This is a genomic window from Sphingomonas sp. P2_B6 (assembly GCF_056404755.1).
This window is the reverse complement of sequence record NZ_JBFUDK010000019.1, coordinates 1-54,995: the sequence shown is the minus strand read 5'-3', so window position 1 is coordinate 54,995 and position 54,995 is coordinate 1. Positions and strand designations below refer to the sequence as shown.

At 64.9% G+C, this 54,995-nt stretch carries 56 protein-coding genes (1 of these 56 running past the window's edge); 31 read left to right on the top strand and 25 right to left on the bottom strand.

What is annotated here, in order from left to right:
• Positions 1-62 carry the 5' portion of a PadR family transcriptional regulator gene (locus tag AC1DX5_RS20985; RefSeq protein WP_465170470.1) on the bottom strand. Its footprint begins 289 nt before the window's first position, so only the first 62 of its 351 coding nucleotides appear in the window; it begins with the start codon at positions 60-62; its stop codon lies off the left edge, out of view.
• 921 nt (positions 63-983) lie between these two features.
• Here AC1DX5_RS20985 and AC1DX5_RS20980 point away from each other — a divergent pair.
• Together AC1DX5_RS20980 and AC1DX5_RS20975 are read left to right on the top strand one after the other, a co-directional pair.
• Entirely contained in the window at positions 984-3,971 is a 2,988-nt protein-coding gene (locus tag AC1DX5_RS20980) for a TonB-dependent receptor plug domain-containing protein (protein WP_478017239.1), read from the top strand.
• A gap of 304 nt (positions 3,972-4,275) precedes the next feature.
• Complete coding sequence (locus AC1DX5_RS20975; protein ID WP_465170472.1) at positions 4,276-4,977, top strand: VIT1/CCC1 transporter family protein; 702 nt, start codon at positions 4,276-4,278, stop codon at positions 4,975-4,977.
• Positions 4,978-5,081: 104 nt separating this feature from the next.
• Here AC1DX5_RS20975 and AC1DX5_RS20970 read toward each other — a convergent pair whose 3' ends face one another.
• Together AC1DX5_RS20970 and AC1DX5_RS20965 are read right to left on the bottom strand one after the other, a co-directional pair.
• Positions 5,082-6,008 carry a ThuA domain-containing protein gene (locus AC1DX5_RS20970; RefSeq protein WP_478017238.1) on the bottom strand — a complete coding sequence of 309 codons (927 nt, stop codon included), beginning with the start codon at positions 6,006-6,008 and terminating at the stop codon, positions 5,082-5,084.
• 146 nt (positions 6,009-6,154) lie between these two features.
• On the bottom strand, positions 6,155-7,135 hold the full coding sequence (locus AC1DX5_RS20965; RefSeq protein WP_478017237.1) for an alpha/beta hydrolase family protein: 981 nt from the start codon (positions 7,133-7,135) through the stop codon (positions 6,155-6,157).
• A gap of 138 nt (positions 7,136-7,273) precedes the next feature.
• Between AC1DX5_RS20965 and AC1DX5_RS20960 the strand changes: the two genes are divergently transcribed.
• A complete protein-coding gene (locus tag AC1DX5_RS20960; protein WP_478017236.1) occupies positions 7,274-8,077 on the top strand; it encodes a LytTR family DNA-binding domain-containing protein in 804 nt (267 codons plus the stop codon).
• A 14-nt stretch (positions 8,078-8,091) separates the two neighbouring features.
• On the opposite strand, the gene AC1DX5_RS20955 is transcribed toward AC1DX5_RS20960, so the two are convergent.
• Positions 8,092-8,538: a hypothetical protein gene (locus AC1DX5_RS20955; protein WP_478017235.1), complete on the bottom strand. Its 447-nt coding sequence runs from the start codon at positions 8,536-8,538 to the stop codon at positions 8,092-8,094.
• Positions 8,508-8,747: a hypothetical protein gene (locus tag AC1DX5_RS20950; protein WP_478017234.1), complete on the bottom strand. Its 240-nt coding sequence runs from the start codon at positions 8,745-8,747 to the stop codon at positions 8,508-8,510. Before AC1DX5_RS20950 ends, AC1DX5_RS20955 begins: the two co-directional genes overlap by 31 nt.
• Positions 8,748-8,836: 89 nt before the next feature.
• Between AC1DX5_RS20950 and AC1DX5_RS20945 the strand changes: the two genes are divergently transcribed.
• Entirely contained in the window at positions 8,837-10,126 is a 1,290-nt protein-coding gene (locus tag AC1DX5_RS20945) for an HWE histidine kinase domain-containing protein (RefSeq protein WP_478017233.1), read from the top strand.
• A gap of 89 nt (positions 10,127-10,215) precedes the next feature.
• On the opposite strand, the gene AC1DX5_RS20940 is transcribed toward AC1DX5_RS20945, so the two are convergent.
• Positions 10,216-11,109: a LysR family transcriptional regulator gene (locus AC1DX5_RS20940; RefSeq protein ID WP_478017232.1), complete on the bottom strand. Its 894-nt coding sequence runs from the start codon at positions 11,107-11,109 to the stop codon at positions 10,216-10,218.
• 103 nt (positions 11,110-11,212) lie between these two features.
• Between AC1DX5_RS20940 and AC1DX5_RS20935 the strand changes: the two genes are divergently transcribed.
• Both AC1DX5_RS20935 and AC1DX5_RS20930 read left to right on the top strand, forming a co-directional pair.
• Positions 11,213-12,076: an SDR family oxidoreductase gene (locus AC1DX5_RS20935; protein ID WP_478017231.1), complete on the top strand. Its 864-nt coding sequence runs from the start codon at positions 11,213-11,215 to the stop codon at positions 12,074-12,076.
• 25 nt (positions 12,077-12,101) lie between these two features.
• Positions 12,102-12,578 carry an SRPBCC family protein gene (locus AC1DX5_RS20930; RefSeq protein WP_478017230.1) on the top strand — a complete coding sequence of 159 codons (477 nt, stop codon included), beginning with the start codon at positions 12,102-12,104 and terminating at the stop codon, positions 12,576-12,578.
• Between the two features lie 6 nt (positions 12,579-12,584).
• Here AC1DX5_RS20930 and AC1DX5_RS20925 read toward each other — a convergent pair whose 3' ends face one another.
• Both AC1DX5_RS20925 and AC1DX5_RS20920 read right to left on the bottom strand, forming a co-directional pair.
• The gene (locus AC1DX5_RS20925) at positions 12,585-13,601 is read right to left on the bottom strand and encodes a proline iminopeptidase-family hydrolase (RefSeq protein WP_478017229.1); all 1,017 of its coding nucleotides are present in this window, start codon (positions 13,599-13,601) and stop codon (positions 12,585-12,587) included.
• 280 nt (positions 13,602-13,881) lie between these two features.
• Complete coding sequence (locus tag AC1DX5_RS20920; RefSeq protein ID WP_465174699.1) at positions 13,882-14,298, bottom strand: hypothetical protein; 417 nt, start codon at positions 14,296-14,298, stop codon at positions 13,882-13,884.
• Between the two features lie 301 nt (positions 14,299-14,599).
• Between AC1DX5_RS20920 and AC1DX5_RS20915 the strand changes: the two genes are divergently transcribed.
• Together AC1DX5_RS20915 and AC1DX5_RS20910 are read left to right on the top strand one after the other, a co-directional pair.
• A complete protein-coding gene (locus AC1DX5_RS20915; protein ID WP_465170480.1) occupies positions 14,600-14,794 on the top strand; it encodes a hypothetical protein in 195 nt (64 codons plus the stop codon).
• A gap of 108 nt (positions 14,795-14,902) precedes the next feature.
• Complete coding sequence (locus AC1DX5_RS20910) at positions 14,903-15,172, top strand: hypothetical protein (protein ID WP_465170481.1); 270 nt, start codon at positions 14,903-14,905, stop codon at positions 15,170-15,172.
• A gap of 205 nt (positions 15,173-15,377) precedes the next feature.
• Here AC1DX5_RS20910 and AC1DX5_RS20905 read toward each other — a convergent pair whose 3' ends face one another.
• Together AC1DX5_RS20905 and AC1DX5_RS20900 are read right to left on the bottom strand one after the other, a co-directional pair.
• Positions 15,378-15,503, bottom strand: coding sequence for a hypothetical protein (locus AC1DX5_RS20905; RefSeq protein ID WP_465170483.1), 126 nt, complete (start codon positions 15,501-15,503; stop codon positions 15,378-15,380).
• Positions 15,504-16,053: 550 nt separating this feature from the next.
• A complete protein-coding gene (locus AC1DX5_RS20900; protein ID WP_478017228.1) occupies positions 16,054-17,346 on the bottom strand; it encodes a chymotrypsin family serine protease in 1,293 nt (430 codons plus the stop codon).
• Between the two features lie 125 nt (positions 17,347-17,471).
• Here AC1DX5_RS20900 and AC1DX5_RS20895 point away from each other — a divergent pair, with 125 nt between their 5' ends.
• The gene (locus tag AC1DX5_RS20895) at positions 17,472-18,803 is read left to right on the top strand and encodes a YceI family protein (protein WP_478017227.1); all 1,332 of its coding nucleotides are present in this window, start codon (positions 17,472-17,474) and stop codon (positions 18,801-18,803) included.
• On the opposite strand, the gene AC1DX5_RS20890 is transcribed toward AC1DX5_RS20895, so the two are convergent.
• Positions 18,775-19,251: a GNAT family N-acetyltransferase gene (locus AC1DX5_RS20890; RefSeq protein ID WP_478017226.1), complete on the bottom strand. Its 477-nt coding sequence runs from the start codon at positions 19,249-19,251 to the stop codon at positions 18,775-18,777. The two genes, AC1DX5_RS20895 and AC1DX5_RS20890, sit on opposite strands and share 29 nt — an antisense overlap.
• Positions 19,252-19,499: 248 nt before the next feature.
• On the opposite strand from AC1DX5_RS20890, the gene AC1DX5_RS20885 reads away from it, so the two are divergent.
• From AC1DX5_RS20885 to AC1DX5_RS20860, 6 genes are all read left to right on the top strand, one after another.
• Complete coding sequence (locus AC1DX5_RS20885; RefSeq protein ID WP_478017225.1) at positions 19,500-20,375, top strand: TolB family protein; 876 nt, start codon at positions 19,500-19,502, stop codon at positions 20,373-20,375.
• A 165-nt stretch (positions 20,376-20,540) separates the two neighbouring features.
• Positions 20,541-20,987, top strand: a complete 447-nt coding sequence (locus tag AC1DX5_RS20880) for a helix-turn-helix domain-containing protein (RefSeq protein WP_478017224.1) — start codon at positions 20,541-20,543, stop codon at positions 20,985-20,987.
• Positions 20,984-21,466 (top strand): hypothetical protein, encoded by a 483-nt coding sequence (locus AC1DX5_RS20875; protein WP_478017223.1) that lies wholly within the window; start codon positions 20,984-20,986, stop codon positions 21,464-21,466. Before AC1DX5_RS20880 ends, AC1DX5_RS20875 begins: the two co-directional genes overlap by 4 nt.
• Before the next feature lie 83 nt (positions 21,467-21,549).
• On the top strand, positions 21,550-22,689 hold the full coding sequence (locus AC1DX5_RS20870; protein ID WP_478017222.1) for a sensor histidine kinase: 1,140 nt from the start codon (positions 21,550-21,552) through the stop codon (positions 22,687-22,689).
• Complete coding sequence (locus tag AC1DX5_RS20865) at positions 22,686-23,501, top strand: LytR/AlgR family response regulator transcription factor (protein WP_465170491.1); 816 nt, start codon at positions 22,686-22,688, stop codon at positions 23,499-23,501. The genes AC1DX5_RS20870 and AC1DX5_RS20865 overlap by 4 nt, the downstream gene beginning before the upstream one ends.
• Positions 23,502-24,521: 1,020 nt before the next feature.
• Positions 24,522-25,235, top strand: coding sequence for a hypothetical protein (locus AC1DX5_RS20860; protein WP_478017221.1), 714 nt, complete (start codon positions 24,522-24,524; stop codon positions 25,233-25,235).
• Positions 25,236-25,487: 252 nt separating this feature from the next.
• Here AC1DX5_RS20860 and AC1DX5_RS20855 read toward each other — a convergent pair whose 3' ends face one another.
• Positions 25,488-25,820, bottom strand: coding sequence for a hypothetical protein (locus AC1DX5_RS20855; RefSeq protein ID WP_478017220.1), 333 nt, complete (start codon positions 25,818-25,820; stop codon positions 25,488-25,490).
• A gap of 204 nt (positions 25,821-26,024) precedes the next feature.
• Between AC1DX5_RS20855 and AC1DX5_RS20850 the strand changes: the two genes are divergently transcribed.
• Positions 26,025-26,633 carry a hypothetical protein gene (locus AC1DX5_RS20850; RefSeq protein WP_478017219.1) on the top strand — a complete coding sequence of 203 codons (609 nt, stop codon included), beginning with the start codon at positions 26,025-26,027 and terminating at the stop codon, positions 26,631-26,633.
• 90 nt (positions 26,634-26,723) lie between these two features.
• On the opposite strand, the gene AC1DX5_RS20845 is transcribed toward AC1DX5_RS20850, so the two are convergent.
• The 5 genes from AC1DX5_RS20845 to AC1DX5_RS20825 all read right to left on the bottom strand — a co-directional run bounded on the left by AC1DX5_RS20845 (position 26,724) and on the right by AC1DX5_RS20825 (position 34,240).
• Entirely contained in the window at positions 26,724-27,893 is a 1,170-nt protein-coding gene (locus tag AC1DX5_RS20845; RefSeq protein ID WP_478017218.1) for an AAA family ATPase, read from the bottom strand.
• Positions 27,894-28,274: 381 nt separating this feature from the next.
• Positions 28,275-28,718, bottom strand: coding sequence for a hypothetical protein (locus tag AC1DX5_RS20840; RefSeq protein WP_465174712.1), 444 nt, complete (start codon positions 28,716-28,718; stop codon positions 28,275-28,277).
• An 83-nt stretch (positions 28,719-28,801) separates the two neighbouring features.
• Positions 28,802-29,212, bottom strand: a complete 411-nt coding sequence (locus AC1DX5_RS20835) for an SMI1/KNR4 family protein (protein ID WP_478017217.1) — start codon at positions 29,210-29,212, stop codon at positions 28,802-28,804.
• A gap of 205 nt (positions 29,213-29,417) precedes the next feature.
• Positions 29,418-30,926, bottom strand: a complete 1,509-nt coding sequence (locus tag AC1DX5_RS20830) for a DUF4403 family protein (protein WP_478017216.1) — start codon at positions 30,924-30,926, stop codon at positions 29,418-29,420.
• Between the two features lie 326 nt (positions 30,927-31,252).
• Positions 31,253-34,240 carry a TonB-dependent receptor domain-containing protein gene (locus AC1DX5_RS20825; RefSeq protein WP_478017215.1) on the bottom strand — a complete coding sequence of 996 codons (2,988 nt, stop codon included), beginning with the start codon at positions 34,238-34,240 and terminating at the stop codon, positions 31,253-31,255.
• A 288-nt stretch (positions 34,241-34,528) separates the two neighbouring features.
• Between AC1DX5_RS20825 and AC1DX5_RS20820 the strand changes: the two genes are divergently transcribed.
• Positions 34,529-34,996: an NUDIX hydrolase gene (locus AC1DX5_RS20820; protein WP_465170502.1), complete on the top strand. Its 468-nt coding sequence runs from the start codon at positions 34,529-34,531 to the stop codon at positions 34,994-34,996.
• 101 nt (positions 34,997-35,097) lie between these two features.
• On the opposite strand, the gene AC1DX5_RS20815 is transcribed toward AC1DX5_RS20820, so the two are convergent.
• Positions 35,098-35,427, bottom strand: a complete 330-nt coding sequence (locus tag AC1DX5_RS20815) for a hypothetical protein (protein ID WP_465170503.1) — start codon at positions 35,425-35,427, stop codon at positions 35,098-35,100.
• Between the two features lie 402 nt (positions 35,428-35,829).
• Between AC1DX5_RS20815 and AC1DX5_RS20810 the strand changes: the two genes are divergently transcribed.
• From AC1DX5_RS20810 to AC1DX5_RS20780, 7 genes are all read left to right on the top strand, one after another.
• The gene (locus tag AC1DX5_RS20810) at positions 35,830-36,741 is read left to right on the top strand and encodes a hypothetical protein (RefSeq protein WP_478017214.1); all 912 of its coding nucleotides are present in this window, start codon (positions 35,830-35,832) and stop codon (positions 36,739-36,741) included.
• Positions 36,713-37,186 carry a hypothetical protein gene (locus tag AC1DX5_RS20805; RefSeq protein WP_478017213.1) on the top strand — a complete coding sequence of 158 codons (474 nt, stop codon included), beginning with the start codon at positions 36,713-36,715 and terminating at the stop codon, positions 37,184-37,186. The genes AC1DX5_RS20810 and AC1DX5_RS20805 overlap by 29 nt, the downstream gene beginning before the upstream one ends.
• Before the next feature lie 11 nt (positions 37,187-37,197).
• Positions 37,198-37,662, top strand: a complete 465-nt coding sequence (locus AC1DX5_RS20800) for a LexA family transcriptional regulator (protein WP_465170506.1) — start codon at positions 37,198-37,200, stop codon at positions 37,660-37,662.
• Positions 37,663-37,729: 67 nt separating this feature from the next.
• Positions 37,730-39,325: a hypothetical protein gene (locus tag AC1DX5_RS20795; RefSeq protein ID WP_465174718.1), complete on the top strand. Its 1,596-nt coding sequence runs from the start codon at positions 37,730-37,732 to the stop codon at positions 39,323-39,325.
• A 271-nt stretch (positions 39,326-39,596) separates the two neighbouring features.
• A complete protein-coding gene (locus tag AC1DX5_RS20790) occupies positions 39,597-40,076 on the top strand; it encodes a hypothetical protein (RefSeq protein WP_465170508.1) in 480 nt (159 codons plus the stop codon).
• A 437-nt stretch (positions 40,077-40,513) separates the two neighbouring features.
• Positions 40,514-41,098: a hypothetical protein gene (locus AC1DX5_RS20785; RefSeq protein ID WP_478017212.1), complete on the top strand. Its 585-nt coding sequence runs from the start codon at positions 40,514-40,516 to the stop codon at positions 41,096-41,098.
• Positions 41,099-41,217: 119 nt separating this feature from the next.
• Entirely contained in the window at positions 41,218-42,651 is a 1,434-nt protein-coding gene (locus AC1DX5_RS20780) for a hypothetical protein (RefSeq protein WP_465174721.1), read from the top strand.
• Positions 42,652-42,683: 32 nt separating this feature from the next.
• Here the strand turns inward: AC1DX5_RS20780 and AC1DX5_RS20775 are convergent, their stop codons facing one another.
• From AC1DX5_RS20775 to AC1DX5_RS20765, 3 genes are all read right to left on the bottom strand, one after another.
• On the bottom strand, positions 42,684-43,505 hold the full coding sequence (locus tag AC1DX5_RS20775) for a hypothetical protein (RefSeq protein ID WP_478017211.1): 822 nt from the start codon (positions 43,503-43,505) through the stop codon (positions 42,684-42,686).
• A gap of 193 nt (positions 43,506-43,698) precedes the next feature.
• Positions 43,699-44,598 (bottom strand): diacylglycerol/lipid kinase family protein, encoded by a 900-nt coding sequence (locus AC1DX5_RS20770; RefSeq protein ID WP_465174723.1) that lies wholly within the window; start codon positions 44,596-44,598, stop codon positions 43,699-43,701.
• A 78-nt stretch (positions 44,599-44,676) separates the two neighbouring features.
• Positions 44,677-45,471, bottom strand: a complete 795-nt coding sequence (locus tag AC1DX5_RS20765) for a class I SAM-dependent methyltransferase (protein ID WP_478017210.1) — start codon at positions 45,469-45,471, stop codon at positions 44,677-44,679.
• A gap of 113 nt (positions 45,472-45,584) precedes the next feature.
• Between AC1DX5_RS20765 and AC1DX5_RS20760 the strand changes: the two genes are divergently transcribed.
• Both AC1DX5_RS20760 and AC1DX5_RS20755 read left to right on the top strand, forming a co-directional pair.
• A complete protein-coding gene (locus AC1DX5_RS20760) occupies positions 45,585-46,037 on the top strand; it encodes an Rrf2 family transcriptional regulator (protein WP_478017209.1) in 453 nt (150 codons plus the stop codon).
• A gap of 122 nt (positions 46,038-46,159) precedes the next feature.
• Positions 46,160-47,044, top strand: a complete 885-nt coding sequence (locus tag AC1DX5_RS20755) for an alpha/beta fold hydrolase (RefSeq protein WP_478017208.1) — start codon at positions 46,160-46,162, stop codon at positions 47,042-47,044.
• An 83-nt stretch (positions 47,045-47,127) separates the two neighbouring features.
• Here AC1DX5_RS20755 and AC1DX5_RS20750 read toward each other — a convergent pair whose 3' ends face one another.
• Genes AC1DX5_RS20750 through AC1DX5_RS20740 form a run of 3 tightly spaced genes read right to left on the bottom strand, consistent with a single transcriptional unit; the run spans position 47,128 to position 48,811 of the window.
• Positions 47,128-47,625 carry a hypothetical protein gene (locus tag AC1DX5_RS20750; protein ID WP_478017207.1) on the bottom strand — a complete coding sequence of 166 codons (498 nt, stop codon included), beginning with the start codon at positions 47,623-47,625 and terminating at the stop codon, positions 47,128-47,130.
• Positions 47,626-47,664: 39 nt separating this feature from the next.
• Positions 47,665-48,414, bottom strand: a complete 750-nt coding sequence (locus AC1DX5_RS20745; protein ID WP_478017206.1) for an energy transducer TonB — start codon at positions 48,412-48,414, stop codon at positions 47,665-47,667.
• Between the two features lie 49 nt (positions 48,415-48,463).
• The gene (locus AC1DX5_RS20740; protein WP_465170518.1) at positions 48,464-48,811 is read right to left on the bottom strand and encodes a hypothetical protein; all 348 of its coding nucleotides are present in this window, start codon (positions 48,809-48,811) and stop codon (positions 48,464-48,466) included.
• A 209-nt stretch (positions 48,812-49,020) separates the two neighbouring features.
• Here AC1DX5_RS20740 and AC1DX5_RS20735 point away from each other — a divergent pair, with 209 nt between their 5' ends.
• Positions 49,021-50,127, top strand: coding sequence for a helix-turn-helix transcriptional regulator (locus tag AC1DX5_RS20735; protein WP_478017205.1), 1,107 nt, complete (start codon positions 49,021-49,023; stop codon positions 50,125-50,127).
• A 91-nt stretch (positions 50,128-50,218) separates the two neighbouring features.
• On the opposite strand, the gene AC1DX5_RS20730 is transcribed toward AC1DX5_RS20735, so the two are convergent.
• A complete protein-coding gene (locus AC1DX5_RS20730) occupies positions 50,219-51,085 on the bottom strand; it encodes a LysR substrate-binding domain-containing protein (protein ID WP_478017204.1) in 867 nt (288 codons plus the stop codon).
• Between the two features lie 106 nt (positions 51,086-51,191).
• Here AC1DX5_RS20730 and blaOXA point away from each other — a divergent pair, with 106 nt between their 5' ends.
• From blaOXA to AC1DX5_RS20710, 4 genes are all read left to right on the top strand, one after another.
• The gene (blaOXA, locus tag AC1DX5_RS20725) at positions 51,192-52,031 is read left to right on the top strand and encodes a class D beta-lactamase (RefSeq protein WP_478017203.1); all 840 of its coding nucleotides are present in this window, start codon (positions 51,192-51,194) and stop codon (positions 52,029-52,031) included.
• Positions 52,032-52,093: 62 nt separating this feature from the next.
• Complete coding sequence (locus AC1DX5_RS20720; RefSeq protein ID WP_478017202.1) at positions 52,094-53,557, top strand: hypothetical protein; 1,464 nt, start codon at positions 52,094-52,096, stop codon at positions 53,555-53,557.
• Positions 53,558-53,984: 427 nt separating this feature from the next.
• Positions 53,985-54,653 carry a hypothetical protein gene (locus AC1DX5_RS20715; protein WP_478017201.1) on the top strand — a complete coding sequence of 223 codons (669 nt, stop codon included), beginning with the start codon at positions 53,985-53,987 and terminating at the stop codon, positions 54,651-54,653.
• Between the two features lie 154 nt (positions 54,654-54,807).
• The coding region (locus tag AC1DX5_RS20710) for a helix-turn-helix domain-containing protein (protein WP_478017200.1) at positions 54,808-54,995 on the top strand (188 nt) is incomplete at its 3' end.

Genomic DNA, 54,995 nt, shown 5'->3' with positions numbered 1-54,995 from the left:
ACCAGCGATCCGCGGCGGAGTTCCATCCGCATGGATTCGAACAGATCGGGGTCGATGGTCATCTACATGCTGCCTGACATACACTATGTGATATACAGTGTATGTCACATAGCGTGATAATGAGTCAAGCGGAGTCGGCTTTTTTGGGAGGACGGCAATGAGGGCCGAACGCAAAGGACCATTTCGGCCGATTTTCTGCTGCTCTTGTCGGCAAACATGACAAATTTGTCATGTTTGCGTCACCTGGTGAGGATTGAGACATATGGCGTCGTCTATGCAGTCCGTCCCGACGCCATATTTTTGTGTCTTATTCGGCCCTATATGCGCTTGCGGCCCGAATTCGGTTCATCTGGCGTCAATCTTGGCACGACGAGCGGTTAGGCGATCGAGATATTAGGGCTGTAACGGTCCTATTATGGGCCTGTTGCGACGGCCATTTACACTGACCGCCCCGCCCAGGCTCAGACAGAACCCGACTTTCGACCCCATCGGCAGCCTCGCCTACCGGCGATTTATTGCAAGAGTCCGTGTCGAGGCATGACGATCCGCTCCCCTATGATGCGGTGTCCAGGACCCGAAAGGCCGTTGGGAGTCCGACGCCAGCACACATGTCCCTTTTGTAAGGAAATGTTGCTGAGCCATTCCCCAATGGCGACAGGCTGAGATGAAAATGAGGCCGTTTTATTTGATTATTACGGCATCTGCTTATGACCGTTTCTGGTCCATGCCATGCCGTTTCATCACATGGCGCGCATAGGCCCGGTTCGGATTAACTAACAGATTTCGTGGCTTTTCAGGCACGTCGTCTCCCGAAAAAACTGGCCGGCACTACACATTCTTTACAGCGCCCGCTGCCCGGTTTCATTGCCGCTCCATCATGTCTCGGGGGGCCGGGATGCATGGTCCCAGAGACTTGAAAACATAAGTCCGCTCGAGGCGGCGCGATCGCGCGCCGGCTGCGGAATCAGTGAGGAGCTTTCTCTGTGATCAATGCCACTCCCTCCCTGCGCAAAGCCAGGTTGCTTGCGGGTGCCGCCACGGCAGCCGCCTTCCTGTCGCTGACCGCGACGCCCGCCTTCGCGCAGGACGCCCCTGCCACCGGCCAGACCGACCAGGCTGCCGATACCGGCGGCGCGGACATCGTCGTCACCGGCACGCTGTTCCGCCGCACCGACACGGAGACGCCTTCGCCCGTCACCGTGCTGACCGCGGACGACATCGCGAAGCGCGGCATCACCACGGTGCAGGGCGCTATCCAGACGCTCGCCGCCAATAACGGCCCGGCGCTGACCAACAGCTTCACCGCGAACGGCGCGTTCGCCGGCGGTGCGTCGTCGGTGTCGCTGCGCGGCCTCACCACCTCGTCCACGCTGGTGCTGTTCGACGGCCTGCGCGCCGCTTATTACCCGCTGGCTGACGACGGCACGCGCAACTTCGTTGACCTGAACACCATCCCCGACGAGATCGTCGAGCGCGTCGACGTGCTGAAGGACGGTGCCTCGTCGACCTATGGCGCGGACGCCGTCGCCGGCGTGGTCAACATCATCACCAAGAAGGAGATCAAGGGTCTCCACGCCGCCGCCGAGGCCGGCGTGAGCCAGCGCGGCGACGCGGCCAACCATCGCCTGAGCGCGACCTTCGGTTATGGCGACCTGAGCGAGCAGGGCTATAACGTCTATGTCAGCGGCCATTATCTGGACCAGTCTGCGCTGTACAATCGCGACCGCGACTATCCGTTCAACACCGACGACCAGACCCGCCTCTGCCATGCCGGCGTCTGCGGCCCGAACAACATCGCGAACGGCGTCACCAACGGCATCTATAACGGCCTGTCGACCGCGCCCGACGCGTTCATCGTCCGCCCCTATGATGCGACCAACACCACCGCGCTCGGCCGCTATCAGCTGCTCAACGGCTGCGGCAACCTGACGTCCTACACGCTGACGGACACCGAGTACGCCAACAACCCGACCGCGCCGCGCACCGTCTGCCAGCAGGACGTCACGCATGATTACGGCCAGATCGAGCCGGAGATGCACCGCTATGGCGGCTCCGCCCATCTGACCGCGAACGTGCTGGGCGGCAGCGAGCTGACCGCCGAGTTCAATTACGAGCACAGCTATTCGGCCTATACCGGCCTCGCCAGCATCTTCCGGGCCAACGCTCCGGCGGGCATCGACTTCCCGGCCTACAGCACCTCGGCCGGCGCGACTGTCATCACCCTGCCGGTCTATATCTGCGCGCGCGGCACCACCGCCGCCTGCACCGCCGCCAACGGCACCCTGAACCCGAACAACCCGTTCGCGGCACAGGGCCAGGTGGCACGCATCGCCGGCCGCCTGCCGACCAGCATCGAGTTCAATTCGTCGCAGAGCGACGTGTTCCGCGGGGCGCTTGGCCTGCACGGCACGTTCGGTGGCGACTGGAACTATGCGATCGACGGTACCGCGATGATCAGCAAGCTGAAGACGACGGCCAAGGGCTATGTCTATATCCAGCATCTGCTCGATGAAGTGGCCGATGGCTCGTACAACTTCGTGCATCCGGAACAGACCAGCCAGGCGGCGCTCGACTATCTGACGCCGACCCAGATCAACCACCAGAACTCGCATCTCTACCAGATCCAGGGCACCGTCTCGAGGGACTTCTTCCAGCTGCCCGGCGGTCCGCTGCAGGTTGCCGTCGGTGGCGCCTTCCGTCACGAATCGCTGTACGATCCCAGCGGCAACCCGGACTATGCCGGCCCGACCGAGCGCTATTTCCGCCTGAACGCCTTTGGCGCGACCGGCAAGCGCGAGGTCGAATCGGGCTATTTCGAAATCAACGCGCCGGTGCTCGACATTCTCGAGATCAACGGTTCGGGCCGGTACGACCATTACAGCAGCGGCCAGAGCAACTTCTCGCCGAAGATCGGCGCCAAGTTCACGCCGATCAAGCAGCTCGCGATCCGCGGCACCTTCTCGAAGGGCTTCCGTATCCCGAGCTTCGCCGAATCCGGCGCGCTGCCGACCTCGGGCTATGTCACCGTCACGCCGGGCAACCTGCCGACCAGCTTCAGCAGCCAGCATCTGACGCCGACCGGCCAGTTCAACAACTACCTCACCACCTACAGCATCGGCGAGACCACGGTCGGCAACCCGAATCTGAAGGCGGAGAAGTCGCGCAACTTCACCGTCGGCGCGGTGTTCGAGCCGGTCCACAACATCAGCTTCACGGTCGATTATTACAACATCCAGAAGACCAACGCGATCACCGCGGTGAACTTCCAGTCGGCGATCGACAACTACTACGCGACCGGCGAGCTGAGCTATAACGGCGTGACGATCATCCAGGATGAGGCCGACGTCGATCATCCGAACGCGCAGAAGCGTGTTGCCTTTGCGCAGGGCAGCTTCATCAACGCCAACAAGATCCACACCTCGGGCCTCGATTTCGGCGCGCGCGGCGTGTTCAACCTTGGCTCCAACGTGAAGTTCACCACGGATGCCGAGGCGACCTATATCATCGACCTCAACACCAGCTTCCCGGACGGCCATACCGAGCATTATGCGGGCACGCTGGGCAACTTCAACCTGACTGCCGGCTCGGGCACGCAGCGCTGGCGCGGCAACTGGCAGAACACGCTGGACGTCGGACCCTGGTCGCTGACCGCAACCGCCTATTACACCAGCGGTTACGATTATTCGGCCGAGGATCAGGGCGGCACCGCCGGCGATTGCAGCCTCGTCCCGACCAACCTGGACGGCGAAGCCTATCAGGCGTGCAACGTGAAGTCGTTCGTCTCGGTCGACCTGCACGGGCAGGTCAAGGTCGCCGATCGCTTCACGCTCTATGCGGACGTGATGAACGTTGCCGACCGCAAGGCATCGATCGATGCGACGACTTATGGCGCGTATCTGTACAACCCGGTGGTGTCGGAAGCCGGCATCCTGGGCCGTTCGTTCCGCGTCGGCGCGAAGGTCGACTTCTAAGCAATTCCGGGGACGGGCGGTGCCGCGCTGGCGCCGCCCCAACCGGTCCGGATCACGATCGCTTCGGCCGTTCCTCTAGACTGGCCAGCCGAAGCGGCCGCGATGCGCAGGAGGGCAACCTCACCCTGCGTTGACGTTCAGCCGATTCCCTCGATGGATGTCAGCGCAGGATTGCGTAAAACTGAGTGCCCGGGCCTCGCGGTCCGGGCATTTTTTGCGCGTCTGATCGAAACGATGCCGGCGCGATGACGGCTTCGGTACTTTACGTAGTGCAACGGTCCCCGGGCGCTGCGATAACGCGCTGATGTCTCGGTTGCCGCTCCATCCCGAACGCCACACCGTCTCGCGCGTCGGTTGGCTGCGCGCGGCCGTGCTTGGCGCCAATGACGGTATCGTCTCTACCGGCAGCCTGATCGTCGGCATTGCCGCTTCCTCTGCGGCCAGGCCGGAGATTCTGCTGGCCGGCATCGCGTCTCTCGTCGCCGGCGCGATGTCGATGGCGGCAGGCGAATATGTCTCGGTCAGCTCCCAGGCCGATAGCGAAAAGGCCGACCTTACCCGCGAAAGCGGGGAACTTCGCGATCAGCCCGGCTTCGAGCGCGAGGAACTGGCCGGCATCTATGTCGCGCGGGGTCTTACCCCGGCGCTCGCAGGGCAGGTCGCGGACCAGCTGATGGCAAGGGACGCGCTCGGCGCCCATGCCCGTGACGAACTCGGCATTTCGGAGGTTTCGACGGCGCGGCCGTTACAGGCGGCGTTCACCTCCGCCGCGACGTTCAGCGTCGGGGCCGCCGCGCCACTGTTGGCGGTGACGGTCGCGCCGGCCGGCTCGATCATCGCGCTCGTCACCGGCGTGTCGCTGCTGTGCCTGGCCCTGCTCGGCGCGCTGGGGGCCAGGGCGGGCGGTGCGCCAGTGATGCGGTCGGTGCTGCGAGTCTTTTTCTGGGGCGCCCTCGCCATGGCGTTGACCGCCGGCATCGGCAAGCTCGTCGGCACCGCAGTCTAAGCGATCGCGGCGCTGGTCGCACGGCCGCGATAAGCGCACGTGTCGGCGCGGCAATACCGCGCCGGGATGTCGCATCGGCGCGCGGCCGAACGCGGCGGAGCCCCTCACATCTCCGGCGGCGGGGGCGAAACGACACCTCCGCGCGGCACATCGGCGCCCGCCGCCCACACGATGCCGTTCAGCAGGAACCGCCGATAGTCCGCGAACCCGTGCATATTGTCGTGGAAGTCGGACCCGCCCCACACGAATGCCCGCCCGCCGTCCGGCCGTTCATAGGCCCAGGAGATCGGGTCCGGCCCGCCATTCTTGGGATCCTTGGGCATGCCCGACAGCAGTTCGGTCCGCTTCGGATTGGTGAACAGGAAATAGCGCGAATACATCTCGTCGCGGAACGTCCAGGGCTTCACCCCGCTCAGGACCGGGTGTTTCGGCGCCAGCGGCTTCACCGCCCAGGTGTCGACCGGATTGTGCGAGGCATAGGGGATCCACGTCCCGCCCAGCCAGTCGAGCACATAGGCCCGCCCCGCCCAGTTATCGATCCACATCGTGTAGTGGAACATGACGACGCCGATATGCTTGCGCTTGATCAGCTCGTCGAAGCTCTTCAGCCAGGCAGTCGCCTCGGCGTCATAGACGCGGCCATTGGTGTCCTGCGCCTGCGGAAAGAGCATGCCCGTTTCGCGCTTGAGCCAGTCGCCATTGCCATCGATCACGATGACGGCGGCATCCTCGTAAACGCTCAGGTCGCGCGGCGGCCGGCCGACGATCACTTCGGTCTTCAGGCCCTTCAGATTGCCCGCATGATCGATCGACCAGGCGAGTTCGCGCAGGTCCTTCTCATATTCGTGCCGGCCGGGCGGGCCATGTTCCTTGGGGCCGGCGAGGAACAGGATCTTCTTGGGCGGCGCTGCCTCCGCCTGGGCCAGCGCGGCGGGCGCCGCGTCCCCGCTCGCGGCGAGCAAAACCAGCGCTACGAACCCCGCCGCGCTGCCGATCGAACGACCGACACGGATCACCACCGACTTCAGCATGCCCTCTCCCCCGATGCGCCAGCCCCGGCTTCGGGATCAGGCAATCAAATATACTATATGATTCGTCCAGCAACCTAGCTGGGTCGGTGGCACAATGAAACAGGGCTTTCTGCGACTGGCGCCTGTCATTCCTCGGGCTTGGCCGATCAGCGCTGGCGCTTTAATCGCGCCGTAAAGAACCGCACCACCTCCGCGTCGAACTGCGCATGGAAGGTGACCCGGTCGAAGCCCGGCGCGCTCCGGCACAGTTGCGGCATGGCGGTCTGGTCGGCGCAGGGGGCGAGGAAATCGAAATGGCCGGCACCGGGCACGGCGTGGAACTCCGGCGCGGTGGGCAGGGCCGCCCGCACCGCATCCGCATAAAAGGGCGCGGGCAGGATCTGGTCGTCATCCGCCCGCCAGAGCTGCACCGGCACGCGCACCTCGGCCAGCCCGGCGCGATCGAAGGCGAAACCCAGCGCCGGCGCAGCGGCGACGACCGCCTTGATGCGCGAATCGCGCATAACCGGCCAGGCGCCGGCCATGGTGCGCGGCTGCGTCTTCAGCAGCGTGCACACGAAGAAGGCCGGATGCTGCGCGCAATGATCCGCCAGGCGCGTCAGGTCGGGCCGCCCGCCTGCCGCGGCGAGGACGGTGAACCCGCCGGACGAAAAGCCGAACGCGCCGACCCGCGCCGGATCGATCGAAGCATGCCCCGGCCACGCGCCCAGCATGTACGAAATAAGGGCGCTGACCGCGACCGGGCGTTCCTCGACCCGGGTGGCCCGGCTGTTGTCGCGCCAATTGTCGCCGGGATGCGTCAGCGCCGCGACGATGAAGCCGGCGCGGGCCAGCGCCACGGCGGTATCGACATGGCCGGAAAAATCGCCGCCTGTGCCATGCGACATGACGATCAACGGATGTCGATCGCTCGGCACCTTGCTGTCGGCAACCACCTCCTGCGCAAACAGCCCGAGCCGCTGCCAGGAGGGGGTACCCGACGCCGGATACCAGATGCCGACTTCCATCCCGTCGGCGGTGGTCCGCCGTTCGAAACCGGCCTGTACCGGCTGGGCATGGGCCGCCGGAATGGCGAGCGGCAGGAGCGAGGACAGGAAAAGGGCGGCAAAGGCGAGGCGCAACGACATGGCAATCTCCATCAGGGGTGCGGCGCTGATGGGCATGTCGCAACACCCGGCGAAAGCCGCGTTTCGCGAATGGGCGAATGGGTTCGCGGATCGGCGAACGGGCTTTGCCCGCCGTCACCGTCGCGGTAGAACGCCCGCATGATATTTCCCGCGATCCGCGAGCGTCTTGCCGGCGGGACAGTCCTGTCCGTGCTGCGCTGGATCGGTATCGCGATCGTCGCCGGCTGCATCCTGGCGGCGCTGGGCCCGTTCGGCAGCTATGCGAATGGCGGCCCCGTCCAGCGCACGGGTTACTGGATCGCCTCGGTACTGCTGGCCTTGATGCTCTACGGCGCCGGGTTCCGGTTCGTCACCTCGTTCGCGCGCGCGGGGTCCCTCACATGGTGGCTTTCGCTGATCGCCGCGACCTTGCTGCTCAGCATACCCGAAGCCATCGCGACACGGACGGTCGCCTTCTGGCTGTGGCCCGAGCTCAGCCGGTTCGGGCCGTCCTGGCTGCTCTGGTTCACCCAGACGACGACGATCGGGCTGATCGCAATGGTCGGCGCCGCGTTCATCACGCGTCGCCCACCGCCCGATCCGGTTTCCCCGCCGCTCCTCGATTCAACCCCGGGCCCGCTGGGCAGGGACGTGCTCGCGCTGCAAATGGAGGATCATTACGTCCGGGTGCACCGGCCGAGCGGATCGGAGCTGATCCTGATGCCCCTCGCCCGCGCGATCGAGGCCATGGAGACCGACGGCCTGCGGACGCATCGCTCCTGGTGGGTTGCTGGCCATGCGGTGCAAAAAGTGGAAGGGAACGCCCGATCGATGCGGCTCCACCTCTCGAACGGGGTGATCGCCCCGGTGGCACGCTCCGCCGTCATCCATCTCAAAGCCGCGGGATGGATTGGCGATGAGGAACGCGACGGCTTGCGGGTAGAGACGGTTCCTCCGCGCTGACGGACGCGGCAATATCAGAGAGGGCCGGCCTCTGGATTCTCGTCGCCTAGCCGGTCCGCCCAGTCCGCGGCAAACCGCTCGCTCCATTCGGCAAGAACGCCGTAGAATATATCGCTTTCGAGCCAGATTTCTTCGACGGAATTGGCAGTCTCCACCGGGCACTCCAGGTTCTGGAAGGCGATCAGGCGAACTTTTTCCCTAACATCGAACTGCAGGATGTAGCTGCCGTCGTCAAAGGCCGCGTCTCCATCCGGCGCCCATGGGACCTTGACGTCATAAAGATCGTCGGTGAACGCCGATTTTGTACGAGAAAAATAATCGATCCGCGTGGTTTCTCGGTATCTGGCGTCGAGATAGGCCTCGGCAATCAACGGAGCGCCAATCTCCAGCAGATACGAAACTCGATGCGTGCCGCGCCGATCAAGGCGCCTTAGTACTTCATCAAACGAACACGCCAGCATCGTCGCGTCGGTTCCTGCACGCCATATGTTTTGCCCCGGATATGGACCACGAAATAGCCCAGCGCCAGCAGGCCAAGAGAGGGATAGGCTTTCGTGATCGAGCTTTCGATCGCGAACGAATTTCGATCACCGACAATCACGCTGCAATCCCCCGAACAACGCTCAGCTACCAGTTCGGGCGCCACCTGCCCACCACTGACCATCGGCATTGCTTGACAGTCACGGCACCGCCGCGCACGCCCATGCTGGGCCTTTCGTCTCCCAGTCGGGAAGAGCGGAGCACCCGAAGGTATTTTCCATGACGGCGCCTGGCCCCACACCGATCGTCCTGATTGTCGAGGACGAGATGGTCCTGCGCATGCGTGCGGTCGATATCGTCGAGGACGCCGGCTTCACCCCGATCGAGACCGTAAGCGCCGACGAAGCGATGCAGGTCCTCGAATCGCGCGACGATATCTCGCTGCTGTTCACCGACATTCAGATGCCGGGGAGCATGGACGGCCTGAAGCTCGCTCATGCGGTCCATTCGCGCTGGCCGCACATCAAGATCGTGCTGGTCTCCGGGCAGATCGCGGTGACGGATGCCGACAAGCCGGTCGACAGCCGGTTCTTCCCCAAGCCGCTCGAAATCCAGCAGATGATTCTCGAGCTCCAGAAAATGGTCGGCGCGGGTGTGCTGAAAGTCATGCCCGCCCTGATCGCCGCCGACGATCCCCTGACCGCGGAGAACAAGGAGCTTCGCCATCGCCTTCAGCAGGCAGGCATGGATGCCAAGGCCCTGCTCCTGAAGACCGTGCTCGATACCGAGAAGCAGCAACTGATCATCGACGAGAATCAGCCACTCAAGGATGCGCTCACCACCGAGAACGACAGCCTCAGGTTGGCGCTGGAGCAGGCCGGGATCGACGCCAGCGCCCTGCTCGTCCAGGCCGGCATCGAGGCCGAGGAACGCGAGGCGGCCGACAAGCTGCAGCACCTGATCCACGCGGAACTGCACCACCGGATCAAGAACATGCTCGCGACGGTGGGCGCGATCACCCATCAGAGCCTGCGCACCGCGCCCAGCATGGCGCATGCGAGCGCCGCGATCGACGGGCGTTTCGCGGCGCTCGCCCGTGTGCACGATCTGCTTACCCGGGTAAGCTGGGAAAACGCGACGATCGACAGCACCATCCGCAGCGCGATCGAGCCGTTCGACCAGGGCAGCGGTCGCTTCCGCGTCTCCGGCGAGGATATCCGCATCACGTCGAGGTCCGTGATCGCCTTTGCGATGACGCTGAACGAGCTTTGCACCAACACGACCAAGTTCGGCGCCCTGTCCGTTCCCGAAGGTCAGGTCCATCTCGCCTGGCGGGTCGATGGCGATCGCCTTCAATTCGAATGGGTGGAGACCGGCGGGCCGCTCGTCAGCGAGCCGACCCGCAAGAGTTTCGGCACGCGGATGATGACGTCGCTGGGCCAGCAGCTGAAGGGCCAGGTCGCGCTTGACTACAGGCCCAGCGGCTTCGTCTACACGATGGACGTGCCCCTCGACGCCGTGACCGTAAGCCGCAAAGCCGCGGAGCCGGAAGCGATGGCTGCGGCCTAGCCTCCCGCCAAAGAGACGCTGTTGCCCCCAGTCGCGGTTGCGTCGATCTGAATCATCGCATCGATGTCCGATCGGGCAAGCGCGTCCACCTATCCAGCGACATAGGCAGCAAGCTCGTCGGGCGTCCCGGTCGGGAATGCCTCTTTCAGGAAATCGAGAAAGGCGCCGACGCGCGCGCTGAGCAGCCGCCGCGACGGGTAGAGCGCCCATAGCCTGATCTCGGGCCCGCCCACGTCTCCCCATCTGGTCAGCGTGCCGGCCGCCAGATCATGGCTGACCAGCGAGATCGGCAGCCGGGCGGCGCCGACACCGGCCCGCACCGCATCGCGGACCATGATGAGCGACGACAGGCTGAGCACCGTCGCGACGCGGATGGTCTCGGGTCCGTTCGCGGTCTCGATCTCCCAGATCGCCGCCGTGTCGATCGATCCGCGCGCGACCGCCGGGACGGCTGACCCGTCAGCCGGTCGCACGAGGGTCGGGCTCGCGACCGCAACGAGCCGATCGCTCAGAAAGGCGCGGCCGACCAGCGTCTCGTCCGGGTCGGGATTGACCCGGATCACCAGGTCATAGCCCTCCTCGACCATGTCCACGGCGCGGTCCTCGGTCGTGATCTCGAGCCGGACATCGGGATATCGCAGCGCGAAACCCGCGGCCAGGCGCCCCATCGCGGTTTGCGAGAACAGCAAGGGCGCGCTGATCCGCAGCCTGCCCCTGGGCGTCTCCCCGCCTGAGGCGATCGCCGCCACCGTCTCGTCGAGCTCGGTGAGCAGCGCGCCCGACCGCTCGAACAGCGCGCGCCCCTCCTCGGTGAGCCGTAGATCGCGCGACCCACGCTCGAACAGGCGCAGGTCGAGGCTCGCCTCGAGATCGGCGACCCGGCGCGACAGCGTCGCCTTGGGGCGCCCGGTCGCCCGCGCCGCGCGGCCGAAGCCGCCATGCCGGGCAACGAGGTTGAAATCGGTGAGGGCGAGAAGGTCCATCCGTTCCACCAATGAGACGATGTGTCCAGATATAGCGACTATTGGCAGAAATATGGAACACTATTTCCAGGGTGCCGCTTCGGCAAAGCACAGGAGATACCTCATGACCATTCTCGTTACCGGCGCCACAGGCGCCATCGGCGGCCAGGTCGTCGAACAGCTCGTCAAGCGCGGTGCCGACGTCCGCGCGCTCGTCCGCGATCCCGCCAAGGCCAACCTCCCGGCGGGCGTCGCCATCGCTAGGGGCGACCTGTTCGACGTCGATGCCGTGCGCGACGCGCTTTCGGGCGTGTCCAGCTTGTTCCTGCTCAACGCGGTCGCGGCCGACGAATTCACCCAGGCGCTGGTCGCGCTCAACCTCGCGCGCGAGGCGGGCATTCAGCGGATCGTCTATCTSTCGGTGATCCACRSYGACSTSTATGTGAACGTGCCGCATTTCGCGGTSAAGTTCGSCGYCGAGCGSATGATCGAGCAGATGGGCCTCAACGCCACCATCCTGCGCCCCGCCTATTTCATCCAGAACGACCTCACCATCAAGGATGTGGTGACGGGGCACGGCGTGTACCCGATGCCGATCGGCGGCAAGGGCCTCGCCATGATCGACACGCGCGACATCGGCGAGATCGCGGCGCTCGAGCTGCTCCGCCGCCAGCGTTCCGCCACGCCGCTGCCGCTCGAGCGGTTCAATCTCGTCGGCCCCGACACGCTGACCGGTACGGCCGTCGCCGCGATCTGGTCTGACGTGCTGGGCCGCCCGGTCGTCTATCCGGGCGACGACACCGCCGGGTTCGAACAGAATCTCCGGCAACATCTGCCGAGCTGGACCGCGTTCGACATGCGGCTGATGGCCGAGCGCTTCCAGTCCGACGGCATGATCCCCGATGCCGGCGACGTCGAGCGTCTCACCGCGATGCTCGGCCGCCCGCTGCGCACGTACCGGGACTTCGCCGCCGAGAGCGCGGCTTGAAACCCCCGCCAGAAGGAACACGACCATGATGTATTCGACAGCCACCGTCCCGGTGAACCCGGCAGGCGAGATCCCCCTGACCCGCGACCAGGCCTGGAAGGGCCTGGTCCGCAAGGCTCGCGACGCGCGCCTGTTCCTCCCGCCGGGACTCTGCACACGCTGCGACGTGGTGGAGGAAAGCGCGACGCATTTCGTGCGCGACGCCACCATCGGCGGCCTCGACCTGCGCGAGATCATCACGCTCGAACCGGGGAGCAAGGTGACCTTCTTCCAGGCCAGCGGGCCGCGCGAGGGCGCGATCGTCAACGAACTGTTCGAAGACGACAGCGGCGCGCTGCTGCTGCTGCGCTTCTATTGCTATCTCGGCCTGCGCGGAAAGGCGCCCGACGGCCCGGAGGAACGGGCCGAGCAGGCGCAGTTCGACAGCGAGCAGGGCTATAAGGCGGCGCTATTGTCGACCTTGAAGCGAACCCGGGAGCTGCTCGCGGAAGATAGGCTGTAGGGGGCCCTATTCCCGCGCCTTGAGGAACGCCGTCAGCGCCGCGAAATAGCGTTGCTGGTCGTCATACATTGCCATGTGGCTGCCCTCCGGCATCAGCGCGAACTGGCCGTTGGGCAGCTTCTTCGCCATCGCCGCCATATAGGCCGGGTCCATCGTGTCGTAGCGCGCGCCGATGACGAGGGTTGGCGTCCTGATCTTCGCCAGGTCGGCGAAACGGTCCCAATTGACCAGGCGGCCGCTCGCGCCGAGTTCGCTCGGGCCCTGCATCAAGGTGTAGAGCTGCGTGTTGAGCTGCGCGAAGGAATGGTTGAGCGGTTCGGGCCATTCGGCCGCCGGGCGGCGCAGGATGTGCTGCTCGTAATGCAGCGGCACCAGGATTTCCATGTAGCGCGGGTTGGCCGTGTCGCCTTTCGCTTCCAGTGCCTTGACCTCGGCGAGCAGCTTCTGGTCCATCGCCGGCATCAGCGTCTTTTGCGCATAGGCGTTATAGGCCGGGATCGAGGCCATCATGTTCGACACGACCATGCATTTCAGGTTCGCCGGATATTTCAGCGCATATTCGATCGCGAGAATGCCGCCCCAGCTATGGCCGAGCACGCAGAAATTGTCCCTGGCCAGGCCCAGCGCGACGCGGACCTGCTCGACCTCGTCGACGAAGCGGTCGAGCGTCCACAGATCGGTGTCGGTCGGCTTATCGGACCGGCCCGAACCGAGCTGGTCGTAATAGATATATTCGATCCCCTCGCGCGGCAGGAAGCTGTCGAACGGCTCGAAATAATCATGCGTCGCGCCGGGGCCGCCATGGAGCAGCAGCACCGCCAGCTTGGGATTGTTGCCGACCCGCTTGGTCCAGACGTTGAACTCGCCCTTGGGCGTCTTGATCGGCACCATCCGCACGCCGCCGGACCATTGATCCGCCTTGCCGGTCGAATCGAGATAGGTGCGCGGCACGTCCTGCGCCGCCGCCGGAACGGCGACTGCCGCGGCCAGCGCGACCGCCCTGGCCATAACAAACTTCATCATGCTGCTCCTCGATGTCGTCGAAACGGTAACCAACCGGCGGGCTGACTCAGCCGCGCCGATGACGCCCGCGCCCTGATGATTTTCGTGCGGAGTCGCAAGACGCAAAGGACGACGCGGCGGTTAAATGATGTCAGGGTGATTGCGTGTGCCGACCATCGCCCGCGATCCCGCACGGAGCAAGGCACCTCACCCGACCCATACTGGATCTGCTTGCTGATCGTCTTTGTGCGCCTCGTCATTGGGCCCGCCGCTCTCGCGGATGACAGGTCAAGGCGATGGATCAGCCGGCCTTTTCCGGAAGAATCTCTTCGACGACCATGGCCGTGGGCCCGACACAGGCGCCGGGGTCGACGACGTCCTCCTTGATATAATGGGCGTGGAACCTGCCCTTCAGCACCACATCGGCCATGTTCCGCGCCATCAGCTTCTTCTTCAGGGCCGGCGTGTAATAGATCGTCAGACATCGGTGCAGGGCACTTTTGAGATCCGTGACCTTGGCAAGGTCGGAAAACAGATCGAGATCGGCCTTCGCGCTGTATAGTACATGCCCTCCCGGGCTTATCGCCAGATAGCCTTTCACCACGACGGCGCTCCCGTCATAGTCATCTGGCCTGTCATTCAACTGGCTCGGGGTGAGCGGCGCGGCGAGCGCGGCGCTCGTACACGCCAGCAGGGATGCCAGGATGCTCTTCATCATTTGTTCCACTTCGCCGTCAAAAGCACCTGTCGCTATTCAGGTTCGACTGCTGCTCCGCCATCAACCTCCTGCTGACGTGGCCAATGGCAACGTCCCCGACATCGAACCGGGCCATATCCTGACCTACCTGTAATCCTTCCGAACATGCCGGAAAAACAACAGCGCCTACAGCCACTCTGGCGGTTGTTGCCGGTTGTAGCGATCCACCGCGATCCGCCGCGTTTCGTCGATTCCGGCGGAACCGATCCACGGGCCGGGCGTCTTCGGGGGCGAGCGGACCCCCCCTTGAGAGTTGTCGAAAATGCGCGAGAAGGCGCCGGTCGTTCCGGCTGAAGAACGTGACGAATCCTGGTACATCCTGCGGGCCGAACAGGAACTGGAACTGGCGCAACGCGCCGAGCACCCGGCGGTGGTGCACGCGCATTATCTGATCGCCGAATCCTATCTCGAACGCGCCAACGACCCGGAGGGCGGGCCGGCGGCCGAGGCCGCCTGACGCGCGTCGCGGGGGGCTCGGCCCGTCCCGCCCGACGACCAGCACAGCGAACGGAAGGAACAGGTCCGGTTGCCGGTCGTTTCCTTGCCCGAACCGGGAGAATCGGCCGTGGACCTGTCAGGCAAGGTACCGAAGATCGCCATCGCGGCGGCATGCCTTGCCGGCAGCGTTGCTGCAGGCGTCCTGGCCAGCGCCTACACCACCGCCGGCATGGATCCCTATTATACGCAACGTCAATATGAGGCACCGGGCGATATCTATCCCGGCAGCGCCTATGGATCGCGGACGGCCTTGGCCGAGCGATCGCCCGATCGTCTCGAACTGGCCGATTCCGGCCCGGCAGACAGCCCGTCCTATCCGCCGATCCCGTCACGATAAGGCATGTGGCGCCGCATCGCCTCCTGGCGCGGCCGCGCTGCCGCGTCGGCCGAGACGGCCCTCCCCGTCCCGCCGGATCGCGACAAGCTTGCCTGTACCGGCCAGGCGCTGCGATCGAGCTACGGCTGGGACGTAGATGACGAGAGCCTGGACGACCGGCTGGTCGCGCTGATGCTCGAGCTGTCGGTCGAGCCGCTCGAACCAGTCAGCTCAGGAAGACGAGCGCGCCCATCACGACCAGAATGACCAGCAGGACGGTCGCCATCGCGCCGCGGCTCAACCCGCGCTGCTCCACCACATGAAAAGGCGATTCGTCGGGGTCGAGCACCATGGCGCTTTCCTCGTTTCCACGGCATGGCAACGATGGCATGCCGCGCTTGGTTCCGGGGCTTGGTTCCGGGCGCGCGGATGCGACAGGAAAAGCCATGCGATACGGCGCGACCGACTGGGACTGGTTTTCTCGCCGAGGAACCACGGGCGATCGCCCATATCCCGTTCGTCTGTTTCGGCCCCAAGGCGACGGCGATATTCGAGCAGAAGCTGGACGAGGTTGCGCCGTCTCCGGTGCCGAGCAAAACATAGTTGGCTGGAATCACCCCTCCCCGTTCGGCCCCGGACTTGATCCGGGGTTGTCGAAGCCTTGCTCTTCTCTTCCGCAGAAGAAAGGACAGCCCTTCGACAAGCTCAGGGGGAACGGAGAGGGTAGATACCCAACTCGAACACGCGCCAGGCGCGCTCGATTTTTCGAAAAATCTCGGGAACCAGTTTTCCGCTTGGGTGTTCTTATTCCCGAAGCGGTTTCCTGTCCCCCCTCGTGCCGCTTCAGATCTAGAACGCCCCGCCAGCTCTCCCCCCCCCCCCGCTGGCGGGGTTGTTCGTCTTCAGGGACTGGGACGCCCCGCCCCGTCGCCGTGCAGCAGCGACCAGCCGGGCGGCAGATAATCCGTCGACATGTAATAATAGAAGATGCAGCTCCCGTCGGCGCGGTAGCTCGCGCCCTTGACGATGCCGAAGGCGACGGTGCCGCTGAATACCGGCGCGCCGCTGTCCCCGCCGCGGCAGACCGGGCCATTCGCCGCGACCCAGGTCGGCAGGCAGGCGCCGCCGCACAGATCGCCGGCGGGCGCGTAATCGACCAGCTCGACCTGCGAACAGCTATAGCCCGTCGTCTCGCCGCGGTGGCACACGACGTCGCCTGCGCGCGTGCTGATGCGGTTGCGCCAGGTCGTGAGCGGCCGCGCCTCGGTCTTCGCGGTGTCGGCATAGAAAAGCGGCCGAAGCGCCGCGTCGCTGACATGGACCTGCACGTCCTGGAACCCCCAGCCCCATTGGCCGATGAACTGGAGCGGCGTCTCGTGCCGCGCGCGATCGACATAGGAGAGGGTGTCGGGGCAATGCGCCGAGGTAACCACGCCGGTGCGCGCGCCGTCGGTCACGACGAAGCCGGTGGTGCAGGCGTAGCGCCGCCCGTCCACCGGGTTGATCCCCACCACGCGCGAGCCGCCGCCCACATCCATCGCGCTGTTGGCGTCGCGGCCGAGGATGCGGATGCGCACCGGCACCCCGGCCAGATCGGTCAGCTTCTGCCTGAGCGCGACCGGATCGATCGCCGCCACATCGGCGCCATTGACCATCACGACCAGCTCGCCGCTGCGCGGATCGACGCCCATGCCGGGCGGGCGCGGCAGCGCGGCGCGGATTTCAGCCTGGTGCTTCTCGATCGCCGCGACGATGCGGTCGCGCGTCGCCGGCGCGCCGGTGTGGAAGGTGATGCCGATGGTGCGCCCGCCCGCGACCACCGCCGCGTCCTCGACCGGCTGATCGCCGGTAAGCAGCACGACGATGCGATATTCGGGATGATGCTCGATCGAGATGCCGGCGAGCCGATCCTTGTAGAGCGACGCGATCCGGTCAGTCGCCGCGACGCTTTCCTGCTGCGCACGCAGGCGGAAGATCGCCTCGTCGAGCGGCACGCGGTTCTGCCGGGCATAGTCGGCCGCGTCCTGCGCCAGCGCCGCGGCCGGCGTCTCCACCGGCACGGCGGCGGGCACGAGCTGCGCCTGTGGCGCGGCGGCCGGTATCTGGGCTGGCACCTGAGCGGCGGCGGGAAAAACGGAAAGCGTGGCCAGGACGGCGGCGATGGCGGCGCGAAGGGCAGCGTGGCGCATGCTCATGATGATAATGATGCCCCAATGCACCGGCGATGAATAGCGGGGGCGATGAATAGCGGCTGCGCACGCTTGCCCGGCGCGGTGCCGCCGCTATCGTACCGATACGCCCCCTCCCGCGGAGCCTCGCCATGACCGACACGCAGATCGAGCCCGCCAGCGCCGCCCCGCCGCCGCCCGCCCGCTATGCGACCGGCGCGATCCTGCTGCACTGGGCGATCGCGGCGTGCTTCGCGGTCCAGATCGGGCTCGGCTGGCGGATGGACGGGCCGCGCGGGCCGGAGACCTTTGCGGTGTTCCAGCTGCACAAGTCGGTCGGCATCACCATCTTGCTGCTGACCCTGGTCCGGCTCGCCTGGCGCATCGCCAATCCGCCGCCGCCCTTCCCGCCGACGATGAAGGTCTGGGAAAAGCGGCTCGCCCATGCGGTGCATGTCGGCTTCTATGGGCTGCTGCTCGGCCTGCCGCTGACCGGCTGGCTGCTCGTCTCGGCGAGCAAGACGGCGATCCCGACCTATTTGTTCAGCACCATTCCCTGGCCGCATGTGCCCGGCGTGCCCGGCCTCGCGCCCGGGACCAAGGCGGGTGTCGAGGAAGCGGCGGAGATCGGCCATCATGCGCTGATCTATCTTTCCTATGCCGTGCTGTTCCTGCACGTCGCGGGCGCGCTGAAGCATCAGTTCCTCGAGCGCGGCGGCGATCTGGCGCGGATGATCCCGGTGCCCGCAAGGTCGCTCGGCGCCGCGGCGCTGGTCGCCATCGCGGGGATCATCGGGCTGACCGCCATCGCGACGCTGATCCGGCTGACCCCGCTGGCCGGGCCGGCGCCCGCCGCGACGCCCGTGCCTGTCGCCGCGGCCGTCCCGGCCGCCCTGCCCTCGCCGACCATCACGCCTGGCGCGCCGCCGACGCCCGAGCCGAGCCCGACGCCCGAAGCGACGGCGACGCCGGTCGCGCCGTCGCGCTGGACGGTGCGGCGCGCCGCCTCGTCGCTGTCGTTCGCCACGAGCTGGTCGGAGGGGCCGGTCGACGGGCGCTTCGGCAGCTGGGATGCGGTCATCCTGTTCGATCCGGCCGCGCTCGACGCGTCGTCGGTCAAGGTGACGATCGACATGACCTCGGCGAAGACCGGCGTCGCCGATACCGAAGGCGCGCTGCCCGACCCGGACTGGTTCGCCGCCGCGACGCACCCGACCGCGACCTTCGCCGCCACCAGATTCCGCCACCGCTCGGGCGACCGCTACGAGGCGATCGGCACGCTCTCGCTGCGCGGCGTATCGCGGCCGCTGACCCTGCCCTTCACCCTGACGATCGACGGCGATGTCGCGACGATGCGGGGATCGACGGTGATCGACCGCACCGTCTTCGGGGTCGGCCAGGGGGAATGGAAAGCGACCACCGATGTGAAGGCCGGGGTGACGGTGACCGTGGCGATCAAGGCCGACCGGAAACCGGGCCGATAGGCTTGCTCATGTGTACGGCAATCGCGCCGGGGAAGGCCTCCTCGCCGTCGAAACCGTAACCGAGGCTCGCATAGAGGCGCCGGTTCGCCTCCATCAGCTTGTTGGTGAAGAGCCTGATACGGGCATGGCCGGCGGAGGCCGCCAGCGCCTCGGCATGAGCAAGCAGGTGGCGGCCAAGGCCCCTGCCCTGGAAGGCCGGGGCGACGGCGACATTCTCGATCAGCAGGCAATCGGCCTCGTCGATGGTCTCGATCAGCGCGGCGAGAGTGTCGCCCAGATAGAGCAGGTCGATACGGTGATCGCGCACCGCCTGGTCGTAATCGGCGCTCATCGGCCGGGGTTCGCGGCCGATGATGGGGACCCATGGCGCATAGGCCTCGCGGACCAGCGCGCGGATGGTCGCGGCGTCCGCGGCTCCAGCGCGGCGGAGAGTGATGGGGGCGGTCATGGCGGCGATCATGTCGTGACAGGCGCGGTTGCGCCACCCACTTGCCCTTCCCCGGCGGAGGCCGGGGCCCAGTTGGGAAGGCCGTAGTAACTGGGTGGGGCGCTCATTTCCGAACCTCCCCCAACTGGACCCCGGCCTCCGCCGGGGAAGGGCAAGGGAGGGCGTTTCGGGCGACGTTGACCGACACGATAAGACCGTCGGCGCGGCCAGCGCTTGCCTGGCGCCGGTACCGCGGGAATGATCCTCGCATGACCTCCCATCGACTCGCGCTCGCCTCGATGCTTGCCGCGACCGCCCTTGCCGCGCCGGCGGCCACCCCCGCCGTGGAGCGGCTCGCCATCTCCACGCCGATGTCGGACGTGCGGCTCGCCGTCTCGCCCGATGGGCGCCACCGGTTGTGGGGCGTGGTCAATCGGGGGGCGCTCGAGATCGTCGAATCCTGGCTGGTCGGGGGGCGGTGGTCGCCACCGGTGCCGRTGCCGTTCAACAGCGCCGCGAATGATTTCGACCCGGCCTTCGCCCCCGACGGGCGCAGCGTCCTGTTCTTCTCCAACCGGGCGGGCGGCGCGGGCGGGGACGATCTGTACCGCGTCGCGTTCGACCCGCGCACGCGCCGCTATGGCACGCCGCGCGCGCTCGGCCCGATGGTCAACACGCCAGGCAAGGAATGGGCGCCCTCGCTGTCGCCGGACGGCAGGATGCTGCTCTTCTCGTCGGACCGGCCGGGCGGATCGGGCCGGCAGGATCTCTATCTCGTGCCGGTCGGACCGGGCGGCATCGGCGCGCCGGCCGGACTGGGCGCGGCGATCGAGACCGGCGAGGACGAGTTCGACGCGACCTTTGCCGGCGATTCCCGGCACATCATCTTCACGCGCGGCGATGCCGAGGGCGAAGCCGGAACGACGCTGCATCTGGCGACGCTGCGCGCGGGCGCCTGGCGGGACGATGGCCCCTTGCCGCCCGCGATCAACTGTTCGGCGGGGCTCAATATCGGGCCGTCGGTGTCGCGCGTGGGCAAGTTCCACTGGTCGGCCGCCTGCGGACCCGGCGATACGCGGCTCGACCTGTGGTCGGCGGACCTGGCGGCGGTGCTGTCCGCCATGCGAGGCGATAACCCCGACTGACGGGATCGAGAATATGGGCGCCCCCTGCGCCTCGCCCGCGCGAAACGACCGTTCGAGCGAACCACCAGGCCTTTGCCCGCGCCATCATGGCGCTGGACCGCTGAAGGCTTGGGTTTCGGCGCGGCACCGGCTGTTCTGCGGAAGAGACCGCGGTGGGAGAGCCCGATGCACGCACCTGCGATACCCGAGATACCCCGCCGCGCGACGGCAGCGCCGGCGATCTGGCGGCCGGTGATCGAGCAGGACGGCGTCGCGGCGCGGCGCGGCGCGCTGGCCACCACCGCCGGGCCGGCCGGCATCCTGCGCCACGGCGTGGCGATACCGGTCTCCCCGACCGAGGCGGCGATGCTTGGGTTGCTCGTGCGCAGGGGTCGCGCCGCTTACGCCGATATTGCCGCGACCCTGCGCGGGCTGGGCTATGGCACCGACTCCATCGAGGTCCATGTCTATCGCATCCGGCGCAGATTCGCCGCGGCGGGGGCGCCCGATCCGATCGAGACGGTGCGCGGCTGGGGGCTGCGCCTGCGGGTCGAGCCCGATGTCCGGGGATCGACGTCGCTGTGGATCTGCGGCGAGCACTGGCCGGCCGTGCCGGGGAGGGAACACGCATGACCGCGGTCGGCAGGACCATCCTGAGCGCGACCCTGATCTGCGGGATGCTCGATATCCTCTACGCGATCGTCTTTGCCGGCCTGCGCGGCACCGCCCCGATCGACGTGCTGCACAGCGTCGCGAGCGGGCCGTTCGGCGAGGGCATGAACAGCGGCGGCGTGCCGACGGCGCTGGCCGGGCTGGCGGTGCATTTCGCGATCATGGCGGTGATGGTCGGGGTGTTCGTCACCGCCGCGTGGCGCCTGCCCTTGGTCGCGGCGCATCCGCTGATCGCCGGCATCGCTTATGGCGTCGCGCTGTATCTCGTCATGTACTGGATCGTGCTGCCGCTGCGCTGGCCGGAGGCGTTCCCCAGCCTGAAGCCGCGCGGCGTGACGAGCGCGCTGTTCGCGCATATCGTCTGTGTCGGCATCCCGATGGCGATGATCACGCTGCGCGGCCTCGGCCGGGGTGTCGACCCGGTCGTCGTCACGGCCTGAGCCGGCGCCCGAGCGGCCGAACGTCGATTCCGAGGGGGTGAGCGTCAGTCGACAGGCCGGGGATGATTTGCGACACCCGGCGCGTGGACGGTCTGACCCCCAATGCCGGGCGCGAGCCCTTTTACGTCGAGGAGTCGGACGTGCGGGATGGCCGGGCGGGGGGCCGCGTCGAGACCCGGGCGGAAGCCAGGGCAAAGCTGGTGGTGACGCTTGCCATGTGGGGGGCGAGCTTCACCATCTTCACCTTTTTCGGCTATCTGGCGGGCAATCCGCACCAGCTGGCCGTGGCCGGGGTGCGCGGGCTCGTCTACGGCATCGGCATCTCGGTCTGTTATCTGATGCACCGGCTGCTGCGCCGCCTGTCGCATCGCAGTTTCCGCACCCGCGCCCTGACGCTCGCGGTCACCGCGCCGCTGGTCGCCGAGCTCTTTGCCTGGCTCAATTATTTCGCCTTTGCCGCGTTCGACGGGCGGACGCTGCGCATGATCGTGATCAGCTGGAACGATGCGGCGCATGTGCTGTCGCTCTGGTCCTGGTTCTTCATTGCCTGGACCGGGCTGTACCTGGCGATCGAATACAGTTTCGACGCGAAGGAGGAGGCGCGGCGATCGGCCGAGCTGCGCAACCTGGCGCACAATGCCAAGCTCCGCGCGCTTTCCAACCAGATCAACCCGCATTTCCTGTTCAACAGCCTCAATTCCATCTCCTCGCTGATCCTGGACGGGAAAAGCGCGGAGGCGGAGAAGATGCTGACCGGGCTGTCGACCTTCTTCCGCTCCACTTTGTCGATCGACCCGCTGATCGACGTGCCGATCGAGCATGAGTTCGACGTGCACCGCCGGTACCTGGCGATCGAGCAGATGCGTTATCCCGACCTGAGCGTCGCGATCGACCTGCCCGAGGAACTGCGCCGCGCCGCCGTGCCCGCGCTGATCCTGCAGCCGCTGGTCGAGAACGCGATCAAGCACGGCGTCGCCAAGTCGATGCCGCCGACCGCGATCCGCCTGTCGGCCGAGCGCGATGGGGAGCAGCTGGTGGTACGGGTGGGCAACAAGGGCACGGTCGGGCCCTCGACGCCGGCGCCCTGCACCAACGGCATCGGCCTGGCCAATGTGCGCGAGCGGCTGGCCGAACATTATGGGCCGGCGCAGCGCGTGTCGGTCGTGCGCGGACCGGGGGCCTATGAGGTGAGCGTCACCATTCCGTTCGAGCTGGCGCGGTGAGCGCGTTCAGCATCGTCACCGTCGACGACGAGCCGCTGGCGCTGCGCCGGCTGGAGATCGTGCTTGGCGGCATTCCCGGCGCGACATTGCTGGGATCGGCGATGAGCTGCGACGAGGCGGTATCGCTGATCGCGGAGAAACGGCCGGACATCGCGCTGCTCGACATCAGGCTGCGCGACGGGACCGGGTTCGACATTCTCGACCGGCTGCCCAGGGACGTGACGCCGGCGGTGATCTTCATCACCGCGTTCGACCATTTCGCGATCCGCGCCTTCGAGGTCTCGGCGGTCGATTATGTGCTGAAGCCGATCGACCCGCCGCGGCTGCGCGAGGCGATCGACCGGGCGCGGGCGCGGCTGGCGGCGGACAGCTCGGTCGGCCAGGTGCAGGAGATGCGCGCGATCATCGAGGATCTGCGCGCCGAGTTCCACGCCAAGGCGCGGTCGCCCTATGAGACCGAGCTGTGGATCCGCGGCGCGACCGGCAGCCTGACGCGCGTGCCGCTCGACCTGGTCGACTGGGTGAGCAGCGAGGACGATTATGTGCGGCTCCACACCGGCGCGACATCGCATCTGCTGCGCCTGTCGATCCGCGCGTTCGAGGGGCGGGTCGATCCGGCGCAGTTCATCCGGGTGCACCGGGCGGCACTGGTGCGGCTGTCGCGGATCACCGAGGTGCGGCGGACGCCGACCGGGCGGCGCGAGGTGATCCTGCAGGGCGGCACGCGGATTGCCGCGGGGCGGGTGCATGCGAAGCGGCTGCGGGAGTTGTTGCTGGAGCGGGATGGGCCTGGGGGTGTGGGGGTGGAATAGGGGTGGTCGTGAGGCGGGACGACGGGTTTCAGCCCGGTTATAGATGCCCAATGCGCTATCGCTTACGCTCAAAACAGCCATCCAATAAGATTGGAAAACTATGCTTTTCGCCGTCATTTTAGGCGTTGCTGCGAGTCTGGCGACGTCGGCGGAAGCCAGGCAATCGGAGACCGTCGTCATATCTGATATTGAGATGTCGGAATTTACGCCTCCGACGCTTCTGTATCTCGATTTCTCGACCGGGAGCTACTCAATCGTCACCCCGACGGAAGGTTGGCCCACCAACCTCCCGTCGCCGCAATCGCGCAAAGGCCGGCTCAGCGGCGAAAAACTCACTAGCGTCCGCAAGGCTTTTGATGCCGTACTCGTAAATGGGGCGTCTAATCAAAAGTGCGTTGCCGCCAATGGCAGAGGTTACGCTCTCTTCGCTCCAAGCAACTCCGGGGTACCGAAGATGTCACTTTCTGCCGGAGGCAAGCATCTATCTACTTCGTCGATATATGATTGCTGGACACCGGCGGCGCGAACTCTCCACATTATGCTTGAACAAACTTTCGACCACCAAAACCCGTAAGGACCTGCTGTGATCGGCGAATGGGGTGTAGCGACAAGGGTAGTTATGCCGAGCTTCTGCGCCAAAAGCTGCCTGTCGCCTAACCACCAATGCCGGACATTCGGGCGCTCTCATCCCAGGTCCGCCGCGCCCGAATCCCGTGGACCGCCGACGGTGAACGGACGCCCCGCTTTCCCTGTTCCTGGCCAATAACAGGGTCGGAACAGGGAAGAGATTTTTTTCTTCCCTGATATTTCCAATTTTGTTGGAGATATTTTACTTGTATCTCAACATGCTGATGGTCGTTTACGCTGTTCGCGGATAACAGGGTAAGCGTTCCGCGGAACAGGGAAGGTCCGTGCCGTTAACAGGGGCGTATCGCCTTAGCGGGGACGGATGAGGCAATGATGCCGCGACCGTCATGAGAAAGAGCGCGCCGGATTTTCGTCATTCTCCGGCCAGCCTCCATGGTGCACCGCTTCGGATCGCGATTGAATCGATCGACGAAAATTTCGAGCGGAGTGCGCGCCATTATCGGCCACGCGCGGCGACCGCGCCAGTTAGCCGGATATTACAGCGGAAAGCGGTGGATAGTTGACCTCTTTTTTCCATGTTATGTCCCCATCATGAATCGCACATGTCGGTCTTTCAAATCTGCCGTGACGGGGGCTTTCATCGTCGCGGCAACTGCTTTCGCGACGAGCGCTGCAGCCCAGCCGGTACCGGAAGCGCAGGTGGGCGACGCCTTAAGCCTCCCGTTCGGCGTCGTACCTCGAGAGATTTTCGACGTGCCATGCACAGTTGAGCCAGGGAATGCGGATGTCGCTCCTTCCCTGCGTTGCGAGCCTGCAAATATATTAGATCGGCCATCAATTGCCGTGTCTGTAGCGGACTGGAAGAGCCATCCCTCACGCGCTGAGATCATCGCGAATGTTCGAGAAGCATTTCACGAACGGCCGATGTTAAATGTTATCCGCGAAGAGAATTTCGTACCTCCGGGCGATCTGGATGCGGTAGGATTCCGGGCACTGTATCAGACGGATCTGGGCAATCGTTACGTTTGGGCGGTTTTGAGCCGAGGCAAAATGATGCGTGTTGTAGCGTTCGTATTTGCTCCGGGTGACTTCGCTGCCATGACCGCCGATATCGAATGGAAGCTTTTTGGTGTGCCGCCTCCATAGTGTTCGTTCGCAATCCGCCGGACCGCCTCCCGAACAACTCGATTGGGTCGGCTTTGAGGCGTCTCCGGCCATTCTGCGGAGCTCGGCGCAATGGCAATTGTCATGCCTTCATCGCCGAAAACTGCCCGCCCCTTGAGCACCAAGTTCGGCCGCTTACGCATCGACAGCTTCAAAGGCGGCAGCCGATCGACATCCTAGAGGCTCCGCATGCGCTCACGCGACCGAGGACGCGCGTGACGAGCGGGCAAGCCGCTACTCCACTACCTTCCATCCATCGGCGCTCTTCCCGATTTGCACCACCATGGTCTGTTTGGTCTCGGGCGCGCCCGGCAGCTTGACGGTGACGTCGACCATGCAGGCGTAGATGTCGGGCTTCGAAGTGTTGCAGAGTCCCTTTTTCGAGATCGTCGCATTGCGCGCCGCCGCGACCATCACGGCGCCTTGCGCCGGATCGTCGGTACCCGGGTTGCTGATCATCTCCTGCCGCGTCAGGTCCTCGATCTGCTTGTCGCTCGGCCCCGAAACCGCACCGCATCCCGCCAGAATCAGCGAGAGTGCCGCGCCCAACATCATTGCCCTGGCCATGGATCTTGCTCCCGTTAGAGGTTGGCCAGCTCATCTCCGCTCGGCGCGTTCATCGAACTATCGGCGGGCGATCCAGTTGCGGGCATCGGCCCGAACGCTGACATGCCTTGATACGGCGTGCCTCCGTCGCTGCGGCTTTCGGTTCATAGGCAGAGGCTGTCGTCGTTTCATTTACAGGGCTAATTTCGCCTGCCACAACGCGCTATGCCGCTTCTGATCCTGCTTCCCTTCGGCGTGTTCTTCATCTGCTGCATTTTACAGTTTTGGTATTTGAAAAAGGTGCGGGACGCCCTGATCGACCGACATCCGGCGACATTTCTCGCGGTGGAGAAGTCTTCCATCTTTCCGATGCGGGGGCTCTGGAAATTCACCGGCGGCAACCGCTACAAGCAGTTGAACGACGCGGACTTGAACCGCCATGTCCGCAACCTGAAGCGCCTGATGATCGTCGGGTTTGGTGCATGGGCAGCTTATGCCGCGGCTCTTTTTACCATGCCCTTCAGCGAACCAAGCTTGCCCCTCTCCAGCGCGAATGGATCTTACGCGAATGACTGTTGCGGCATGCTCATCCTGAAGGATGGGCAAATGACCATATCGCAACAGCAAGTCAGCTGCGTCATCGAGAGCGACAAGCAGGGGCCATATGTTTTGCCGTCGGTCTATGTCGGCGCCTCTTCCAAAGGGTTCGTGGTCCGTCGTAACGGTTCCCCGCTGAAGCTGCATCTCGACGACGAGACGCATCCAGCCAACATCGAATTGATGGACGACCGCGATGGCGGCGTGTTTTCCTTTGAGCGGCTGAACGGCAGCTAGCCGTCATCTCCTGCCTCATCTTCGGCGCTCGGGAAGCCGGCGTCACACAGCGGGCGTTCGCCACCGTTGCCGTCGAACCGAGATCGCCGATCACCGCGATGGCCAGGTCCAGGCCGGACCTTCGGCCTGGGACACGATGGTTTCGCCCATCACTTTCCGAAGCTCGATCAGGGTGCTTTGGGCGTGCCGTTCAAGCGCAGCGACCAATCGGGACGCATGCGACACGACGATGATCTGGCAGCGTTCCGACGCCTTGATCAGCAGCCGCGCGAGCGGATCGAGAAGGTCCGAATGGAGACTTGCCTCCGGTTCGTTGAGAATCATCAGCTCCGGCGGTCGAGGCGAGAGCAGGGCGGCGGCCAGCAGCAGGTAGCGCAGCGTGCCGTCCGACAGTTCGGCAGCAACCAGGGGGCGCAGAAGCCCGTGCTGTTGCATCTCCACCTCGAACCGGTCGCCGACGGAGATAGCGGCGCCGTCAAAGGCGTCAGCGATGGCGGTTTCCAGCGTATCGGCATCGCCGATTTCGATAATGGTTTGAATCGCGGCGCCAATATCCGAGCCGTCACCCGCCAGAACGGGCGTGAAGGTGCCGACCTGGGGTCGTCTGGCAGGCGCATCCCGGTCCGTGCGCAGATCGTCGTAGAAGCGCCAGGCGCGCATCCGTTCGCGCAGGAGCAGCAGTTCGAGACCATCGGACGCATCGGCGCAATGCGTCATCATGCTGTCAACGGCAGGCAGATTACTGAAGCTGTCGCGCCAAATGCCGGTGTCGCTGCTGCGAACGCGAACGAGCTGGCCGCGCCGATCGGCAACGACGTTCGCACGTCCAAGGACAGGCCCTGTCCACACCGTCTCGACCTTGATTTCCGGATCGTGGTCGAACCGCGTTCGCGACGGGATGGGCAGCCCGAGATCAATGGCGTAGCCGAAATCCTCCGACGAGAAGCCCAGCTTCAGGCTGACCGGCCCGCTTCGCCGGGTGCCCTGAACCCGCTGCGTTCCACTGCGCATCTCGCGGCTGAACTTCTCGGGGCCCGCCCAGAGCGTCGACGCCAGGCCACCTTCCACTGCCAGGGAGGCGATGGCCCGACCCTGAACCACGTCGGAAAGCAGTTTGAGGGCTCGATACAGGCTCGATTTCCCGCTTCCATTCGCACCGGTGATGACGTTGAGCTGCCCCAATGAGAGCGTCACCTCGCGCAGGGAGCGATATCCGGACACGGCAAGGCAGGTAATCATGCCGCCGGTGTTAGCCGGCAAGGGGGCCGCTTTCCACCTTCGCGGCGGGTAAGGCGCCGGGGCGCGAACGCCCCACTTTCAGACCTTCCGTGCTAAGAGGATATTAGCAACGACGAAGTTGGACCAATCAATATTGCGAGTAAGTTATGAGCAGTTGGTGGTGGATGATTCCGGTTGGTGCTTTCATGCTCTGGTGCGTGATCCAGTTCTTTCGAGGCGGCGGGCCGCCGTCCGACAAGGATGAAAGCAGCACATCAGGGTATGATGTGGCCAGTCTCGACTAATGTCGTGCGGTTCAGTCAGCTTGACCAAATGGCCGCTTTCCACCACTCCCGGTCGTTGGCGCCATGAACGGGCGTAACAGAAAGCAACCGGGCACCTCACGACCGAAAGAGCCGACATTCAGGGTTTTGGCTGTCTTACTCCGGCGTACCAGAAGGTCGTGGCCGACAGCGATGCAATAGCTGCAAAGATCAGCGTCCATTTTATGGTGACGCCGCGATTCATGTACAAGCTGAACGGGTTGACGTCTGGGCCCGGGGTCGGGTCCAACTGTAGCCAAGCCGCAATCGCCCCAGCGAAGAGAACGAAGGGCAGAACGGCAAGGCTCAGATAGTAGATCAAGCCCGTTTTCTGGAAACGCCGCAACACTAGGTGGGTGGGAGCTCCGAAAAAGACAGTAGCGACGTAGCTGAGTAGAGCGAGTGCCACCATGGCGAAGAAAACGCCTGCGTATCCCGCGTCTCCCGTATCCCCGACCAGTTCATTTACGCCAACCGCCAATAGCAGCGGAACCAGCCAAGGCAGCGGGGCCAGCGCAAAGGCCCTCATCTCTCGCTCGCCCATCGTTTTTCCCCGTCGTTATCGGACCTCAGGTCAACCTATATCGCTCAATGTCAGCTAACCACCCATGATCCAGAAGGGGACTACTACGCCGTCCCCTCCTCCACCCCGATCCGGTCGTAGAAGGTGTCGAAGTCAGGCGCGATGACTTCTACGCTGTCGCCACCCGCCACCATGTCAATCATGACGATGGGCCACGGCGCTCCGCTACGGATGTCGAATGCGACATACTCGCCGCCGCCATTACCGCCGATGATGAGAAAGCCCTGCAAGTCCGCTTGCCCGTAGTTCGCGCTCCCGATTGTTTCCGCGACCGTTCCTGCGGAATCCAAGCACAGATTATAAGGCTTGCTTGGCAGCGGACCTTCGCCGCCGTTGCTAAACGCGAGCAGGTCGAGATAACGCTCAGGTAGATCATGAGGCGCAACCGCCCGAAGACGTGACAGCTCTTCTGCTGCCGCTCCATCCACCGTAAACCAGTCTCGACCTTCGAGCATTGATCGGCCCCGTCCTATGCCGACACATGATCGTCTGATTTTCGCCCACCTGCAACCGGAAGCCGACGGTCGCATAACCACCAACGCCGAACGTTCTTGCCGCGAAGGGAAGAGCAGGGCTTCGACAAGCTCAGCCCGAACGGGGAGAGGTGGTTCCAGCCAACCCGTTTTCGCCGTCAGGCACTCCCTCAGCGCGTCTCTCTCCTCACCTCCCCGGATCATAGGTAATCGCCGCCGTCCCGTCCGCGCGCACGGGCAGGAACAGGCCCTGGCCGGTCACCTTGATCTCACCGTGCGTCACGTCGGTCACATTGGCCGCGAGGGTGAAATCGCCCTCGCGGCGACTGGCGATCGCCTTGCGCGCGGCCTGCAGGACATGGGTATAGTCCTTCACGAAATCGTGGGCGAGCGCGTCGCGGATTTCGGCCACGACCTGGGGATCGAGGAACAGGTTGAGGAGCAGGTTGACTGCCTCGCGATCGGTCTGCCCCGCAATGGCAAGGTCGCGGACATGGACGAGTTGCGAGCCCGGCGCGTTATAGGGCACGCCGGTGAGCCAGACCACGCCGTGCGTCTTCGTCAGGGCGCTGCCCTTCACCGCGACCTGAGCCCTGATGCCCACCGCGATGCGGCCGCCGCTGGTGGCGTAGACGGTGACCTTGTCGAACGTCGCGTCGACCGGGCCGACCCCTGACAGGACGATGCCCCTGGCGGCGCGTTTGCGCAGTGCGCGCAGGACGACGGGTTCGAGCTGGGCGTAATCGGCCAGCACCGGCACGAAGAAGCGCAGCCCGTCCCTGCCCAGCTTGCCCGCCGGCGGCGGCAGCGCGGTCGGCACCGGATCGGGCGGGCGGTTGCCGATGAAGGTCTCGGTCAGCGCCTCGGCCGCGAGCGATAGTTCCAGGCGGCCGTTCCGGATGCGGTAGCCGCCGAAGCCGAGCCGCTGCGGCGTGATGCGCATCCAGGCGGGCGGCTTGTCGCGGTTGAGCTCGATCGAGGTAAAGGCCTGGCGCCAGATCACCTCGAGCCGTTCGCGGGTGCGGATCTTTGCCAGTTCCCTGGGCAGGTCGCGCTCGAGCCCGGCGACCACGCCCTGCAGCTTGCGGTCGGCCTTTTCGACGAGCTTGATGCGCTGGCCGAGGAAATCGATGCCGGGCGGCTCGGTCCAGTCATAGTCGATGCTGACCTTCGCGGTCGGTTGCCAGGCGCGGTCGAGGCCCAGGGTGACGACCGCGCGGACCTCGGCGGCGCCCGTCGCCGTCTCGCGCTTGATGATGCCGCCGATCCGTTCCGCGCTGATCGTCGCGGAGACGGGCAGGGTCGCGATCAGCCGGTTGCCGCTGCCCGACAGGCGGATGCGGCCGCGCACGGCCTCGCCGACGATGCGGCAGGCGATGCGGGGCAGGACCTTGGCGCGGATGCCGAGCAGTTCGACGCGCTTGGCCGGCACGCAGGTCGCGCCGGGGCGGTCGATGTGCCAGAGCGCACGCGGCACGCGCTCGTTCAGCCCCGCCTCGATCTCCGCCAGCGGCACGCCGATCGGCACGACGATGGTCGAGGTCTGAATGGGGAAATCGGCTGTCGATTCATCGCGCGGCGGCGCGAGGTTGCCGGCGTCCTTGCGCGCGCACCCCGTGAGCAGGAGGGCGGCGAGCAGGAGAGCAGCCAGCAGGAGGGTGGGGCAGATCATCCCGGTAGGTGCGGCGCGCATCATCTTCCCCTGGCCTGTTCCGGCCGTGCGATGATACCCCAGTGGCAATCACAAGACGATAATCGTTCGGGCGGGGATTGTATCCGCGCGCTGGTTTCCGGGACCGATTGAGCTTCGCGTCAGCAAAGAGGATTTGCGCAGAGGCGCCGAGCATGCGGAGGTCGTGCTGGTCCAGTGTCCTGAATCTGAAGGTCGTTCCTTTGCAAATCTGCCGTCATGCTGAACTCGTTTCAGCATCCAACGCTCCACCAGCGGCGGCATTGGTTGTTGCACATTGGATGCTGAAACGAGTTCAGCATGACGGAGTTAAACTATTCAGTTCCAGGCCATCAGAAACTGACCTTCACCCCGGCGCGGAACTGGCGGCCGAGGATGCCGTTGCCGGCCTGGACCGGGTTGTAGTTGAACGCGCCGTAGGTCACCGGATCGACCGAGGGCAGCGTATCGAGCAGGTTGATGACGTTGATGTAGAAGGTGAAATGGTCGTTCACCCGCACGCTGCCGACCGCATCGACGGTGATGTAGCGGCCGACGTCGCACGGCGTGAAGCCGTTCGACAGGCCGCAATCGCCGGAAACGCCGCCCTGGTCCTCCGCCGACAGATTATAGCCGCTGACATAATTGGCGGTGGCGCTGATCGTGAAGGGATCGACCTGCAGCGTGTTCTGCCAGCTGCCGCGCCATTCGGGCGTGCCCGACCCGGCCGTCAGCACGAAATTGCCGAGCGTACCTTCATAGCTTTCCGTCGTGCCGTCGGCGAAGGTGGTGCTGAGGTTGATGATATAGCTCGCCTCGAGCGACGAGCTGAACTTCACCCTGTCGCTGAACCGGTGGGAATACATCGCCGAGACATCGATACCCTCCGACCTGATCGTGTCGGAATTGATCAGGCTGGTCGTCACGAAGGCGATGCGCGGGATGGCATTGGGGTGGAACGGATCGGGCGCGTCGGCGATGACGGTGTAGGCGGCGGGGATCGGCTGGCCCAGCAGATAGGCATTGATCGCCGGCTGATAGGGCGGCGTGGTGATCGCCCCGGTCTTCCTGATGTTGAAATAATCGACCGTGAAGGTCAGGTCCGGGATCGGCTGGAACACCGCGCCGAAGGTGAAGCTGCGCGATTTCTCCGGCTTCAGATCGGGCGTGGCGAGCGTCGTCTGGCCGACCGCCGCCGCGCTCAGATAATTCGGGCAGGCAGTCGAGGTGGCGCGGGTGCAGCCATATTGCTGGAGGAAGGAATCCGGCGCGCCGGCAATGCTGAACGGCACGAAGCCGGTGGTCGGCAACGCGTTCGCCTCGGCAAAGCTCGGGATGCGGAACCCCTTCGAATAGGTGCCGCGGATCGCCAGCTGCTTGAACGGCGTGAACTTCACCCCGATCTTCGGCGAAAAGGCGTTCTGGCCGCTCGAATATTTGTCGTAGCGGCCGGACAGATTGGCCTCGACCATGTCGAGGATCGGCGCATTGAGCTCGCCGAACGCCGAATAGACCTTGCGCGTGCCGGTGGTACCGAAGGCGTTCAGGGTGAAGAAACGCTGGGTCGGCCCGTTATAATCGCCATTGCCGCTGGGCGCGTCGATCGCCTCGTAGCGGATCGACGCGCCGAGCCCGAGCTGGAGCGGACCGCCGGGCAACTCCATCAGCGCCGTGCCGATGACCGCCTGGAGCTGGTAGAGATCGGACGAGGAATCGGCGATGCCTTGCGGCGAGAGATAGTCGCGGATCGCCTGGCTGTTCTGCTGCGGGTTGACGAAATTATAGCTGCCATCGGCGATCACATCGAGCAGGTGCTGGATATAGACGAAGCCGTTGGTGGTGCGGCGCAGATCGTTGTGCATCGCCGTCGCGTCGATGGTGTAGGTCCAGCTGTCGAACATCGTGCCGTTGATGCCGATCGCGGCGCGGTAGACGCGGCTGCGCGTGGCGTTCTGCGTCAGCGTGTCGCCGATCCGGCCGCTGAGCAGCACCGCCTGGCCCTGCGCCGCGAGCGGATTGTTCGGGTTGAGGCGGCGGTCGGCGGCGGTGGCGCAATTGACCCGCGCGGCGCAGACATAGACCGGCAGGGTGAGCGGGCCCGATCCCGGCGCGTTGGCCGGGCTGTTGCTGACGGTCGAGAAGCGCCGGTAGAGGATGCCGGCATTGGCGTTGGCGCGGATCGCGGGGGGCAGGCCCGTGAAGAAGGTCGAGCTCTGCTGGAAGTTGAACAGCGCATAGGCCTCGGCCGAATCGCCGATCTTCGCGGTGAAGCGCGCCGAGCCGCCGAAGCGTTCGATATCCGGAGACACCACGCCGTAGCGATTGGCCTGGTCTTCCTGGCACAGGACGGTCGGGTTGGTCGCATTGGCGGCGAGATCCGCCGCGGTCAGCCGGTAGGTCGCGCCATAGGAACAGCCGCGTGCCGGATTGAGCAGCTGGAACCGCCCGACCGGCGCGTTGTTGGCGTCGAGCGCGCGGATGTAGAAATCGCTGGTCGGCGTGAAATTGCCCGGCAGCCCGGCCGCGTTCAGCCCGTTGAGCACGAGATTGGGCCCGCACGTCCCGTTGAAGCAGATACCGCGGGCATCGTCCGAGTTGAACGGCGCCGGCAGGTCGTGGTTGAACACGGCCTTGCTGTGCACATAGAAGCCGCTGACATAGGCGTTATAGCCTTTCTCATCGAGATCGCCGGTGCCGGCGGTGAGCGTCAGGCGCTGGTTCGCGCCGACGCCATCCTGGCTGATGCCGGCCTCCGCCCGGGCGCTGATGCCCGTGAATTTGCGCTTGGTGATGATGTTGACCACGCCGGCGATCGCATCCGCGCCATAGCTTGACGAGGCGCCGTCGCGCAGCACCTCGATCCGGTCGACGATGTCGTCGGGGATGGTGTTGAGATCGACGAAGTTGCGCGTGCCGTCATCCGCCAGCGGGAAATAGGCGGCGCGCAGGCCGTCGAACAGCACCAGGGTCGAGCTGGTCGACAGGCCGCGCAGCGACACCGCCGAGGCGCCGCCGGCGAACGCGCCGTTCGCGGTGAAGCTGTTGGTCAGCGCCGGACCGTTGTTCGACGAGAGCTGCTGGATCGCATCCTGCACGGTCGAGATGCCGCGCCGGTCGAGATCGACGGTGCTCAGCACCGTGACGGGCGACGGCGTCTCCGCGTCGGTGCGGCGGAACAGCGAGCCGGTGACGACGATGTCGTTCTGCGCCGGCGCCTCGGCGGCCTGCGGTTCGGGCGCGAGTCCGGGCGTCTGCGCCTGATCCTGCGCCATGGCTGGGCTGCCCGCACTGGTCAGCGCGATGGCGGTAGCGAGCAGGCGAGCGCGTAGAGTGCGTATCATGGAAATGGCCCCTTTTTCGTTATCCGGCGAATAAGGGGCGCGCGAGGTGGCCGATCCAATGGCGGGGCGGTTCAACGCCGGAAAGCTGTCGGCGAGTGTCCGGCGGGCCGATTTCGGCCGTTCGGCCGCTGCACGCGCCCGTTGAGCGGCCGGCGCCACGCAGCGCGGGGGCGAGCGTAGCGCGAGACGGGCCGAACGTCCCGCTCTTGCCGCGGGGCGTGGCGTGCCCGATAGTCCGGCAAGAGCGGCTTCGAACCGCCGCTCGATCGGAAAGCGGGTACCCCTGTCATGCCGCCCTTTCGCCTGAGCGCCGGCATCCTGCTCTATCGCAGGCGGCGCGGAGCATTGCAGGTGTTCCTCGTCCATCCCGGCGGGCCGTTCTGGGCCGCGCGCGACCTTGGCGCGTGGCAGATCCCGAAAGGCGCGGTCGAACCGGGCGAGGACCCGCCCGAGGCGGCGCGGCGCGAATTCCGCGAGGAGCTGGGCAGCGACGCGACCGGGCTGCTCGAACCGCTCGGCCGGATCCGGCAATCGGGCGGCAAATGGGTCGAGGCCTATGCGTTGGCGGGCGATCTCGATCCGGCGGGCATCGTCAGCACCGAATGCGAGATGGAATGGCCACCGCGCAGCGGCCGGACGATCACCATCCCGGAGGTCGACCGGGCGGACTGGTTCACCATCGATCTGGCGCGATCCAAGATGCTGGCGAGCCAGCGCCCCCTGCTCGACCGGCTGGAGGAGCTGGCGGGGGCGTAAAAAAACCGTTCGTTTCGAGCCTGTCGAGAAACCGAGCCGGGCGCTCGATCACCGTTTCTCGACGTCGCTCGAAACGAACGGTGTGGGGTTATACCCCCGTTCTAGTCGACCAGGCCGCGGTGGCGGATCTCGCGCCACAGCAGATCGGCGTCAGCGCCGGTGCCGCCGGTGGCCTCATAGGCTTCGACCAGCGCCTCGTCCGTGACGGCGAAGGCGGCGCGTTCCAGGAATTCCTGCGCCTCGAGGATGCGCTGGCGCAGGTCGTTGCCGAAATCGCCGCTGGCGTCGCGGCCGAACAGCGACCCTTTCTTCGTCTTGACGATGAGATCGCCGCTGTCGATCATCCCGGCGATACCGAGATCGTCGCGCATCCGCTGACGGATTTGGGCCATAGAAAGAGCGAGCATGCGCAGCGCGTAAATATCGGACATCCGCTGGGCCTTAGACGTGTCGCGGCGGGTGGATCAAGGCGGATCGGCGCGCTGTCGGCACCATCCGGCCGCTGCCCCGTCGGGACGCGCCGCTCTTGCAGAACTCCTGTTCACAGGCTCGCTACCCTTGGCTGCACACGAGTTGAATCACTTCGCGCTTGCAATGTAGGAAATTTCCTATGAGAACATAATAGGAACAAACAGAGCGGAGCGAGTCGTGAACCAGCAGGATGCTTTGCGGGAATGCCCTGGCGTGGGCGCCGATGCGGTGGGCGGGCGCTGTGCGCCTTGCGGGATATCGGGGTGGCATCCGGAGGCGCGGAGCTGCCAGATGGCGGGGTGTCCGCTCGCGGCTTCGCCAGGCGCTCCCGCCCGTCCTGCCGCGCGGGACGATGACCGCGCATGATCGATTCCGCGATCCTGGAGGCGATGCTCGCGGCGGGCGCCTCGGCCGAGGTGATCGTCGCGGCGGTCAAGGCCGATGCCGCGCGCGAGGATGCGCGGCGCACGGCGCAGCGCGCCGGCAATGCGCGGCGGCAGCGGCGCTATCGCGAGCGGCTGTTCGGGGAGGAGACGGGGGATCTGTTCGAGGGGGTGGAGGCCGGCGGTGCGGCTTGCGAGGCTGACCGCCCTGGCGAGGAAAGCGAACCGGGGCCCAACTCTCTCCGTCATGCCGGACTTGTTCCGGCATCCATCGATCCGCAGGCGCCGCCGCCGTTGCGGTTGCGGAACGATGGACCCCGGAACGAGTCCGGGGTGACGGGGGGAGAGGGCGACGTCCTTGCAACGGTCTCGGGTCACCGCGCGACGGAAGGGGACGAAGATAACGCCGGTAACGCGTCACATGACGGCGCGCCGGCCGTGACCGGTGCCATCCCCCCTTCCCTTGATAAAAGCCCCCGGACCCCAAAAATTAATCCCATCCCCCATGCACCCGTGGGGGATTCCCCGCGCGAGGCCGCCCCGCGGCGCTTCCCCTGCCCCGCCGGCTGCGACCCGGCGGACTGGCGCGATCTGCTCGCCAACCGGCGGGCCAAACGGCTGGCGATGACCGAAGCGGCCTACCGCAAGCTGATCCGCGATCTCGCCGCCCAGGCCGATGCCGAATGGCCGCCGGGCAGGCTGCTCGCCCATGCCGCCGAGAAGGGCTGGGCGCAGATCTTCGATCCCCGCGACGACTCAGGAACCCGCCATGGCAACCACCGCTCACGATCCACAATTGCCGGTGCCGCCGGCGCGCCGCAAAACCCTCTCGTCCGCGCCGTGCTGCGATCCGAGGCTCGCGATGCTAGTGACGGAGGCGCCGGCTTTTAGCCATGTCTGCTCGCCCGCCGACCGCAGCGCGCTGGCCGCGCTGGCGACGGCGACCGAGGCGGCGCTGGCCCCGGCGAACCCTCGCGAGATCCGGCGGATGATCGGCAAGCTCGCGCTCGGCTTTCCCGCCGGCAAGGCGAGCGACCAGGAGGCCGAGGCGCGGCTCGCGCTCTATGCCGAGGGGCTGGGCGACATTCCCGCCGATATACTCGGCGCGGCCTGTGCGCGGGCGCTTAGGGAATGCCGCTTCTTCCCCTCGGTCGCCGAAATCCGCGAGCGCTGCACGGGCGTGGCGGTGCGGCGCTGGGAGCTGTCGCGCATCCGCACCCTGATCGCCACGCACGATCGCGACTGGCGACCGGAAGGGGAGCCTCCAGAAACCGAACGAATGACCGCGGCACAACGCGCGCGCCTGGCGCAGATCGCCGCGCCGCTTTCCGCCTGAAGGAGACCGAGATGAACGACATGTCCCTTTCGCCCTGGGAGCGCGAAGTGCTCGCCTGCGTGACCGAGGCGGCCGAGGCCGGGCGCGCCGCGCCGACCGGCGACGAGCTGCAGGAACGCTGCGGCTGCGATTCCATCAGCACCACCGTCCATCTGGTCCAGCGGCTCGAGCGCAAGGGGCTGATCCGGGTCGAGCGCTATCAGCGCACCCGGCGCATCACCGTGCTGGCGACGGGCAAGGCGACCGCGCCGGTGACCAACAAGACGCCGCACTGGCGCACGAAGAAGCGGCCCGGCCGCATGCCCTCCGCCTCGCTGCACATGGTGAAGGCGCGCGACCCCGACATGGCGATGAAGATCATCAAGGCTGCGCGCGGCGAGGGCATGACCCTCGACGATTTCATCGCCGAGCTGGTCTGGGCCGGCTGGCAATCGCGCGAGGAAGCCTTTGCCGCTCGGGTGGCGGCGCTGGGCTGAAGCGCGGCCGATCGATTCAACCTTGCCGGTTTCCGCGCCATGGCTGCGGCACCTTCAGGAGAGCCTCATGGTCGACAGCATCGATCCCTTCACCAGCCCGAACCCCACCAGCCCCGAGAGGATCGTGGCGCCGGACCCCGAACCGCCGGTCGTGGCCAATCCCAACCGCCCGCCCCAAGCTCGACCGGAGCCGGAGGACGAGACGAGCGAGCAATGGATGATGCGCCTGATCGAGGAGAACCAGCATCTGCTCCGCCCGCGCCCCCCACGGCCGCCGGCCCCGCCTCCTTCGCCCTGGGACGGGCCGATCTCGAGCTGGAAGGTGCCGGACCATCTGAGCCTACGGCACCGCAACGGCGGCTACATGGCGATGGCTCTGATGTCGCGCACGATGGACGACCTGGACGAAGTCACCGGCGGCACACGCGCCGCCTCCTATGAGGAAGTGGACAAATATTTCGGCCACGCGCTGATCGCCGAGGGGCTGGTGCCGTTCAGCTTCACGCCCGACGAGGCGACGCGGTGGTGGAAAGGGGGCGGGTATCGGGTGTTGGGCGGCGCTGCGCCCGAAGCAGCGCCAACCCCGTCACCGGTGGCCAGTGCGGCGAACGCCACGTATATGACCAACGACTCAGCGCCGGACGCGCAAGGCGACGCGTCGACCCGGCCGCCTGTCGATGTGAATTCCAACAATATGACCACTAATGGCGTGGCGATCGACAATGTTGTCGATCCGTCCCAAACCGGGACAGGCGCAAGCGTCCCGGCCGGGCAGCAGAGCCCGGCCGCCATACCGGCATCGCCGCCTGCAGCTCCCGCTACCACTGCACCGGCCGCACCTAGGACCACCGCACAGGCCGCGCCTAGCCCGGCCGGGAACCAGACCGCTGTACAACCGGCCAGCCCTGCAAAGGACGCGACCAAACCAACCGCGACTCCAATCTCTATGGGAAAGAGACATACCTTTAAGGACAATCAGGCAAATCGTATTACCGGGGCATATCTGCCGCAGAGCGACTTCATTGCTGCCCTGCAAAATGGACTATTGTCTTCAGTAGAACCCGATACCAGAAAAGGCAAAGGAGGGCTGAATAACGACCGCGACTATCAGAAGGCTGTAGACGCTGCGCCTGAAATCCCGGCAATTGCGAATATCGATATTTCGGCCGATCCCGAAGCAATCGCATTCGTAAAGGCGATTGCGCCAGTCTTAGCGAAATCTCGAGCGGGGGGAAAAAACCGGCAGGTCGAAAAATATCTGATGGTCGAATGGGACTCGAGCACAAGCAGATACGTAGTGACCGCAATAAAGATACTTCCGGCACTCGGAGGAAGCGTAATTGATCTTAAACCCAGATTCCCCGAAAATGTCGCGGTGTGGGGCAAATCCCGGCCACGCGCCTTTGTTATCCACACCCACACCGTTGGCGATGGCTTTAGTGAAGTTCCAGGTCCTCGCGATGCGAATGTGGTCAAAAGCTGGCTTGTCCCTAATTTTGTGGTGGAGGACAATGCGAAGTCTCCCATTATTCATCAGGTAACGATGATACGCGGGGAGACGAATCCTGAGACCGGACAATCGAAAGCCCCGGAAATCGGTGTCGGAAGAATGATGAGCAGCGGGGTTTTTAAGGCTATCCGATACGCCGGAATGCCCAAGTGAGTATCGGGCGCGCCTGCCATTTTATTCGGCGAGACCGACACCCGGTCACTTCGAGAGCCCAAACCATGATAACTCTTGACAGGCACGGAACAAAAAGGGATCAATGAAGCGGGAACAGCCTCCCTGGGTGCGGGCTGCGCGGAGATCGGAACTACCTCGCGCTTTCTTGTCAGCATAATGAGAGGCGGGACATTCCGATCTGAAGGATTTCCGTCACAGGATTATTGAGGTCTGGTTACTTGGATCATTGATGATTGCGAGGAAGCGTGGAATGAAGCTCATCCGCCTGTTCTTTGTATCGGTATTGGCAACCCTGCTATGTGGCGCAACGGAACCCAAGGCCAAAACATCCATCGTCCTCGCAAAGCCCATTAAAATCCTGAAATATTTGGGACCGGATCCTTATGAAGAAATACCGAATGATAGCGTCTATCTCGTAAAGATGAAAACAATATCATTAGTAAGCGGTGATTTTTCCGGTCGTACTTTTAATGTTAGGATGAATGCGCATATGCCACAATATATTTTTCTCAATGAAGAATATGCAGTGGTCTTTGATCTCGTAGATGGGGAATACCATGCCCTGGGAGCCATTGCGACAGAAAAATATTTCTGCCTATCTCAGGAAGATATTAAAAAAACTGATATTCCGCCCGAATCCTTGTATCGTATTATCGGCTCCGGAGAAGCCGATAGCGACATGAAATGCTACTATATACCTGAGCAATATCCAAAATCATCGACGAAATAATTTCGCTTATGCAGCGATAAACAAGAGAACTCCAAAGATTCACAAACAGAGATATGTTACAGAGGAGGTGGATGCACTTGCCGGGCTGCAATCCGTAACGGTGACACGTGCAATTACCCCTCTATTGTCACGCGCAGATACGCCCTCGCGCCCTCAAATGCGACTTAATACCAAAAGCCATAATGACGCAGAATTAAGTGGTTATTGCACGTGTCACCGTTATCCCAGAAAGTAATCCCACAGGCGTTCATATCGCCGTTGAGATGGCGCTCCTTCGGTCTGAAAGGTTTCTAGACGTTCGCATTCGAGAGATATCTCTTGACCAAATGAGAACAAACAGAGATCATAATTCTCATATTGTGCAGTTGGGTTGTTTGGTGACCGGAAGAGACAGGGCGGCCTCACGTTCGGCATATTCTGGATGAGCGAGACGATTTATGCGTTCCACGGCCCGGCCTGCAGTTTTTGTGGCTCTTTGCGCTGCGCTGTTGGTCGTCGCCTTGATATTCGTTCCGACGGAAAAAAACGATGCAGTGGCCTCGGGGATCGACAAACCCGCAACCATGCTGCGTGCGGCTTTGCACAGCATGGACCCGTGCTTCAACGGAACGAACCAGAGACCGGATTGCCTGATTTTCATGGTCGAGCCGGATGACTCCCCGTCGCCCATCGATCGATTGGAAATGAACCCCATCCTGTTCAACATCGCCGAGGATGGGGAGACGAGTATCAGGGCAGAGGTTCCTCCTGCCTTCTTTCAGGCCATGGACTATCTGTTCCCGCATTGGCCCCAGTCCCGCCAATGGCTGGCGCAGGCGCTGGAGAATACCCGTGTCAGCGGATGCCCCCGGATGGCGCACATCCGGGACGTGTGGGTCATCGTTCGCCCTGGCGTTACCACCCAGATGGATACCTATGCGGATGTGATGATCACGCGGAACGAGATGGAAGTGGAGGAATGGCGGAAGCTGGACGATCTCGCGTGCAACGACAGGCCGCCAGTCGTCGAGGAGATACAGTGATGATGAAGAGATAAGGTCATCCAGCCCGTGCCGCGCGAGTGGCGAGGCTGGTCTGAAGCCCTTCGATTCAACATTGTCGGTACGCGCGCCATGGCGGTGGGGACATTCAGGAGAGCCTCATGGCCGACAGCATCGATCCCCTCACGACCCCGAACGCCCGCAATCCCGAGACGATGGACGCGGTTGACCCGGGACCCGCCATCGCGCCGCAACCGGCCGATCCGAACCGCCAGCTCGACGCCCAGCCCGCGCCCGAAGAGGAGACCAACGAACAATGGATGCACCGCTTCATCGCGGAGAACGCCCACCTCGCCCGCCCGCGCCCCGAGCGCCCGCCCCCGCCGCCGCCATCGCCGTGGGACGGCCCGATCTTGAGCTGGAAGGTGCCGGATCATCTCAGCCTGCGGCACCGGAACGGGGGCTATATGGCGATGGCACTGTTCTCGCGGACGATGGACGACCTGGACGAGGTCACCAAAGGCGAGCGCGCCGCGACTTATGAGGAAGTAGACAAATATTTCGGCCATGCGCTGATCGCCGAAGGTCTGGTGCCCGTTACCTACACCGCCGACGAGGCGATCTGGTGGTGGAAGTCCGGTGGGTACAAAGTGTTGGGGGGTGCGCCCGACATTGTACCGGAGTCGCCTGCAAGCGGCCAGACAAGCGGTGACGCGATGTCCGAGCCACGAGACAACATGGCACAAAGATCACTTATCGATATGAACTTCAATGGCATGGGAGTCGACGACGGCGTCGATCCGCCTCAAGTCGCGAGCGATCCTGGCATCGATCCTTTCAGCGCAGACGTGCTTGGGCCGCGCAAATCCCCGGCGAACGATCAGGCCAATCTATCCGTATCACCCTCCAGTCCGGCGACCGGCCCTGCGCCCGCGCCCGCGCCCGGGCCCGCGCAAGGTGATGTTCCAGCCTCGAACGGAAGGGACGGGACTCCGAAATTGGCCGGTCCGCCGCCACCCATTGTTCCAATAGAAACCCATAAGGCCGGAGCGGATTGGGTTATCTCGGCCGATATCGACAAGGACGATATCGGCCGCCTGTCCGGACGGGATATCATCGTAACGCCGAAGATCCGACAAGCGGCGATAGATCACGTCACAATGTTGGCAGTCGCGGCGGGAGCGAAGGAAATACTCGCCTATGGGTACCTTATGCCGGACGGCACGATCGAAGTTCGTGTGGCGAGCGGCGAGGCCGGGGACTTATATCATAAAGGAACGCCCTCAGGTCCAGGAAAGGTGATCTTTGGAATACACGGCCATCCTGACGACGCGGTCGGAATGGTGGACAATCCGTCCGAAAATCGTGGCTTCGGCGACACGACCGTATTGAAGAAATACGGGATCCCTATGGCGACTGTCTATCATGGACAGATCGGATGGCATGAGATGGTGAAGGGTCAGCTGATCTTCACAGCCCCTTCACAAGCATTCAATGGCAACGAACGATACTCACTGAGAAGCAATCTGAACATGTCTCAGAAAAGATTCCTTGCTCCAAAAGAGAAGAAAAAGAAGGAAGCAAAAAAGCGATGACAACCCTGTAGTCATTTAAGCAAGCTTCTCCCTTAACCGAGCGTCACGAAACCTGCGACGGAGATCGAGAGGATGTCGGAAGGCTGCAGCCTCTCATCGTCACCGCGAGCGATGATCGTCAGCTCAGTCCCGGAGCGGAGGAAGTCAATCTTATAACAGATCACGCCCGTCCCGCCCGGGCACGAGGTGACGCCACCCATGTCAAACACGCTGCCAGCCTTGAGAATGGCCGCCTCGCAGCTTTGAACCTCCGACGAAACGACATGCTCGCAAGGCTGGGCCTTGAGCGTGCCAGCCTTGACCGCCGCAAGTGCCATGTCGAGCGCGAAGCCGGCCTGCACCGCATGGAACGCGTCGGGCGCCGGGAACCACACTGCCCGGTCCCATGCGTCGTCGGGATCCGCATCCTCGCGCTCACGCCACTTTTTATCGACATCGGAGCACGCCTGTTGCCAGATCAGCGTTGTGCTCCCGACTTTGGCGTCGCGCTCGATCTTTGGCAGGCGGACGATGTGGAAGGTCCGCCATGCCTCGATGGCATATGGCCGAAGCTGTGCTTTCTCATAGGGTTCGCCCTCCTTTTCGGGAGCATATTTCAGCCTGACCAGATCACGGCGACAGATGCCCTCGAATTCGGTGCCGACCGACCGGGTGGTCAGGTCGACATCGCGGATTTGTCGACGATTGATCGGGACGATCCTTTCAGCCGGCTCCAGAATGGACAGCATGTCCCGCCGCACCATCCGGTTTGCCTCCTGAAGCGTCATCGTCCTTAGCTGCTCGGTCGTCTGCCGCCGCTCCCGTGCCTGGGCGGGGTTTGTCGACACGAGCGCAAGGAGGCATGCAATCGCCATCCAATCCGTGGGACGCGCAAACCCGAACCACCTGGTTCCACGCCGATGCCTTTTATCCATTGCCGCCATCCTCGTGCGCTCAGGAGATCAGCGTACAACGTTCCCTCAATGTTCCGCAAGCCGGCGGTGACGGGTCACGGGCGATTTCCAGCCGCGATCACGATGGCCGCGGCGGTCGATGTCCCGGCCCGACTCACGGCACCAGCACCTCGATCACCCCCGCCGCGACCCGCGCGTTCACCGGTGTCCTGGCCAGCACTTCGCCATCGATCGAGATCGCCATGGGCGGCTCGGTCGCGATGCGGAGCTCGGTGCCGGAGAAATGCCGCACCGTCTCATGCCGGGCATCGAGCCGCAGGATGCTCGCCGCCCAGTTCTTGATCAGGCGGCGCTTGGCATGGCCGGTCACGGCCTGGACGACGATCTTGCCATTATCCACCTCGGCCTGTTCGTTCACCTCCGTGCCGCCATGATAGGGGCCGTTCGAGATGCGCACCTCGACCACCGCGAGCCGTTCCGCCGCTTCGCCTTCGCCGACGATCAGGGTGAAGGGGCGGAAGCGCAGGAATTCCCACGCGGCCCAGCCGAGATAGCCGGCGCGGCCGAGATATTTCTTCAGCGCATGCGGTACCGACTGAGCGATGCGCGGCGCGATGCCGATCGCGGCGCCATTGGCGAAATAATCGCTGTCGATCATGCCGAGATCGATCCGCCGCCGCTTCCCGCCCGCGATCACGTCGAGGGCCCCGTCCACATCCATCGGGATGCCGAGCGTGCGGGCGAAGCTGTTCGCGGTGCCGAGCGGCAGGACCGCGAGCACGATCTGCGTGCCGACGATATGATCGACCAGCCCGCTGATCGTGCCGTCGCCGCCGCCCAGGATCAGCAGGTCGGGCTTCTTCGCGAGCGCTCGCTCGATGACATGCTCGAGCGTCGACGGATCTTCCACGGCATGGGCGTCGACCGGAAAGGGAAGATCGTCGCAGCGCGCGCAGGCGCGGTCGAACAGCGCCTTGCCCTTTCGCGACCGGGCATTGACGATCATCGCGGCGCTGCGGATCGGGGGCGGGCTGGCTGGGGTCGGTCCGGTCATGTGAGGACTGAACGAGCGTCGACCGACTTCGGGGCCAGGCTTTCACGACCGGCATGCGGTTCGGGCGGGCAGTTCGTATCAGGTCTTTCGCCGCCCGATTGCGATCAGGGCAGCGGACGGGACCGGCAGGACGCCGCCGGCCTGCTCGACGCTGGTCCGGATCGAGGCCAGCACGGCCGCGCGCTGTGCCGCGTCCAGCAGCGGCCAGACCGGGCTGAACTGGAACAGCCGCGCCGGATCGTCGAGCGCGGCCGCGTCGACCGGATAGTCGCTGCTCGTCTCGACGATGCGCACCTCGGTGAAGCCGGCGGCGGACAGCGCCGCCTCGAAGCGGACCGGGTCGCGGAAATGGTTCATGCCCTCGACCGGCGCCGGCTGGGCGATGTCGGGGAAGAGCGAAGCGACGCGGTCCGCCAGCAACAGGTTCGACGCCGCGCCCGACCCGTGCTTCCAGCTCGCCACGCAGCCGAGCCCGCCGGGGCGCACCACCCGCGCCATTTCGGCCAGGCCCCGGCGCCAGTCGGGGAACAGCATGATGCCGAAGATCGAGAAGGCGGCGTCGAAGCACGCGTCCGGCAGGTCGAGCGCCTGGCCGTCCATCACCAGCGCGTCGACATCGGGCAGGCCGTGCGACAGGACGGCGGCGACCATGCCGGGCGAGAAATCGGTCGCCAGCACCTGCGCCCCGTCGCGCGCGGCGACCAGCGCCAGCGCGCCCGCGCCGCACGCGATGTCGAGCACCGTCGCGCCTTTGCGCAACGCCGCCGCCCGCCATGCCGCCTCGGCATAGGTCGAGGTGAAGGCGTGAGCCAGCTTCTGATAATCGGACAGCGCGTCCCAGAAACGCGCATCGTTCAGGTTCAGGCTCATCATGGCTCCGTTGTTGGCCGGACGACGCCGGCGATGAGACTCTATCTCATGTAACTTTTAATGTGTCGAGTCATGATCGCCTTGCCAGCGCGGCCGACAATCGCGACACAGGCGCCATGAGGACGGACAGCCGGCTTTCGCGCATGCTGCACGTGCTGCTCCACATGGCGCGGCACGATCGGCCCGCCACATCCGCGACGATCGCGCGGATGCTCGGCACCAATCCGGTGGTGGTGCGGCGGACGATGGCCGGCCTGCGCGAGGCGGGTTATGTCCGGTCGGAAAAGGGGCATGGCGGCGGCTGGTCGATCGCGTGCGACCTGGCCAAGGTGTCGCTGCTCGACATCCACCGCGCGGTGGGCGGCCCGACCCTGTTCGCGATCGGCAACGAGAGCGACAATCCCGACTGCGCGGTGGCGCAGGTGGTGAACGTCGCGATCGACGATGCGCTGCGCGAGGCGGAGGCGCTGCTGCTGGCGCGGCTGGGCGCGGTGAGCCTGGCCGAGCTGGCGGCAGCGTTCGATGCGCGATGCGGGGCGACTCCCGAGCCGGGCGGAATCCGGGATTGAATCAAGGCCGGGTCGACCGGTTGCGTTCCCATCCGGCCAGGGCCGGCGATCGGCCAGCGCCCGCTTTCGGTCGCCCGCAAATCCCTGCTAGGCTCCCGGCCGCCACCGCCGAAAGGGCCTGCATGCCGACCATCCCCGCCAATGGCGTCCAGATCCATTATGAGGAAAGGGGCGATCCGGCCGGCCCGCCGATCCTGCTGATCATGGGGCTGGGCACGCAGATGATCGCCTGGCCCGATCCTTTCGTCGCGGCGCTGACGGCGGCGGGGCATCGGGTGATCCTGTACGACAATCGCGATATCGGCCTGTCGACGCATCTGCACGACGCGCCCGTCACCAACCCCCTGCTCGCCTTTGCCGCGCGGCGGATCGGTCTGCCGTTCCGCCATGGCTATGCGTTGGCCGACATGGCGGCGGACGCGGTCGCCCTGCTCGACGCGCTGGAGATCCCGGCGGCGCATGTCGTCGGCGTGTCGATGGGCGGCATGATCGCGCAGATCCTGGCCGCTTCCCATCCGGCGCGCGTGCTCAGCCTGACCGCGATCATGTCATCGAGCGGCGCGCCCGGCCTGCCGGGGCCGACCCCTGCGCTGCGCCGCCGGATGATCGCCCGGCGCGACCCGAACCCGACGCGCGAGCAGGCGATCGCGATGGGCGCCAAAACCCTGGCGCTGATCTCCTTTCCTGATCCCGCGCGGGCGCCCGACGCGTTCAGCACCATGGCGGGCCGGGCGTTCGACCGCGCCTATCATCCGCGCGGCGGGCAGCGGCATCTGCTCGCGGTGATCGCCGATGGCAGCCGCGCGGCGCGCCTGTCCGCGATCAGCGCGCCCACCCTCGTCATTCACGGCGCGGCCGATCCGCTGGTGCCGCTCGCCAATGGCGAGGATATCGCGCGCCGCGTGCCGGGCGCCCGGCTGGAAGTGATCGAGGAGATGGCGCACGACCTGCCGCCCTCGCAGCTGGACCGCATCGCCGGGCTGATCCTGGAGCATGTGCGGGGTTAGGCTGCTACCCCGTCAGCAGCGGGGCGAGCGATCGGGCGGCGGCCCGCAAGGGCCGACGACGCTCTCAGCGGGATGACGCGGACCTACCCGCCGAAGCGGGCCTGGAAGCTCCGGTAGATGCGCATGTCGCACGCCTCCAGATCGACCTCGGGGTCTTCGGACTGGTTGGTACAGCCGTCCTTGTAATACCATGTCGCGGGCGAGCTGGTGTTCTCGTCCATGTAATAATTGACCCGGCCGTCGAACGCGCCCTTCTTCATGGTCAGTTCGAATTTCGGACAATGCATATAGGCGTTGCCCTCCTTGATGCACAGTTTCAGCACACCCGGCCCCTGCGCCAGCCCGTTGCGGCAACCGCCGCTCCAGCTTGCTTGCGACTGAAGGAAACGATCGACATTGTCGTCGTAGATCCGGGACACGATCATCTTGCATCCGCTGATCTCGAAGACAGCGACATATTCCTCCATGCCTTCGTCATATTCAGCGGCGAGAACCCCTGGATCTACCGGGAATTGCCGTGCCGGGGCAGCGGCGGGGGCCAGCAACAATGCAATGGCGCAGGTACGCAGCAAGGACCGCATCGTGATCTCCTTCTTTTTCGACAGAATTGGTGACCGTCTTCAGAGGGCTGGAATCGTCCAGCGGACGCTGCCAGCAATTCGCCCGTTCGTGGGGTTGCCCGCCTCGTCGGTCGCCGGGTGGAAGCGCGCGCGGCTTCGCACTGCCGCACAGGTCGCCGCCTCCAGATCCGGGCTTCCCGGCAGACCGCTCGCGCGGCAGTCGGCAACCAACCCGCCGGCATCGATCGTCAGATCGTAGCGCACCACACCCTGCCGCTGTTCTTCGATCGCGGCGGCGGGGAAATCGTCAATGCCGAACCACGGTTCGGACGCATCGATCTTGGTCGGTCCGGACGATCGATCGGCGACGGCGCGGGAAACGTCGGGCGTGTCGGCGGTGCCAACCTCCTCTGTCCCGAGGGCTGCCTCGATTTCGACCTTCCGCGCGATGTGCAGGCAGTTCTGCAGGATCGAATCCGCAGAAAACGCCGCCGGCGAGATCGCGAGCCCGTCGCCATCGGGGTCCGGGTCGCGGTCATAAGCGTCGCTTTCCGCCCATACCCGCCTCAAGCTCGCATCGAGCGCGTCCCGATCGTGGATCGCATTGACTGCGTCATAGTGCGACTGCACAATTTCGGCCCATGAGGACGTCAGCCCGTCCGGGATCGCCGCCGTCAGGTTGCGCACTTCGGCGCGGCAGCTTGCTCGATCCACTGCCCATGCGGGAGTGGCCGCGGTGGCCAACAGGGCGGCAAGAATCGCCACCACAGGCAGCGGCTCGATCCGCCGCGGTCGCTTATTCCCGATCATGTCCCGTCACCTTCGATGACCCGCGCTGTTCCGACAGGGGGATACGACGTCACTCGTCGCTGCACGGGCTGTCGCTCCGCGGAGTACCGGACGTGATTTGTAGGCAGTTCGCACGTGCCTGCCGCCATGCCGCATAGACGCGCGCGCGTTCCTGGGCGATGGCGCCCTGGTCAGTGCTGACGATATAGGGGGCACCGCACGGCTCGTCGATCATCGCGAGTGTTGCGCGGAGCACGGCGACGGTATGTTCGAGCGTCGCAAGCGCGCCCCCACTTGGCGCCGGGGAGCTGATCGTCGCCGACAACTGTTCGCACCGGGGCGTGCGTTCCGCCGCCACCGGCACCGCGGTCGCAAGGCCGATGAAGCCAGCGCAAAGGACAAAGAAACTCTTGCTCATGTATGTTCCCCCAACTTGTTCGATATCAGGTTGAATCGTAAGAAATAATCGCTCCGGTAGGACGGTTTCGGTCTCCGATCAGGACCGGAGGGAGGACAGCGACCGTAAAACGCCGTGCTCGTGGCGCCTTTCTAAGGCGCGTGACTGGTGTATGCTTCCCTTGTTTGGGGGAGGCGATCGACGGTGCCGATCAGAATCAGGCCGTGAGCTTGGGCGATGAAGACGTCGCCGATATCGTGCGCCGGTTCGCTGGAGCTGCACTCGACCCGGCGCGGTGGGATCCGGCGATGGTGGCGCTGCAAACCGGGGTGGGGGCGGCGTGTTGCGCGCTCGAACTCACCGACACCACCACGGGTGCCGTCGTCATCAAGAACACCTGCGGCCTCGATGACGCGATACGCCGCGAGTACGAGGACCGCATTTTCCACATCAACCCGCGTGTCGCGCGCGGCATGGCGATGGCGGTCGGCGAGGTCGCCGACGACAGCCGGCTGCTGTTCGAAGACGATCCGGACCGGGCTGAGTTTCTCGACTGGCTCGAACGGACGCCCTATTACCACCTCCTTGGCAGCAAGATTCTGGGCGACAACGGTCAGGTCGGTTTTCTGACCGTCAACCATGCCAAAGCGCACGGTCCTTCCACCGATGCGCATCGCAGGCTGTTCGCGCTGCTCACCCCGCACATGCTCAATATCGTCGCAATGGCCCGGCTCTTTTCGGCGAACCGGTTGAGCGGCGATCTGGTCACCTATGCCGCGCTCGAATCCGATCGGCCGTTCGCGCTGCTGGACCGCAACGGGCAAGTGATCGAATGTTCTGCCGGATTCGAGACGCTGTTACGCTCGGCGGGGGTGCTCGCTGTCCGTCGCGGTCGACTGGCCGCTGTTCAACCGCAGCACCGACATCTGGTCGAGCGGTTCGTCGCGGCAGCGTGCGGGGCCAGACGGTGCCTGGAACCGCCCAGGCCCGCGCGGCTCGCAGCCCCCCACACGCCACTTGGGCTGGTGCTGCGCGCGCTTCCGATCGCGCCTGGAGACGATCTATTCGATATCTTCCGCCCGGCGACGCTCGTCACGCTGACCGACCTCGACCGGCCGCGCCGTATCCGCCGGCAGGACCTGATCGAGCTGTTCGCGCTGACCGGACGCGAAGCGGACATCGCCTCGATGATCGGTGAAGGCTTGACGATCGAGCTGATCGCACATCATCTGGCGATCGGCGAACACACCGTCCGCCAGCATCTGAAAGCGGTCTTTGCCAAGGTCGGCGTTTCGCGGCAGGCCGAACTGGTCGCGACCCTCTCGCGCGTGTCCTAAACGGCAGGCGCGCCGCCGAGATCAAGGCGATGGCGGTACGCGAGTGGCACATCGCCGTCCGCGAGGCGTTTACAGCAGTCTCGATTGTCCGCTATCCCGCCTCCGCCAGCAGCCAGTCGCGGAAGGCGAGCATCGCCGGGCTGGGCGCGCGCGACTTGAGCCAGGTGAGCCAGTAGCGGCCGGTCGTCACCTCCTGCGGAAAAGGGCGGACCAACATGCCCTGTTCGATCTGGCGGGCGAGCATCGCGGGCGGGGCGAGCGCGACGCCGGCGCCCTGCATCGCTGCCTCCGCCATCGTCACCGAGCTGTCGAAGACCGGCCCGTGCAGCGGCGGCGCGGCGACGCCGGCGGCGGCGAACCAGCGCGGCCATTCGTCGGGGCGATAGGAGCGCAACAGGGTGGCGGCGAGCAGGTCGCGCGGTGCCGACAGCGTGCGGGCGATGGCGGGCGCGCAGAGCGGCGTCAGCGGCGTTTCCAACAGCGCCAGGCTCTCCGTGCCGTGCCAGGCGCCGTCACCGAAGCGGATCGCGACATCCAGCCCCTCGCCGGCGATATCGACACGGTTGTTGTTGGTGAACAGGCGCAGATCGATGCGCGGATGGGCGGCGCGAAAACCGGGCAGGCGCGGCAGCAGCCAGCCGGTCGCAAAGGTGCCGACCGCGGCGACCGACAGCACCTGCACCGTCATGCCGCCGCCAATGCCCTCGACCAGTTCGGCGATGCGATCGAAGCTGTCGGCGAGCGCGGGGAGCAGCGCCAGCCCCTCGTCGGTGAGCGCGAGGCCGCGCGGCAAGCGGCGGAAAAGCTGCACCCCGAGCCGGCCCTCGAGCCCCTTTACCTGGTGGCTGACCGCGGCCTGGGTCACGCAAAGCTCTATCGCGGCGCGGGTGAAGGACAGGTGCCGCGCGGCGGCCTCGAACGCGCGCAGGGCATTGAGCGGCAGATGCGGGCGGACCATGGCCGCGCCATAAGATAATCTAGGGGCTCCCGCCAGCTTTGATCCTTTGCGCGCGCACCGGACCTCGCCCTAGCCTGCGCTGCATCAGCTTGAGGAGCGTGCGACCATGACGATCGACCGGCGGACCTTCACCACCCATCTTCTCCTCGGGACAGGCGCCGCCATCGCCGGATTGCCGAAGGCGGCGGAGGCGATCATCGCCCGGCCGCCGCGCGCGACATTGCTGCTCGATCAGGCGACGGGCCGCGTCCTGCACCGTTCCGGCCAGTGCGCCGCGCGCTTCTCGCCCTGCTCGACCTTCAAGATTCCCTTGGCCTTGATGGGCTATGACGCGGGCATCCTGAAGGACGCGCATGCCCCCGCCTGGGATTACGACCCGCGCATCCATGAGGCTGTGCGCGACATCGACAAGGCGCGCACCGACCCGACGCGCTGGGAGAAGGACTCCGTCATCTGGTATTCGCGCGAGATCACGCAGCGGCTCGGCGCGGCGCGGTTCAAATCCTATGTCGACCGGCTGAACTATGGCAATCGCGACGTGAGCGGCGATCCCGGCAAGGCGAACGGGCTGACCCATGCCTGGCTCGGCTCCTCGCTGACGATCTCGCCCGACGAGCAGGTCGCGTTCCTGCGGCGGATGCTGGCGGGGACAGTGCTGTCGCCGCGGGCCTGCGCGCTGACCGGGGCGATCCTGCCGGTGTTCGACGGCAGCGGTGGCTGGCGGGTACATGGCAAGACCGGCAGCGGCCGCTTCAGGGATGCCGCCGGACGGGAGGACCGGACGCGCCAGCTCGGCTGGTTCGTCGGCTGGGCCGACAAGGGCGGACCGGGCGGCAAGCGGCGCGTGACCTTCGCCCAGTTCCTGGCCACGGCCCAGCCCGACCAGCCCGGCGGCTTCACCGCGCGCACCGAGCTGCTCGCGACGATCGGGCAGCTGGCGGGATAGGCGGATCGATTCAAAAGAGGCCGCGATGGTGCGCAGATGCGCCCTCTTTCGAGGAGGCGCCCATGATCCCGACCGACCCCCAGGACGATATTCCCGCCAGCATGCCCGAACCCGTCGGCGCGCCGGACAACGGGGCCGCAACCATCCCGCCCGAGGCGCCGCCCGCGCCCGAGGAGGAAACGAACGAGCAATGGATGCACCGCTTCATCGCGGAGAATGCGCACCTCGCCCGCCCGCGCCCGGAACGACCGCCCCCGCCGCCGCACTCGCCGTGGGACGGCCCGATCTCGAGCTGGAAGGTGCCGGATCATCTCAGCCTGCGGCATCGGAACGGTGGCTATATGGCGATGGCGCTGTTCTCGCGGACGATGGACGACCTGGACGAGGTCACCGGCGGCACGCGCGCCGCTACCTATGAGGAAGTGGACAAATATTTCGGCCATGCGCTGATCGCCGAGGGCCTGGTGCCGTTCACCTACACCGCCGACGAGGCGATCCGGTGGTGGAAGGAAGGCGGGTACAAGGTGCTGGGTGCGACGCCCGAAGTGGCGTCCTCATCGGAAACGGTATCTGCGATGCGTTATGACGCAGCTGCGGAGAATCCTGCCAACGCCAGGGCTTCCAGCTTATCGCGCCAGAATGCAACGGCGCAGGCGGTATCGGAGCTGACCGACGAGGCCGGACCAGACATCGTCGTCGCAGCCGATCCACAGCGCATTGCTGAGATCGGGTCGCTTACTGACGCCCAATTTGCACGCTATGCCGAGATGGAACAATGGTTGGAAACACTACCGACCCGCAACGCCCCAGTGCGATCCAGGGCCAATCGCAAATCCGCGAGAAAAGCCCGCCGATTCCAACAGCGGCGGGTGTCGCTTGTCGGCTCCCGACACGGGGAGTTGAAAGGGACGGATCTCGACCGGAGTCTCGAAGCATTCACCAAGGACCAAGCTGCCATCGACCGAGCCGCCCGCCAGCGGGCAACGCCCATTACGCGAAAGGATATCCTTCTTGGCGGCGGCAGAACAGGTCGCATCACGATTGCCGACAACCCCAAAGCCTCCGCACGCGCACCAATCGGTGAGATTCCGGAATTTTCGGAAGTGGACCGGAACGAAAAATATATCGTCGAGATGTCGAGGAAATATTCAGTCGATGCCGATTTGATCCGTGCCATCGTCTATATGGAAACGACGCATGGCTGGTATGATGCCCCATTGGACATGATTCATGCCAACAAGAGCATCCGGCCAATGAACGTCAATACCGCATACTGGGGAAGCGCCTGGGGCTCGAATGTCAGCCTTCGGGATGCCCGGTCAAACATCGAAGGCGGCACGCAATTGCTCAAAGCAATTCTGAATGCGATGCCCGGCGCAGACATCGCGAAAATCGCCACGATTTATAACAACACCGATGCTAAAAAGATATCGGACTATGGTGCGAGGGTGAAAGCCATATACAAGAAAAAATCATGGATCAGACGGACAACTCTGCCATCAACAGGAACGATCCGGATTCCGTAGTTTCTTAAGAAGGCGAGATACAGGAGTGGAGCATGCTTAAAATAATGTCGCGATCAGCACTCTACTCCCTCCCTTTATCATTGGCACTTTCTTGCCTGGCAACCTTTCTATTGTTTCAAGACAACAATAATAACGAAATTTATATTACTGATACTAACATCATCGACTACAATTATCTCATTTTAGAATTCTCATCGATGTTCATTTTATCGTACGCATGTCAGTTTGTAAAATTCGTCGCACTCGGTATGCTATTGAGTAAATTTCCTGATCGTTGATTTTATATACTACCACACGAGTGGCGTGACTCCTCTATTGATGTAACGCGCTATATGTACGACCGTGGCAAGGTGAGCGTCCCCGCCACAAGATCATTGCTTGCGAGATAGCCGATATGTCGCTCGACCGGAGAATGAAGTTCAGACCCATGGCGCTGATCATGGCAGCCTTGCTGGCGACATCAGCCGCGATCGAGGCGAAACCCTCTCCCGCGGCGAAGCCGGCGATCGCCAAAACCCCGAGCACCCGGCAGGCCGCGCGCGCGATCCGTAGAATCGATGCGCGCAATCTCGCCTGCCGGCACCGGGAGCCTTTCATGGGGCCGGCCGAGGTCCAGCAATGCGATTCCGAGGCTATCGACGCGTATCACAAACTGGTGTCCCGTTCCCGAGCGAACGCCCTGTTCAAGACGTTCCACCCCGACATGTTCGGCGTCTTCATGTACCGGCTGACGCCCAGCGAGCTGGACTTTGGCCATGACGCCTTGTCGAAACGCGTGTTGGTGATGTGGGAATATACCAGGCTGGCACGGCAGCGTGCCGAGATCCTGACGGGCGTGGCACGCCCCACCGCGGGGCGACCCTTGGGCAGATCCATATCCGGGATGTTCGACTGGATCGACCGGACGCCGGGCATGGCCGATTGGGTAGATGACAAGACTCTGACCAGCAGGGGCGTGACCCGTCGCTGGACGGCGATCCGCAATGCCGATTGCGCCGCCTATCCAGTGCCGCGTTGCAGGGAGCGCCTGGACGAGGCGATGCGCCGGATGGTGACGACGCTTAAACCGTCATGGCGTGAGCGGCAGCCGTTGTAAGGTTCGGTTGGGGTAGGCTGGAGGTTACCACAGCCGCACGACGAATAACGGAATAACGGTGACAGGAATAACGGTGACAGTGCACTAATTGGGTGGAGTGCACCCCTAGATTGAGACAGTAAAATTAGGGACAGCCCTTTTGGAGGAGGGTTTGATGTCCAAGATTGTTCGACGAAGATTTGGCCGAGCGTTCAAGCTGGAGGTGGTCGCTCGCATGGCGGCGGGCGAGAGCGGGACGGCGCTATCGCGCGAGTTGGGGATCAAGCGGACGATCCTGTACCGTTGGCGTGATGCGGTTCGCGATGGTGGCGAAGAAGCGCTACGCGATGGCCCCGGCCGCCC

Excerpts from the sequence above, each read along its gene's own strand:
- AC1DX5_RS20795 (WP_465174718.1), top strand. The coding sequence starts at position 37,730 with ATGGTCGACAGCATCGATCCCTTCACCAGCCCGAACCCCACCAGCCCC.
- AC1DX5_RS20720 (WP_478017202.1), top strand. The coding sequence starts at position 52,094 with ATGATCCCGACCGACCCCCAGGACGATATTCCCGCCAGCATGCCCGAA.
- AC1DX5_RS20830 (WP_478017216.1), bottom strand. The coding sequence starts at position 30,926 with ATGATGCGCGCCGCACCTACCGGGATGATCTGCCCCACCCTCCTGCTG.
- AC1DX5_RS20955 (WP_478017235.1), bottom strand. The coding sequence starts at position 8,538 with ATGCTGGCGTGTTCGTTTGATGAAGTACTAAGGCGCCTTGATCGGCGC.
- AC1DX5_RS20960 (WP_478017236.1), top strand. The coding sequence starts at position 7,274 with ATGATATTTCCCGCGATCCGCGAGCGTCTTGCCGGCGGGACAGTCCTG.
- AC1DX5_RS20975 (WP_465170472.1), top strand. The coding sequence starts at position 4,276 with ATGTCTCGGTTGCCGCTCCATCCCGAACGCCACACCGTCTCGCGCGTC.
- AC1DX5_RS20715 (WP_478017201.1), top strand. The coding sequence starts at position 53,985 with ATGGCGCTGATCATGGCAGCCTTGCTGGCGACATCAGCCGCGATCGAG.
- AC1DX5_RS20800 (WP_465170506.1), top strand. The coding sequence starts at position 37,198 with ATGAACGACATGTCCCTTTCGCCCTGGGAGCGCGAAGTGCTCGCCTGC.
- AC1DX5_RS20945 (WP_478017233.1), top strand. The coding sequence starts at position 8,837 with ATGACGGCGCCTGGCCCCACACCGATCGTCCTGATTGTCGAGGACGAG.
- AC1DX5_RS20925 (WP_478017229.1), bottom strand. The coding sequence starts at position 13,601 with ATGATGAAGTTTGTTATGGCCAGGGCGGTCGCGCTGGCCGCGGCAGTC.
- AC1DX5_RS20905 (WP_465170483.1), bottom strand. The coding sequence starts at position 15,503 with ATGGTGCTCGACCCCGACGAATCGCCTTTTCATGTGGTGGAGCAGCGC.
- AC1DX5_RS20750 (WP_478017207.1), bottom strand. The coding sequence starts at position 47,625 with ATGCGGTCCTTGCTGCGTACCTGCGCCATTGCATTGTTGCTGGCCCCC.
- AC1DX5_RS20805 (WP_478017213.1), top strand. The coding sequence starts at position 36,713 with ATGCTAGTGACGGAGGCGCCGGCTTTTAGCCATGTCTGCTCGCCCGCC.
- AC1DX5_RS20740 (WP_465170518.1), bottom strand. The coding sequence starts at position 48,811 with ATGAGCAAGAGTTTCTTTGTCCTTTGCGCTGGCTTCATCGGCCTTGCG.
- AC1DX5_RS20855 (WP_478017220.1), bottom strand. The coding sequence starts at position 25,820 with ATGGCCAGGGCAATGATGTTGGGCGCGGCACTCTCGCTGATTCTGGCG.
- AC1DX5_RS20860 (WP_478017221.1), top strand. The coding sequence starts at position 24,522 with ATGGTGCACCGCTTCGGATCGCGATTGAATCGATCGACGAAAATTTCG.
- AC1DX5_RS20785 (WP_478017212.1), top strand. The coding sequence starts at position 40,514 with ATGCGTTCCACGGCCCGGCCTGCAGTTTTTGTGGCTCTTTGCGCTGCG.
- AC1DX5_RS20850 (WP_478017219.1), top strand. The coding sequence starts at position 26,025 with ATGCCGCTTCTGATCCTGCTTCCCTTCGGCGTGTTCTTCATCTGCTGC.
- AC1DX5_RS20890 (WP_478017226.1), bottom strand. The coding sequence starts at position 19,251 with ATGACCGCCCCCATCACTCTCCGCCGCGCTGGAGCCGCGGACGCCGCG.
- blaOXA (WP_478017203.1), top strand. The coding sequence starts at position 51,192 with ATGACGATCGACCGGCGGACCTTCACCACCCATCTTCTCCTCGGGACA.
- AC1DX5_RS20930 (WP_478017230.1), top strand. The coding sequence starts at position 12,102 with ATGATGTATTCGACAGCCACCGTCCCGGTGAACCCGGCAGGCGAGATC.
- AC1DX5_RS20820 (WP_465170502.1), top strand. The coding sequence starts at position 34,529 with ATGCCGCCCTTTCGCCTGAGCGCCGGCATCCTGCTCTATCGCAGGCGG.
- AC1DX5_RS20765 (WP_478017210.1), bottom strand. The coding sequence starts at position 45,471 with ATGATGAGCCTGAACCTGAACGATGCGCGTTTCTGGGACGCGCTGTCC.
- AC1DX5_RS20730 (WP_478017204.1), bottom strand. The coding sequence starts at position 51,085 with ATGGTCCGCCCGCATCTGCCGCTCAATGCCCTGCGCGCGTTCGAGGCC.
- AC1DX5_RS20840 (WP_465174712.1), bottom strand. The coding sequence starts at position 28,718 with ATGGGCGAGCGAGAGATGAGGGCCTTTGCGCTGGCCCCGCTGCCTTGG.
- AC1DX5_RS20875 (WP_478017223.1), top strand. The coding sequence starts at position 20,984 with ATGACCGCGGTCGGCAGGACCATCCTGAGCGCGACCCTGATCTGCGGG.
- AC1DX5_RS20790 (WP_465170508.1), top strand. The coding sequence starts at position 39,597 with ATGAAGCTCATCCGCCTGTTCTTTGTATCGGTATTGGCAACCCTGCTA.
- AC1DX5_RS20760 (WP_478017209.1), top strand. The coding sequence starts at position 45,585 with ATGAGGACGGACAGCCGGCTTTCGCGCATGCTGCACGTGCTGCTCCAC.
- AC1DX5_RS20940 (WP_478017232.1), bottom strand. The coding sequence starts at position 11,109 with ATGGACCTTCTCGCCCTCACCGATTTCAACCTCGTTGCCCGGCATGGC.
- AC1DX5_RS20835 (WP_478017217.1), bottom strand. The coding sequence starts at position 29,212 with ATGCTCGAAGGTCGAGACTGGTTTACGGTGGATGGAGCGGCAGCAGAA.
- AC1DX5_RS20880 (WP_478017224.1), top strand. The coding sequence starts at position 20,541 with ATGCACGCACCTGCGATACCCGAGATACCCCGCCGCGCGACGGCAGCG.
- AC1DX5_RS20965 (WP_478017237.1), bottom strand. The coding sequence starts at position 7,135 with ATGTCGTTGCGCCTCGCCTTTGCCGCCCTTTTCCTGTCCTCGCTCCTG.
- AC1DX5_RS20770 (WP_465174723.1), bottom strand. The coding sequence starts at position 44,598 with ATGACCGGACCGACCCCAGCCAGCCCGCCCCCGATCCGCAGCGCCGCG.
- AC1DX5_RS20950 (WP_478017234.1), bottom strand. The coding sequence starts at position 8,747 with ATGCCGATGGTCAGTGGTGGGCAGGTGGCGCCCGAACTGGTAGCTGAG.
- AC1DX5_RS20775 (WP_478017211.1), bottom strand. The coding sequence starts at position 43,505 with ATGGCGATTGCATGCCTCCTTGCGCTCGTGTCGACAAACCCCGCCCAG.
- AC1DX5_RS20815 (WP_465170503.1), bottom strand. The coding sequence starts at position 35,427 with ATGTCCGATATTTACGCGCTGCGCATGCTCGCTCTTTCTATGGCCCAA.
- AC1DX5_RS20745 (WP_478017206.1), bottom strand. The coding sequence starts at position 48,414 with ATGATCGGGAATAAGCGACCGCGGCGGATCGAGCCGCTGCCTGTGGTG.
- AC1DX5_RS20755 (WP_478017208.1), top strand. The coding sequence starts at position 46,160 with ATGCCGACCATCCCCGCCAATGGCGTCCAGATCCATTATGAGGAAAGG.
- AC1DX5_RS20970 (WP_478017238.1), bottom strand. The coding sequence starts at position 6,008 with ATGCTGAAGTCGGTGGTGATCCGTGTCGGTCGTTCGATCGGCAGCGCG.
- AC1DX5_RS20915 (WP_465170480.1), top strand. The coding sequence starts at position 14,600 with ATGCGCGAGAAGGCGCCGGTCGTTCCGGCTGAAGAACGTGACGAATCC.
- AC1DX5_RS20895 (WP_478017227.1), top strand. The coding sequence starts at position 17,472 with ATGACCGACACGCAGATCGAGCCCGCCAGCGCCGCCCCGCCGCCGCCC.
- AC1DX5_RS20825 (WP_478017215.1), bottom strand. The coding sequence starts at position 34,240 with ATGATACGCACTCTACGCGCTCGCCTGCTCGCTACCGCCATCGCGCTG.
- AC1DX5_RS20780 (WP_465174721.1), top strand. The coding sequence starts at position 41,218 with ATGGCCGACAGCATCGATCCCCTCACGACCCCGAACGCCCGCAATCCC.
- AC1DX5_RS20900 (WP_478017228.1), bottom strand. The coding sequence starts at position 17,346 with ATGAGCATGCGCCACGCTGCCCTTCGCGCCGCCATCGCCGCCGTCCTG.
- AC1DX5_RS20810 (WP_478017214.1), top strand. The coding sequence starts at position 35,830 with ATGATCGATTCCGCGATCCTGGAGGCGATGCTCGCGGCGGGCGCCTCG.
- AC1DX5_RS20920 (WP_465174699.1), bottom strand. The coding sequence starts at position 14,298 with ATGATGAAGAGCATCCTGGCATCCCTGCTGGCGTGTACGAGCGCCGCG.